This window comes from Micromonospora sp. WMMD712 (genome assembly GCF_029581295.1).
Taxonomy (GTDB): Bacteria; Actinomycetota; Actinomycetes; order Mycobacteriales; family Micromonosporaceae; genus Micromonospora; species Micromonospora carbonacea.
In genome coordinates this window covers 7,450,503-7,505,539 of record NZ_CP120743.1, presented here as the reverse complement: position 1 = coordinate 7,505,539, position 55,037 = coordinate 7,450,503, and the positions used below count along the sequence as shown (strand labels likewise).

General features: G+C 75.9%; 54 protein-coding genes and 2 pseudogenes (2 of these 56 cut by a window edge). 25 read left to right on the top strand and 31 right to left on the bottom strand.

The features are described 5' to 3' along the window. Nucleotides 1–276 carry the 5' end (the start) of a phosphatidylinositol mannoside acyltransferase gene (locus O7633_RS31850; RefSeq protein WP_282325038.1) on the bottom strand. Its footprint begins 675 nt before the window's first position, so 276 of the gene's 951 nt are visible here — the first part of the coding sequence; the start codon lies at nt 274–276; its stop codon lies off the left edge, out of view. Next, the gene (pgsA, locus tag O7633_RS31845) at nt 273–905 is read right to left on the bottom strand and encodes a phosphatidylinositol phosphate synthase (protein ID WP_074475966.1); all 633 of its coding nucleotides are present in this window, start codon (nt 903–905) and stop codon (nt 273–275) included. The genes O7633_RS31850 and pgsA overlap by 4 nt, the downstream gene beginning before the upstream one ends. Nucleotides 906–1,155: 250 nt before the next feature. Here pgsA and O7633_RS31840 point away from each other — a divergent pair, with 250 nt between their 5' ends. Continuing rightward, on the top strand, nt 1,156–3,279 hold the full coding sequence (locus tag O7633_RS31840) for an elongation factor G-like protein EF-G2 (protein ID WP_282325037.1): 2,124 nt from the start codon (nt 1,156–1,158) through the stop codon (nt 3,277–3,279). 4 nt (nt 3,280–3,283) lie between these two features. Here O7633_RS31840 and O7633_RS31835 read toward each other — a convergent pair whose 3' ends face one another. Further along, the gene (locus tag O7633_RS31835) at nt 3,284–4,342 is read right to left on the bottom strand and encodes an aldo/keto reductase (protein WP_282325036.1); all 1,059 of its coding nucleotides are present in this window, start codon (nt 4,340–4,342) and stop codon (nt 3,284–3,286) included. A 74-nt stretch (nt 4,343–4,416) separates the two neighbouring features. After that, nucleotides 4,417–4,929: an HIT domain-containing protein gene (locus O7633_RS31830; RefSeq protein ID WP_282328695.1), complete on the bottom strand. Its 513-nt coding sequence runs from the start codon at nt 4,927–4,929 to the stop codon at nt 4,417–4,419. A gap of 148 nt (nt 4,930–5,077) precedes the next feature. Between O7633_RS31830 and O7633_RS31825 the strand changes: the two genes are divergently transcribed. Then, entirely contained in the window at nt 5,078–5,818 is a 741-nt protein-coding gene (locus O7633_RS31825; protein ID WP_246384553.1) for a D-Ala-D-Ala carboxypeptidase family metallohydrolase, read from the top strand. Nucleotides 5,819–5,938: 120 nt separating this feature from the next. Here the strand turns inward: O7633_RS31825 and thrS are convergent, their stop codons facing one another. Beyond that, nucleotides 5,939–7,942 (bottom strand): threonine--tRNA ligase, encoded by a 2,004-nt coding sequence (gene thrS / locus O7633_RS31820; RefSeq protein WP_282325035.1) that lies wholly within the window; start codon nt 7,940–7,942, stop codon nt 5,939–5,941. 257 nt (nt 7,943–8,199) lie between these two features. Here thrS and O7633_RS31815 point away from each other — a divergent pair, with 257 nt between their 5' ends. Then, the gene (locus O7633_RS31815) at nt 8,200–9,234 is read left to right on the top strand and encodes a YcnI family protein (protein ID WP_282325034.1); all 1,035 of its coding nucleotides are present in this window, start codon (nt 8,200–8,202) and stop codon (nt 9,232–9,234) included. 96 nt (nt 9,235–9,330) lie between these two features. On the opposite strand, the gene O7633_RS31810 is transcribed toward O7633_RS31815, so the two are convergent. Next, entirely contained in the window at nt 9,331–10,248 is a 918-nt protein-coding gene (locus O7633_RS31810) for an ADP-ribosylglycohydrolase family protein (protein ID WP_282325033.1), read from the bottom strand. Nucleotides 10,249–10,321: 73 nt separating this feature from the next. On the opposite strand from O7633_RS31810, the gene O7633_RS31805 reads away from it, so the two are divergent. Beyond that, nucleotides 10,322–11,011: a response regulator transcription factor gene (locus tag O7633_RS31805; RefSeq protein WP_043962905.1), complete on the top strand. Its 690-nt coding sequence runs from the start codon at nt 10,322–10,324 to the stop codon at nt 11,009–11,011. Nucleotides 11,012–11,040: 29 nt separating this feature from the next. Next, nucleotides 11,041–12,444 (top strand): HAMP domain-containing sensor histidine kinase, encoded by a 1,404-nt coding sequence (locus O7633_RS31800; RefSeq protein ID WP_282325032.1) that lies wholly within the window; start codon nt 11,041–11,043, stop codon nt 12,442–12,444. Between the two features lie 221 nt (nt 12,445–12,665). Here the strand turns inward: O7633_RS31800 and O7633_RS31795 are convergent, their stop codons facing one another. Together O7633_RS31795 and O7633_RS31790 are read right to left on the bottom strand one after the other, a co-directional pair. Next, complete coding sequence (locus O7633_RS31795) at nt 12,666–13,691, bottom strand: adenosine deaminase (RefSeq protein ID WP_282325031.1); 1,026 nt, start codon at nt 13,689–13,691, stop codon at nt 12,666–12,668. Beyond that, the gene (locus tag O7633_RS31790; protein WP_282325030.1) at nt 13,688–14,494 is read right to left on the bottom strand and encodes a trans-aconitate 2-methyltransferase; all 807 of its coding nucleotides are present in this window, start codon (nt 14,492–14,494) and stop codon (nt 13,688–13,690) included. Before O7633_RS31790 ends, O7633_RS31795 begins: the two co-directional genes overlap by 4 nt. An 85-nt stretch (nt 14,495–14,579) precedes the next feature. On the opposite strand from O7633_RS31790, the gene O7633_RS31785 reads away from it, so the two are divergent. Both O7633_RS31785 and O7633_RS31780 read left to right on the top strand, forming a co-directional pair. Continuing rightward, a complete protein-coding gene (locus O7633_RS31785; protein WP_282325029.1) occupies nt 14,580–15,563 on the top strand; it encodes an aldo/keto reductase in 984 nt (327 codons plus the stop codon). 91 nt (nt 15,564–15,654) lie between these two features. After that, nucleotides 15,655–15,852, top strand: coding sequence for a hypothetical protein (locus O7633_RS31780; protein WP_043962901.1), 198 nt, complete (start codon nt 15,655–15,657; stop codon nt 15,850–15,852). A 113-nt stretch (nt 15,853–15,965) separates the two neighbouring features. Here the strand turns inward: O7633_RS31780 and O7633_RS31775 are convergent, their stop codons facing one another. From O7633_RS31775 to O7633_RS31745, 7 genes and pseudogenes are all read right to left on the bottom strand, one after another. Then, nucleotides 15,966–16,169 carry a cold-shock protein gene (locus O7633_RS31775; protein WP_007075740.1) on the bottom strand — a complete coding sequence of 68 codons (204 nt, stop codon included), beginning with the start codon at nt 16,167–16,169 and terminating at the stop codon, nt 15,966–15,968. Between the two features lie 293 nt (nt 16,170–16,462). Continuing rightward, nucleotides 16,463–16,735: a DUF4235 domain-containing protein gene (locus tag O7633_RS31770; RefSeq protein WP_278133952.1), complete on the bottom strand. Its 273-nt coding sequence runs from the start codon at nt 16,733–16,735 to the stop codon at nt 16,463–16,465. After that, nucleotides 16,732–17,085, bottom strand: coding sequence for a DUF3618 domain-containing protein (locus tag O7633_RS31765; RefSeq protein WP_278133950.1), 354 nt, complete (start codon nt 17,083–17,085; stop codon nt 16,732–16,734). Before O7633_RS31765 ends, O7633_RS31770 begins: the two co-directional genes overlap by 4 nt. Further along, nucleotides 17,082–17,516, bottom strand: a complete 435-nt coding sequence (locus O7633_RS31760) for a phage holin family protein (RefSeq protein WP_278133948.1) — start codon at nt 17,514–17,516, stop codon at nt 17,082–17,084. The genes O7633_RS31765 and O7633_RS31760 overlap by 4 nt, the downstream gene beginning before the upstream one ends. A 396-nt stretch (nt 17,517–17,912) precedes the next feature. Then, nucleotides 17,913–19,094, bottom strand: a pseudogene (locus tag O7633_RS31755) (mechanosensitive ion channel family protein); the annotation flags it as partial. A 109-nt stretch (nt 19,095–19,203) separates the two neighbouring features. Continuing rightward, nucleotides 19,204–20,028 carry a DUF1206 domain-containing protein gene (locus tag O7633_RS31750; protein WP_278133946.1) on the bottom strand — a complete coding sequence of 275 codons (825 nt, stop codon included), beginning with the start codon at nt 20,026–20,028 and terminating at the stop codon, nt 19,204–19,206. Between the two features lie 64 nt (nt 20,029–20,092). After that, on the bottom strand, nt 20,093–20,458 hold the full coding sequence (locus tag O7633_RS31745; RefSeq protein ID WP_074475953.1) for a hypothetical protein: 366 nt from the start codon (nt 20,456–20,458) through the stop codon (nt 20,093–20,095). Nucleotides 20,459–20,653: 195 nt separating this feature from the next. On the opposite strand from O7633_RS31745, the gene O7633_RS31740 reads away from it, so the two are divergent. Further along, a complete protein-coding gene (locus O7633_RS31740) occupies nt 20,654–20,941 on the top strand; it encodes a GNAT family N-acetyltransferase (RefSeq protein WP_074475952.1) in 288 nt (95 codons plus the stop codon). A gap of 164 nt (nt 20,942–21,105) precedes the next feature. On the opposite strand, the gene O7633_RS31735 is transcribed toward O7633_RS31740, so the two are convergent. Beyond that, a complete protein-coding gene (locus tag O7633_RS31735) occupies nt 21,106–22,815 on the bottom strand; it encodes a glycoside hydrolase family 3 N-terminal domain-containing protein (protein WP_282325028.1) in 1,710 nt (569 codons plus the stop codon). 147 nt (nt 22,816–22,962) lie between these two features. Between O7633_RS31735 and O7633_RS31730 the strand changes: the two genes are divergently transcribed. From O7633_RS31730 to O7633_RS31715, 4 genes are all read left to right on the top strand, one after another. Next, on the top strand, nt 22,963–23,088 hold the full coding sequence (locus O7633_RS31730) for a hypothetical protein (protein WP_255378728.1): 126 nt from the start codon (nt 22,963–22,965) through the stop codon (nt 23,086–23,088). Between the two features lie 142 nt (nt 23,089–23,230). Then, nucleotides 23,231–24,862 carry a RecQ family ATP-dependent DNA helicase gene (locus O7633_RS31725; protein WP_278133938.1) on the top strand — a complete coding sequence of 544 codons (1,632 nt, stop codon included), beginning with the start codon at nt 23,231–23,233 and terminating at the stop codon, nt 24,860–24,862. Between the two features lie 113 nt (nt 24,863–24,975). Next, complete coding sequence (locus O7633_RS31720; RefSeq protein WP_074475950.1) at nt 24,976–25,479, top strand: hypothetical protein; 504 nt, start codon at nt 24,976–24,978, stop codon at nt 25,477–25,479. A gap of 243 nt (nt 25,480–25,722) precedes the next feature. Further along, nucleotides 25,723–26,718, top strand: a complete 996-nt coding sequence (locus tag O7633_RS31715) for a helix-turn-helix domain-containing protein (RefSeq protein WP_282325027.1) — start codon at nt 25,723–25,725, stop codon at nt 26,716–26,718. A gap of 213 nt (nt 26,719–26,931) precedes the next feature. On the opposite strand, the gene O7633_RS31710 is transcribed toward O7633_RS31715, so the two are convergent. The 8 genes and pseudogenes from O7633_RS31710 to O7633_RS31675 form a co-directional block, all read right to left on the bottom strand. Beyond that, on the bottom strand, nt 26,932–27,915 hold the full coding sequence (locus O7633_RS31710; RefSeq protein ID WP_278133933.1) for a DNA topoisomerase IB: 984 nt from the start codon (nt 27,913–27,915) through the stop codon (nt 26,932–26,934). Beyond that, nucleotides 27,899–28,873: a glycosyltransferase family 9 protein gene (locus tag O7633_RS31705; protein WP_282325026.1), complete on the bottom strand. Its 975-nt coding sequence runs from the start codon at nt 28,871–28,873 to the stop codon at nt 27,899–27,901. Before O7633_RS31705 ends, O7633_RS31710 begins: the two co-directional genes overlap by 17 nt. Beyond that, nucleotides 28,870–29,571, bottom strand: coding sequence for an SDR family oxidoreductase (locus O7633_RS31700; RefSeq protein ID WP_178064251.1), 702 nt, complete (start codon nt 29,569–29,571; stop codon nt 28,870–28,872). The genes O7633_RS31705 and O7633_RS31700 overlap by 4 nt, the downstream gene beginning before the upstream one ends. After that, complete coding sequence (locus O7633_RS31695; protein ID WP_278133927.1) at nt 29,568–31,052, bottom strand: PfkB family carbohydrate kinase; 1,485 nt, start codon at nt 31,050–31,052, stop codon at nt 29,568–29,570. The genes O7633_RS31700 and O7633_RS31695 overlap by 4 nt, the downstream gene beginning before the upstream one ends. Before the next feature lie 12 nt (nt 31,053–31,064). Then, a complete protein-coding gene (locus O7633_RS31690) occupies nt 31,065–31,829 on the bottom strand; it encodes an SIS domain-containing protein (RefSeq protein ID WP_348776311.1) in 765 nt (254 codons plus the stop codon). After that, nucleotides 31,829–33,046: a glycosyltransferase gene (locus tag O7633_RS31685; RefSeq protein ID WP_282325025.1), complete on the bottom strand. Its 1,218-nt coding sequence runs from the start codon at nt 33,044–33,046 to the stop codon at nt 31,829–31,831. Before O7633_RS31685 ends, O7633_RS31690 begins: the two co-directional genes overlap by 1 nt. Beyond that, nucleotides 33,031–34,005, bottom strand: a complete 975-nt coding sequence (locus O7633_RS31680) for a glycosyltransferase (RefSeq protein WP_282325024.1) — start codon at nt 34,003–34,005, stop codon at nt 33,031–33,033. Before O7633_RS31680 ends, O7633_RS31685 begins: the two co-directional genes overlap by 16 nt. 185 nt (nt 34,006–34,190) lie before the next feature. Next, nucleotides 34,191–35,822: pseudogene (locus O7633_RS31675) on the bottom strand (HAD-IIIA family hydrolase); the annotation flags it as partial. A 198-nt stretch (nt 35,823–36,020) separates the two neighbouring features. On the opposite strand from O7633_RS31675, the gene O7633_RS31670 reads away from it, so the two are divergent. Beyond that, nucleotides 36,021–36,449 (top strand): SRPBCC family protein, encoded by a 429-nt coding sequence (locus tag O7633_RS31670; RefSeq protein WP_347405215.1) that lies wholly within the window; start codon nt 36,021–36,023, stop codon nt 36,447–36,449. A gap of 147 nt (nt 36,450–36,596) precedes the next feature. Further along, the gene (locus tag O7633_RS31665) at nt 36,597–37,364 is read left to right on the top strand and encodes a polyprenol monophosphomannose synthase (protein ID WP_074475942.1); all 768 of its coding nucleotides are present in this window, start codon (nt 36,597–36,599) and stop codon (nt 37,362–37,364) included. 18 nt (nt 37,365–37,382) lie between these two features. Here the strand turns inward: O7633_RS31665 and O7633_RS31660 are convergent, their stop codons facing one another. After that, a complete protein-coding gene (locus O7633_RS31660) occupies nt 37,383–39,020 on the bottom strand; it encodes an NAD(P)/FAD-dependent oxidoreductase (RefSeq protein ID WP_278133918.1) in 1,638 nt (545 codons plus the stop codon). Between the two features lie 72 nt (nt 39,021–39,092). On the opposite strand from O7633_RS31660, the gene O7633_RS31655 reads away from it, so the two are divergent. Further along, complete coding sequence (locus tag O7633_RS31655; RefSeq protein ID WP_282325023.1) at nt 39,093–40,526, top strand: aldehyde dehydrogenase family protein; 1,434 nt, start codon at nt 39,093–39,095, stop codon at nt 40,524–40,526. A 57-nt stretch (nt 40,527–40,583) separates the two neighbouring features. Here O7633_RS31655 and O7633_RS31650 read toward each other — a convergent pair whose 3' ends face one another. Continuing rightward, the gene (locus tag O7633_RS31650; protein ID WP_178064242.1) at nt 40,584–40,988 is read right to left on the bottom strand and encodes a ChaB family protein; all 405 of its coding nucleotides are present in this window, start codon (nt 40,986–40,988) and stop codon (nt 40,584–40,586) included. A gap of 174 nt (nt 40,989–41,162) precedes the next feature. On the opposite strand from O7633_RS31650, the gene O7633_RS31645 reads away from it, so the two are divergent. From O7633_RS31645 to O7633_RS31630, 4 genes are all read left to right on the top strand, one after another. Continuing rightward, nucleotides 41,163–42,146, top strand: a complete 984-nt coding sequence (locus O7633_RS31645) for a YihY/virulence factor BrkB family protein (protein WP_282325022.1) — start codon at nt 41,163–41,165, stop codon at nt 42,144–42,146. A gap of 46 nt (nt 42,147–42,192) precedes the next feature. Beyond that, nucleotides 42,193–42,609 carry a DUF2795 domain-containing protein gene (locus O7633_RS31640; RefSeq protein WP_282325021.1) on the top strand — a complete coding sequence of 139 codons (417 nt, stop codon included), beginning with the start codon at nt 42,193–42,195 and terminating at the stop codon, nt 42,607–42,609. 52 nt (nt 42,610–42,661) lie between these two features. Then, nucleotides 42,662–43,123, top strand: a complete 462-nt coding sequence (locus O7633_RS31635) for an SRPBCC family protein (RefSeq protein WP_077937211.1) — start codon at nt 42,662–42,664, stop codon at nt 43,121–43,123. A 98-nt stretch (nt 43,124–43,221) separates the two neighbouring features. Next, nucleotides 43,222–43,485 (top strand): hypothetical protein, encoded by a 264-nt coding sequence (locus O7633_RS31630; RefSeq protein ID WP_074475937.1) that lies wholly within the window; start codon nt 43,222–43,224, stop codon nt 43,483–43,485. A 37-nt stretch (nt 43,486–43,522) separates the two neighbouring features. On the opposite strand, the gene O7633_RS31625 is transcribed toward O7633_RS31630, so the two are convergent. Continuing rightward, complete coding sequence (locus tag O7633_RS31625) at nt 43,523–44,710, bottom strand: MFS transporter (RefSeq protein WP_282325020.1); 1,188 nt, start codon at nt 44,708–44,710, stop codon at nt 43,523–43,525. A gap of 163 nt (nt 44,711–44,873) precedes the next feature. Between O7633_RS31625 and O7633_RS31620 the strand changes: the two genes are divergently transcribed. After that, entirely contained in the window at nt 44,874–45,086 is a 213-nt protein-coding gene (locus O7633_RS31620; RefSeq protein ID WP_074475935.1) for a hypothetical protein, read from the top strand. 500 nt (nt 45,087–45,586) lie between these two features. On the opposite strand, the gene O7633_RS31615 is transcribed toward O7633_RS31620, so the two are convergent. Then, complete coding sequence (locus O7633_RS31615) at nt 45,587–46,030, bottom strand: hypothetical protein (RefSeq protein ID WP_282325019.1); 444 nt, start codon at nt 46,028–46,030, stop codon at nt 45,587–45,589. Nucleotides 46,031–46,197: 167 nt separating this feature from the next. On the opposite strand from O7633_RS31615, the gene O7633_RS31610 reads away from it, so the two are divergent. Continuing rightward, a complete protein-coding gene (locus O7633_RS31610; RefSeq protein ID WP_178064237.1) occupies nt 46,198–46,572 on the top strand; it encodes a DUF6401 family natural product biosynthesis protein in 375 nt (124 codons plus the stop codon). A 124-nt stretch (nt 46,573–46,696) separates the two neighbouring features. Here O7633_RS31610 and O7633_RS31605 read toward each other — a convergent pair whose 3' ends face one another. Beyond that, entirely contained in the window at nt 46,697–47,572 is an 876-nt protein-coding gene (locus O7633_RS31605; protein WP_278133902.1) for a hypothetical protein, read from the bottom strand. A 211-nt stretch (nt 47,573–47,783) separates the two neighbouring features. Between O7633_RS31605 and O7633_RS31600 the strand changes: the two genes are divergently transcribed. Both O7633_RS31600 and O7633_RS31595 read left to right on the top strand, forming a co-directional pair. Further along, on the top strand, nt 47,784–49,907 hold the full coding sequence (locus tag O7633_RS31600; protein ID WP_282325018.1) for a SpoIIE family protein phosphatase: 2,124 nt from the start codon (nt 47,784–47,786) through the stop codon (nt 49,905–49,907). 134 nt (nt 49,908–50,041) lie between these two features. Next, on the top strand, nt 50,042–51,331 hold the full coding sequence (locus O7633_RS31595; protein ID WP_282325017.1) for a cation:proton antiporter: 1,290 nt from the start codon (nt 50,042–50,044) through the stop codon (nt 51,329–51,331). A 53-nt stretch (nt 51,332–51,384) separates the two neighbouring features. Here O7633_RS31595 and O7633_RS31590 read toward each other — a convergent pair whose 3' ends face one another. After that, a complete protein-coding gene (locus O7633_RS31590) occupies nt 51,385–52,347 on the bottom strand; it encodes an FAD-dependent oxidoreductase (RefSeq protein WP_282325016.1) in 963 nt (320 codons plus the stop codon). Nucleotides 52,348–52,398: 51 nt separating this feature from the next. Between O7633_RS31590 and O7633_RS31585 the strand changes: the two genes are divergently transcribed. Both O7633_RS31585 and O7633_RS31580 read left to right on the top strand, forming a co-directional pair. Beyond that, nucleotides 52,399–52,980 (top strand): XRE family transcriptional regulator, encoded by a 582-nt coding sequence (locus O7633_RS31585; protein ID WP_282325015.1) that lies wholly within the window; start codon nt 52,399–52,401, stop codon nt 52,978–52,980. Nucleotides 52,981–53,100: 120 nt separating this feature from the next. Beyond that, nucleotides 53,101–54,486, top strand: a complete 1,386-nt coding sequence (locus O7633_RS31580) for a glycoside hydrolase family 6 protein (protein ID WP_282325014.1) — start codon at nt 53,101–53,103, stop codon at nt 54,484–54,486. A gap of 141 nt (nt 54,487–54,627) precedes the next feature. Here the strand turns inward: O7633_RS31580 and O7633_RS31575 are convergent, their stop codons facing one another. Beyond that, nucleotides 54,628–55,037: the 3' portion of a glucose 1-dehydrogenase gene (locus O7633_RS31575; RefSeq protein WP_074475926.1), read on the bottom strand. Its footprint extends 370 nt past the window's final position; only the last 410 of its 780 coding nucleotides appear in the window; its start codon lies off the right edge, out of view; it ends in the stop codon at nt 54,628–54,630.

The window sequence follows — 55,037 nt, the reverse complement described above, 5'->3', positions numbered from 1 at the left end:
GAGGATCTGCGCGCGGCTCAGCGCCGGCAGCCGGAACGCCTCCATCCAGTAGCGGGCGTAGGAGCGCAGGCCGCGGCGGACCAGGTCGTCCAGCTCCGCCTCGGGCAGCTCGGGGCCGACGACCCGGCGCAGGTTGGCGCGCAGCCGGGCCGTACCCCCGCCGCCGGCGCGGTGGGCGCGGTCGGCGCCCGCCCGGAAGGCCGCGGCCACGACGGGCCGGGGCAGCGCGCGGGCCAGGCGCCAGCCGGCGACGTAGCCCAGCTCGGTGAGGTTCACCCCCGGGACCCGCTCGGCGTGCTCGCCTGGGCCTGCCGGTAGACGTGGGCCATCCGCTGCCCCACGGTGAAGATCGAGACGGCGGCCAGCAACCAGAGGGCGACCTGGAGGGCGTACGGGACGCCGACGCCGGTGAGCAGGCCGCCGACGCCGACGATGAGCAGCCGCTCGGTGCGCTCGGCGATGCCGACGTTGCAGGTCATGCCGAGGCCCTCGGCGCGGGCCTTGACGTAGGAGACGAGGCCCCCGGCGGCCAGGCAGAGCAGCGCGGCGGCGACGCCGGCGTGGTCGCCCTCGGTGGCCAGCCAGTAGGCGACCGCGCCGAAGACGGCGCTGTCGGCGACCCGGTCCATGCTCGAGTCGAGGAACGCGCCGAACCGCGTCGAGCCCCCGCTCATCCGGGCCATCGTGCCGTCGAGCAGGTCGGTGAGCGCGAAGAACGTCACGACCAGCGCGCCGGCGACGAGATGGCCGCGGGCGCCGAGGCCGAGCGCGCCGACGAGCACCCCGAGGGTGCCGGTCACGGTGACGGCGTTCGGGGTCACGCCCGCACGGAGCAGGCGGCGCGCGATCGGCTCGACGACGCGGGTCATCCCCGCGCGGGCCGACACTTGGAAGATCTTCGCCATGGCGGTCCCACGATAACGGCCGGCACCCCGGGACGGTACGCCCCGGTCGCCGACCCGCCCGGGGAAGTCTTGTGCCGGCTCCGCAAGAGGTGTGAGATCGAGCGTGGGGGTGAGTTAGCTCACCCGCCGGACCGTCCCGTGCCCGCCGTGCGGCGGATCACCGGAGGATGTCGCCGCGGCAGCGGCATCGGGCCGCTTCCCGTCGCGCGCGGCGGTCGCCACCCACCACCGGCCAAGGGAGGTGCGCCCCATGGCGCAGAAGAGTCAGGACAAGGGGGCCGCCGGCGGCGCGCCGACGGTGACCGAGCCCGGCGGGGTACGCAACGTGGTGCTCGTCGGGCACTCCGGGGCCGGCAAGACGACCCTGGTCGAGGCGCTGCTCGCCGCCACCGGCACGATCGGCCGGGCCGGCTCGGTCGCCGAGGGCACCACGGTCTGCGACCACGACCCGGCCGCCGTGCGCCAGCAGCGCTCGGTGAGCCTGGCCTGCGCCCCGCTGGTGCACCAGGGCGTCAAGATCAACCTGCTGGACACCCCCGGCTACGCCGACTTCGTCGGCGAGCTGCGCGCCGGCCTACGGGCCGCCGACGCCGCCCTGTTCGTGGTCTCCGCCGTCGACGGGATGGACGCCACCACCGCCGCGCTGTGGGAGGAGTGCGCCGCCGTCGGCATGCCCCGGGCGGTCGCGGTGACCCGGCTGGACCACCCGCGCGCCGACTTCGACGAGGCCGTGGCGCTGTGCCAGCGGGTCTTCGGCGACAACGTGCTGCCGCTGCACCTGACGATGCTCGGCGACGACGGGGAGTCGGTCGCGGGGCTGCTCGGCCTCGTCACCCGCCGGGTCCTCGACTACACCGCCGGCCTGCCGGCGCAGGTGCGCGAGCCGGACCCGGAGCACCTGCCGGCGATCGCCGAGTCCCGCAACGAGCTGATCGAGGGGATCATCGCCGAGAGCGAGGACGAGTCCCTCATGGACCGTTACCTCGCCGGCGAGGAGATCGACACCGCCGTGCTGGTCGCCGACCTGGAGAAGGCCGTCGCCCGGGGGCACTTCCACCCGGTGCTGCCGGTCTGCGCGGCGACCGGGGTCGGCCTGGACGTGCTGCTCGACGGCCTGGTGTCGGCGTTCCCCTCGCCGCTGGAGCACGAGCTGCCCGCCGTCACCGGGGTCGACGGCTCGCCCCGGCCGCCGCTGGCCTGCGACCCGTCCGGCCCGCTCGTCGCCGAGGTGGTGCGCACGACCGTGGACCGGCACGTCGGGCGGGTGTCGCTGGTCCGGGTCTTCTCCGGCACCCTGCGCCCCGAGCTGACCGTGCACGTCGCCGGGCACGGCATGGCCGAGCGGGGGCACCCCGACCACGACGCCGACGAGCGGGTCGGGCACGTCTACACGCCGCTGGGCGCGAGCCTGCGCGAGGTGGGCGTCTGCGTGGCCGGCGACATCTGCGCCGTCACCAAGTCGGGCAGCGCGGAGACCGGCGACACCATCTCCGCCAAGGACGACCCGCTGCTGGTCGCCCCGTGGGAGATGCCCGAGCCGCTGCTGCCGGTCGCCGTCGTCGCGCGCAGCCGCGCCGACGAGGACGCCCTGGCCCGCAACCTCGCCCGGCTCGTCGCCGGCGACCCGACCCTGCGGCTGGAACGCAACCCGGAGACCCACCAGCTCGTGCTGTGGTGCATGGGCGAGGCGCACGCCGACGTGGTGCTCGACCGGCTGCGCGGCGGCGGCGTCGAGCTGGACACCGAGCCGGTGCGGGTGCCGCTGCGGGAGACCCTCGCCGGGCCCGCGAAGGGGCACGGCCGGCACGTCAAGCAGTCCGGCGGCCACGGCCAGTACGCCGTCTGCGACATCGAGGTGGAGCCGCTGCCCCGGGGCGCGGGCTTCGAGTTCGTCGACCGGGTCGTCGGCGGCGCGGTGCCGCACCAGTACGTCCCGTCGGTGGAGAAGGGCGTCCGGGCGCAGCTGGAGCGGGGCCTGGTCGCCGGGCACCCGGTGGTGGACCTGCGGGTGACCCTGGTCGACGGCAAGGCGCACAGCGTCGACTCCTCCGACGCGGCGTTCCAGACCGCCGGGGCGCTCGCGCTGCGCGACGCCGCCGAGAAGGGCCAGCCCGTCCTGCTGGAGCCGGTCGACGAGGTGGTCGTGCGGGTGCCGGGGCACACCGTCGGCGCGGTGCTGGGCGACCTGGCCGGGCGGCGCGGCCGGGTGCTCGGCACCGAGCCCGACCCGGACGCCGAGGGGCACGCGCTGGTGCGCGCCGAGGTGCCGGCCGTCGAGCTGCTGCGCTACGCCGTCGAGCTGCGCTCGCTCACCTCGGGAACGGGCACCTTCCGCCGCCGGTTCACCCGCTACGACCCCGCACCCACCCACTGACCGCTCAGGGGCGGGTGGGCGGGGTCGGCGGCATCGGCCAGTAGGGGCGGTCGGCGGAGCGCAGGGCCGCCGACCGCAGCGCCGCCAGTCGGCGTTCCACCTCGGCGAAGTGGTCCGGGGCCAGCGGGCCGAGGGCCAGCGCCGCGGCGTTCTCCTCCACCTGGGCGACCGTGCGGCAGCCGGGGATCGGGACCGCCCGCCCGCTGCGGGCCCAGAGCCAGCCCAACGCCCCCTGGGCGAGGGTGCGGCCGTCGGCGGTCAGCGCCGACCGGACCGCGCCGACCCGGCGCAGCCACTCCGGGGCGGGCCGGCCGCTGCGGAACCACTCCAGCCAGGTCGCCGTCGCCCCCCGCACGTCGTCGCGGGGCAGGGTGGCGCCGGCGGCGTACTTGCCGGTGAGCAGGCCCATGCCCAGCGGGCCGCGGTTGATGCTGGCCAGGTCGTACTTGTCGCAGACGGCGAGCATGTCGGGGGTGTCGCGCAGCACCGACAGGTCGTGCTGCACGGCGGTGCCGAGGCGGGCGCCCTGACCGAGGGCGTCGGCCCGGTCCACCCGGTCGGTGCTCCACCCGTACGCCCGGATCAGCCCCTCGGCGACGAGGTCGTCGCAGGCCGCGAAGAGCGCCTGCGCGCGCGGCACCGGCAGGTCGCCCAGGTGCAGCTGGTAGAGGTCGATGTGGTCGGTGCCGAGGCGGCGCAGCGAGTCGGCCACGGCCCGGCGCAGGTACGCCGGCGAGGCGTCCTGCCCGGTGGCCTGGCGGGTCGCGGGGTCGAACGTGTAGCCCCACTTGGTGGCGATCACGGCCTCGTCGCGGCGGCCGGCGAGGGCCCGGCCGAGGACCTGCTCGCCGTGGCCCGCGCCGTACGTGTCGGCGGTGTCGAAGAGGGTCACGCCGACCTCGAGCGCCCGGCGGACCGCCCGGATCGATTCGGCGTCGTCGACCGCGCCCCAGCCCAGCGGCTGGACGCCCTCGGCCCAGGGGCCGCCGATGGCCCAGCAGCCCATGCCGAGGGCGCTGACCTCGATGCCGCTGCGACCCAATGTCCGTGTCGTCACTGCCACCGCCAGATCGTGCCACTCGGAGCGCCGCCGCGGGCGGCCGTTTCACCGGAACGGGGCGAACCGGCCACGCAGGGTCAACTCGGCCAGGCGTGGCGGAACAGGTCGCGGGTGTCGGTGAGCAGCTGCGGCAGCACCTTCGTGCGCCCGATCACCGGCATGAAGTTGGCGTCGCCGCCCCACCGGGGCACCACGTGCTGGTGCAGGTGCTCGGCGATGCCGGCCCCGGCGACGCCGCCCTGGTTCATCCCCAGGTTGAACCCGTGGGCGTTGCTGACCCGCCGCACCACGCGCATGGCGGTCTGGGTGAACGCCGCCAGCTCGGCGGTCTCGGCGAGGTCGAGGTCGGTGTAGTCGGGCACGTGCCGGTAGGGGCAGACCAGCAGGTGCCCCGGGTTGTAGGGGTAGAGGTTGAGCACCGCGAAGACCCGCTCGCCCCGGGCCACCACCAGGCTCTCCTCGGCCGGCAGGCCGGGGGCGAGGCAGAACGGGCAGCCACCGGGCTTGTCGTAGCCGCCCTCGGGGCGGTCCTCGCCGGAGACGTACGTCATCCGGTGCGGGGTCCAGAGCCGTTCCAGCCCGTCGGTCATGCCGTCGCCCGTGTGCCGTTCCGCCCCTGTCACGCCGTCGATCCTACGGTCCCGGCGGCGGATAGGGGGTGAAGAATCTTGACGGAGAGACGTCGATCGATGAAGCTTCCGGTCAGGAAAGGCTCGACAACCGTCGATGGGAGATCACGTGAAGACCGCACTCCGCCGGCTCGGCAGGGCCCTGGCCGCCTGCGCTCTCGCCGCCACCACCACCCTGGTCGGGCTGACCGTGACGACCGGCGCCGCGCACGCCGACGGGTGCTACACGTGGGGCCGGTCGCTGGCCTCCGGCGCCACCGGCGAGGACGTCCGGCAGCTCCAGATCCGCCTCGCCGGCTACCCCGGCTACGGCGCGGTCCTCGGCATCGACGGCTCGTTCGGCCCGGCCACCCGCTCGGCGCTGATCCGCTTCCAGCAGGCGTACGGCCTGTCCGCCGACGGCGTCGCCGGCCCGCAGACCTTCACCAAGCTGTACGCGCTCCAGGACGACGACTGCACGCCGGTCAACTTCAGCTACGCCGAGCTGAACAACTGCAACGGCGACTGGTCCGGCGGGGCGGTGTCGGCGAGCACCGCGCGGTTCAACGCCCTCGTGTCGATGTGGAAGCTCCAGGCCCTGCGGCACGCGCTCGGCGACCAGTCGATCCGGATCACCAGCGGCTTCCGCAGCTACGCCTGCAACAGCGCGGTCGGCGGCGCGTCCAACAGCCGGCACCTCTACGGCGACGGCGTCGACATGGGCTCCGGCCCGCACTCGCTGTGCCGGCTGGCCCAGCAGGCCCGCAACCACGGCTTCGCGCAGATCCTCGGCCCCGGGTACCCGGACCACAACGACCACGTCCACGTCGGAGCGGCGGGCGGCTGGTCGGCCCCGAGCTGCGGCATCTGACCCGCCCCACGCAGGAAGGGTCCCCCTCGCCCGGCAGCCGCCGAGCGCCTCACCGGCGGCCGCCGTGAGAGGGGGACCCTTCTCTACCGAATGCGTTAAGAGGGTGCCCTTCCTTGCGCCTTACCCCTGCGCCGACGGGCCGGCGTTGGTGCGGGAGTTGACCACGTCGAGCACGTGGGCCACCGCCTCGGCGACCGGCACGCCGTTGCGCTGCGAGCCGTCGCGGTACCGGAACGACACCGTGCCGGCCGCCACGTCGTCGTCCCCGGCGATCACCATGAACGGGATCTTCTGCTGCTGGGCGGTGCGGATCTTCTTCTGCATCCGGTCGTCGCCCGCGTCCACCTGGGCCCGGATGCCCTCGGCGCGCAGCGCCGCGACGAATCCGTGCAGGTAGTCGGTGTGGTCCTCGCGGATCGGGATGCCTACCACCTGCACCGGGGCCAGCCAGGCCGGGAACGCCCCCGCGTAGTGCTCGGTGAGCACGCCGAAGAACCGCTCGATCGACCCGAACAGCGCCCGGTGGATCATCACGGGTCGCTGCCGGCTGCCGTCGGCCGCCTGGTACTCCAGGCCGAAGCGCTCCGGCAGGTTGAAGTCGACCTGGATGGTGGACATCTGCCAGGTCCGGCCGATGGCGTCCTTGGCCTGCACGGAGATCTTCGGCCCGTAGAAGGCCGCGCCGCCCGGGTCGGGCACCAGGTGCAGGCCGGACTCCTGCGCCGCCGAGCGCAGCGCCTCGGTCGCCCGCTCCCAGTTCTCGTCGGTGCCGACCGACTTCTCCGGGTTGCGGGTCGACAGCTCCAGGTAGAAGTCGTCCAGGCCGTAGTCGCGCAGCAGTTCGAGCACGAAGGCGAGCAGCGACTTCAGCTCCCCGGCCATCTGCTCCTCGGTGCAGAAGATGTGCGCGTCGTCCTGGGTCATGCCCCGCACCCGGGTCAGGCCGTGCACCACGCCGGACTTCTCGTAGCGGTAGACCGTGCCGAACTCGAACATCCGCAGCGGCAGCTCGCGGTAGGAGCGGCCCCGGGACCGGAAGATCAGGTCGTGCATGGGGCAGTTCATCGGCTTGAGGTAGTAGTTCGCGCCCTCGACCTCCATGGGCGGGAACATGCCGTCGGCGTACCAGTCGAGGTGCCCGGAGACCTCGTACAGGTGGCCCTTGGTGATGTGCGGGGTGTTGACGAAGGAGTAGCCGGCCTGCTCGTGCTTGATCCGCGAGTAGTTCTCCATCTCCCGCCGGATGATCCCGCCCTTGGGGTGGAAGACCGCCAGGCCGGAGCCCAGCTCGTCGGGGAAGCTGAACAGGTCCAGGTCGACGCCGAGCTTGCGGTGGTCGCGCCGGGCGGCCTCCTCCAGCAGCCTCAGGTACGCCTTCAGCTCGTCGCGGGTCGGCCACGCGGTGCCGTACACCCGCTGGAGCTGGGGGTTCTTCTCGCTGCCCCGCCAGTAGGCGGCGGCCGAGCGCATCAGCTTGAACGCGCCGATGAGCCGGGTGTTCGGCAGGTGCGGGCCCCGGCACAGGTCCGACCAGCAGACCTTCTCCTCCTTGGCGTCGAGGTTGTCGTAGATGGTCAGCTCGCCACCGCCGACCTCCATCACCTCGGAGGAGTCCAGCCCTTCGCCCTTGACGTCGATCAACTCCAGCTTGAACGGCTCGGCGGCCAGCTCGGCCTTCGCCTCGTCGAGGCTGGCGAACCGCCGCCGCCGGAACCGCTGCCCGGACTTGACGATCTCCTGCATCCGCTTCTCGAGCTTCGCCAGGTCGTCGGGCTGGAACGGCTTGCCGACGGCGAAGTCGTAGTAGAAGCCGTTCTCGATCGGCGGACCGATGCCGAGCTTCGCCTCGGGGAACACGTCCTGCACCGCCTGGGCGAGCACGTGCGCGGTCGAGTGGCGCAGCACGTTGAGCCCGTCCGGGGTGTCGAGGGCGACCGGCTCGACGACGGTCTCCTCGGCGGGCGCCCAGTCCAGGTCGCGCAGGTTACCCTGCGGGTCGCGGACCACGACGACCGCCTTCGGGCCGCTGGACGGCAGCCCGGCCGCGGCCACCGCGTCGGCCGCCGTCGTCCCGGCGGCGACGACGACGGGGTCGGCCACGACGGGGGTACGGGGTGCGGACACGGTGACTCCTCCAGAGGACGACAGATGCGGCCGGCCGGCCGCCCCCGCTGATGCTAGCGGGCAAGGAAGGGCCCCTTCTTATCGCATTCGGTAGTGGAAGGGCCCCTTATTAACGCCGAGGGCCGGGCGACGCGGCGCACGGCGGCCGGCCGCGGGCGGGCGCCGGATTGAACCTTTCGGCCGCGCCAGCCGAACTACCGGGTGGGGCCGGTGGCACAGGCGGCCGGAGGAAGACGAAGGGTGGGGCGAGGGTGGCGATGATCCGCACGTACGAACGAGGGCTCCGGTTGGCGGCGTCGGCCGCCGTGGCCGTCGTCGCCGCGACGCTGGGCTGGGCCGGCACGGCGCTGGCGGCGGACGTGACGAGCACCCCGGAGCAGGCCCGCCAGGGCGACCCGGTACGGCTGGAGATCGTCGTGCCCGAGGAGCGCCCCGGTGCCCGCACCGAACGGATCGAGCTGCGGCTGCCGGCGGCGGCGCCCGTGGGCGAGGCGTACCCGATGTCGGTGACCGGCTGGGCCCCCCTGATCACCACCCGGAAGCTGGCCGAGCCCATCCCCGGCATCCACGGCACGACGATGGACACGGTCACCGCCTCGGTGGTCTGGACCCGGGCCAAGGGCGCGCCCGCCGGTCCCGCCCGCCTCGCCGTCTCGATGGGGCCGCTGCCGCAGGCCGAGAAGATGGTGTTCGAGGTGGTGCAGACGTACTCCGACGGCACGGTCGTGCGTTGGGCGGACCCCGCCGGCGGCGCGCGGCCCGCCCCGGTGCTGACCCTGCTGCCGGCAGCGGCGGGCGGGCACGGCGGGGACGGGGCCGCCGGTGCGCACGGCGGGGGCCCGTCCGACACGACGGCGGCCGGCGAGGCTCCCACGCCGGCCGTCGCCCTGTCGGACGGCGCCGCGGCAGGCGACCGCGGGTTCACCGATGCCCTGCTGGCGGCGGGTCTGGTCGCGGGGCTCGGCGGGGGCGCCGCGCTCGGTTGGCTGGCGACCCGGTGGCGGCGGCGGACCGACCAGGCGGCGGCGACCACGCCGGACGGCGACGACCTGCGCCGCATCCTCGACGGCGACCTCCCGCCGCCGGACGCGGGCGAGCCGGCCGGGACCGCCGACGGGACGACCGCCACGCACGCGCCGGCCGGGACCATCGGCGGGACGACCGCCACGCACGCGCCGGCCGGGACCATGGGCGGGGCCGCTGCGGGCGAGCCGGCCGGGGCCGCCGGCGGGACGACCGCCTCGGACGAGCCGGCCGGCGCGGTGGTGGAGCCGCAGCCGGCGGGCCGGTAGCCCGGCGACGGCTCCGCGAGGCAGGCGACGCGGCCGCGCCCGGCAGCCGGGCCGGCGACCGGCCCTGCGGCCCGCCCGGTGGGAGACGCCCGCCGGTCAGGCGACCCAGTCGGGCAGGGGCTCGCGGGCGGCGAGCCAGTCGGCGGGTACGCCGCCCGGCGCGCCGACGCCGGTGTGGGCGGCCACGACCGCCCCGACGATGGCGGCCGTGGTGTCGACGTCCCCGCCCGCCTCGACGCAGGCCCGGATCGCGGCCGGGTAGTCGTCGAGGTGGGTCGCCGCCGCCCAGAGCGTGAACGGCACCGTGTCCTGCGCGGTCACCCGGGAGCCGTTGCCGAGCGCGTCCACGGCGACCGCGAGGGGGCGGCCCAGCAGGCCGGCGGCGCGGCGTACCCCCTGGTGCACCTCGCCGGGGTCGAGGGCCGCGGCCACGGCGGCGAGCAACCGCGACGGCGGCGGGCGGTCCCCGTCGAGGCGGGCCCGGGTGGCCAGCGCGGCGGCCACCGCGACCGCGACGGCGCCGGCGATGCCCTCCGGGTGGGCGTGGGTGACCTCGGCGGAGGCCCGGGCCTGGGCCGCCGCCTGCCGGGTCGAGTCGGCGAACCACGCCCCGAGCGGGCCGACCCGCATCGCCGCGCCGTTGCCGCACGAGCCCTGCCCGTCGAACGCGGAGGCCGCGGCGACGGGCCACGGCGTGCCGGTGCGGATCAGGCGCAGGATGGTCACCGCGCCGGGCCCGTAGCCGCGGTACGGCTCGCAGCGGTGCGCGAAGGCCAGCGCCAGCCGGTCCCGGTCGATCTCCCCGGCCCCGGTCAGCTCGGCCACCACGGAGCAGGCCATCTCGGTGTCGTCTGTCCACTGCCACGGCGTCGGCGGGAGCCGGCCGGCGGCGAGGTCGGCGGGCCGCCGGCCCGGCACGAAGAACTGCGAGCCGAGGGCGTCGCCGACGGAGAGGCCGTGCAGGCTGTCCCGGGCGAGCGCCGCGCGGGTGTCCGCGAAGAGCGTGAATGCCATGGCCGTACCAGCTTGCCCGGTCGCCGGGTGCGCCGCAACGCGCCCCGCTTGCCATCACGAGTACGGTGCTGACGTGGCCACGGTGCTCCTGGTCGAAGACGACCACGTCGTACGCGGCGCGATGCTGCGGTCCCTCGCCGACCGTGGGCACGCCGTGCACGCCGTGGGCACCGCGCTGGACGCGCTGCGCCGGGTCGCGGCCCAGACCCCCGACCTGGTGGTGCTGGACCTGGGTCTGCCCGACCTCGACGGCTCGGACGCCCTGCGGATGCTGCGCGGGATCACCGACGTGCCGATCATCATCGCCACCGCCCGCGACGACGAGCAGTCGGTGGTGCGGCTGCTGCGGGCGGGGGCCGACGACTACATGGTCAAGCCGTTCACCGGCGCGCACCTGGACGCCCGCATCACCACCGTGCTGCGCCGCGCCGGCCGGGCCAGCCGGACCGTGCAGCCGGCCGTGCACACCGTCGGCGGCCTGCGGGTGGACGTCGGGGAGCGCAGCGCCCTGCTCGACGGGGTGCCCCTCGCGCTGACCCGCAAGGAATTCGACCTGTTGGCGTATCTCGCCGCCCGGCCCGGGCGGGTAGTGTCCCGCCGGGAACTCTTGGAGGAGGTATGGCGGCAGCCGTCGGTCGGCGAGGACCAGACCATCGACGTCCACCTCTACTGGCTACGTCGCAAAATGGGCGAGTCCGCGGCGAAGCCGCGCTACCTGCGCACCGTGCGGGGGGTGGGCTTCCGGTTGGTGGCCCCGGACTGAGGGCCGCGCTGGCCTGGCTCACGGCCGGCATGTGCGGCCTCGTCGCGCTCGCCTTCCTGGTGCCCCTCGGCATCAGCCTGGGCGAGCGGACCCGCGAGGAGGCCGTCGCGGACGCCGCCCGGCGCAGCGCGCTGGTCACCGGGACCCTCGCGGTCAGCACCGAGCCGGCCGTCGTGCAGCGCGCGGTGGAGGCCAGCGGCGAGGACCCGGCGACCCGGCCGGTGGTGCACGGGCTGGGCGGCGACGACACGGCCGGCCGGGCCGACGGGGCGGCGCTGGCCCGGGCCGCCGCCGACCGGCGTTCCGTGGTCACCGACGTGCCGGGCGGGGTGCTGCGGCTCGACCCGGTGGTGCTGGGCGACTCGGTGGCCGTGGTCGAGGTGTTCGTCCCGGACGCCGCCCTCGACGAGGGCGCCACGGGCCGCTGGCTGCTGCTGGGGGCGGTGGCGGTGGCGCTGGTCGGCGCCGCCGTGCTGGTGGTGGACCGGGTCGCGGCCCGCACGGTCGACTCGACCCGGGGGCTGGTGCAGGCCGCCCTCGCCGTCGGCGACGGCGACCTGGGGGTACGCGTCGAGCCGACCGGCCCGCGCGAGCTGGCCGAGGCCGGCTACGCGTTCAACCGGATGGCCGACCGGCTGGTGGCGGCCCGCACCGACGAGCGGGAGCTGGTGGCCGACCTGTCGCACCGGCTGCGGACCCCGCTGACCGTGCTGCGGCTGGACGCCGACGGGCTCGACTCGGACGACACCAGCGTCGGCTCGTTCACCGAGGCGGAGCTGGACCGCCGGCGGGCGATCCGGCGGATCCGGCAGGCGATCGTCACCCTGGAGGGCGAGATCGACGTGCTGATCAACACGACCCGCAAGGCGGTCGCGCACGAGGCCGGGCCGGCGATGTGCGACGTCAGCGAGGTCGTCCGGGACCGGATGGTGTTCTGGTCGGCCCTCGCCGGCGACCAGAACCGGCCGCACCGCGTCAGCGGCGCGCAGCTGCGCATCCCGGCGCCGGTGCCGCGCGCCGAGCTGGCCGCCGCGCTCGACGCGGTGATCGGCAACGTGTTCCGCTACACCCCGCAAGGCACCGCGTTCGAGGTGGCGGTCTCCCGCCGCGACGGGTATGTGGCGATCCGCATCGACGACGCCGGCCCCGGCATCGCCAACCCGGACCGGGCGCTGCGCCGGGGGGCCAGCGACCAGGGCTCCACGGGGCTGGGGCTGGACATCGCCAAGCGGGTGGCGTTGCAGGCCAACGGGTCGGTCAGCATCGACCGGGCCCGGCTCGGCGGGGCCAGCGTGGTGATGCTGCTGGCCGACCCGGAGGCCACCCCGCGACAGGTCAGCCGGTTCGGCCTGGTCGGACGGATGGCCCGGGACGCGCGGGAGCCGAAGGCCGAGGGCCGCCGCTGGCCCCGCCGACGCCCGTCGGACGGCTGACCCGGCGACCGGCCGGGACCGGCCGGTTGTGCGCAGACGCAAGTCTTCCTTAGATCCGGATTAACCACGGCGGCACATCGGACGCCCGGTGGCAGGATCTGGGACGAACCCATCAGTTCCACCGGCCAGTTCCGGGTTTCCACCGGTCGGTGGAGCCGTGCGCGCGGCGGGAGTGCGGTCCCCCCACAACCTCCTCCCGCCGCGCGCCAGCCCGGAAGCCGTCAGCCGGCCGCCGCGGCCAGGTAGCCGTCGATCTCGGCGGCGAGCCGCGTCTTCTCCCCCGGTGCCAGGAACGACGCCGTGACCGCGTCGGTGGCCAGCGCCGCCAGCCCCTGCGGGCCGAGGTCGAGCAGCCGGGCCGCCACCGCGTACTCGTCGTTGAGGGTGGTGCCGAACATCGGCGGGTCGTCGGAGTTGATGGTCACCAGCACACCGGCCTCGACCAGCCGGGGCAGCGGGTGGGCGTCGAGCGAGGCCACGGCCCGGGTGCGCACGTTGGAGGTGGGGCACACCTCCAGGGCGATGCGGTGCTGCGCCAGGTGGGCCAGCAGCTCGGGGTCCTCGGCGGCGGAGATGCCGTGGCCGATGCGTTCCGCGCCGAGGTCGCGCAGCGCGTCCCAGACCGTCTGCGGGCCGGTGGTCTCGCCCGCGTGCGGCACCGAGCGCAGCCCGGCCGCCCGCGCCCGGTCGAAGTACGGCGTGAACTGCGGCCGGGGCACGCCGATCTCGGGGCCGCCCAGGCCGAAGCTGATCAGGCCGGCGGGCTGCTCGTCGAGGCAGATCCGCAGGGTCTCCTCGGCGGCCGGCAGCCCCGCCTCCCCGGGGATGTCGAAGCACCAGCGCAGGGCGATGCCGAAGTCGGCCTCGGCCCGCTTGCGGGCGTCCTCGATGGCCTCGCAGAAGGCCGGCGCGGGGATGCCCCGGCGCACGTGCGAGTAGGGGGTGACGGTCAGCTCGGCGTACCGGACCTGCTGGCGGGCCAGCTCGCGGGCCACCTCGTGGGTGAGCAGCCAGACGTCCTCGGGGTCGCGGACCAGGTCGACCACGCTGAGGTAGACCTCGATGAAGTGGGCGAAGTCGCGGAAGGCGAAGTAGTCGGCGAGGGCGTCCGGGTCCGCCGGCACCGGGCTGGCCCCCTCGTGGCGGGCGGCCAGCTCGGCCACGATGCGCGGCGACGCGGAGCCGACGTGGTGCACGTGCAGCTCCACCTTGGGCAGACCGGCGATGAAGGCGGACAGGTCGGTCACGGGCTCTCCTCGGGAGGGTACGGCGGACGGGCACCGGTGCGGGCGACGACGAACACGCGGCGGAACGGGAAGCACACCCGCCCCTGCCGGACCGGGTACGCCGCCGCGAGGCGGGCGGCGAGCTGGGCGCGGAAGTCGGCCCACCGGGCGTCGTCCAGGGCCGCCCGGACGGGGCGCAGGGCGGTGCCCTCCATCCAGGTCAGCACCGGGTGGTCGGCGTCGGCGGGAGCCGGCAGCAGGTGCACGTACGTAGTCTCCCAGGCGTCGACCGCGCAGCCGGCGCGGGTCAGCAGCGTGGCGTAGCCGACCGCGTCGTCGACCGGATCGTCGCGCAGCGCCGGGGCGAGGGTGGCGGCCCACGGCCCGCCCCGGGCCACCGCGTGCAGCGCCCGGTGCGAGGGCGCGCCGAAGTTGCCCGGCACGGCGAAGGCGAGCCAGGCCCCGGCGGGCAGTTCGGCGGCCCACCGGGTCAGCAGCTCCCGGTGGCCGGGCACCCACTGGAGCAGCGCGTTGCTGACCACCACGTCGACGTCGGCGTCGGGACGCCAGTCGCGCACGTCGCCGACCGCGAAGTCGACCGGCGCGGCCAGGGCGGCGGCCCGCCCGATCATCTCCGCCGAGGCGTCGAGGCCGGCGACGCGGGCGTGCGGCCAGCGGGCCGCCAGGCCGGCGGTCAGCGTCCCGGGCCCGCAGCCGAGGTCCACCACGGCCCTCGGCCGCTCGGCCGGGACCCGCGCGAGCAGGTCGTGGAAGGGCCGCCCGCGCTCGTCGCGGTAGCGCAGGTACGTCGCCGGATCCCACATCGCGCCTCCAAACCGTACGTCCGTCTTGTTTTTCAAGGTACGGCCCGCCGCACGGCCGGACAAGCCCGATCACTAGGCTCGGGGCATGGAGCAGCGCACCTTCACCCGGCTCGGACGGCACGTCGGCGTGGTCGGGCTCGGCGCCTGGCAGCTCGGCGCGGACTGGGGCCGGGTCGACGAGGCCGACGCGACGGCCGTCCTGACCGCCGCCCTGGACTCCGGCGTCACGTTCGTCGACACCGCCGACGTCTACGGCGACGGGCGCAGCGAGCAGATCATCGGGCGGTTCCTGCGGTCCCACCCCGACGCGGGGCTGACCGTGGCGACGAAGATGGGCCGCCGGGTCGAGCAGCGGCCGGAGGCGTACACGGCGGAGAACTTCCGGGCCTGGACCGACAGGTCCCGGGCCAACCTCGGCGTGGACACCCTCGACCTGGTCCAGCTGCACTGCCCGCCCACCGCCGTGTTCGCCGACGACCGGGTCTTCGACGCACTCGACGCCCTCGTCGCCGACGGGCGGATCGCCGCGTACGGGGTCAGCGTGGAGACCTGCGACCAGGCGCTCACCGCGATCGCCCGGCCCGGCGTGGCCAGCGTCCAGATCATCCTCAACGCGCTGCGCCTCAAGCCGCTCGACCGGGTGCTGCCGGCCGCCGCGGCCGCCGGGGTCGGCATCATCGCGCGGGTGCCGCTGGCCAGCGGCCTGCTCTCCGGCCGGTACGACGAGCACACCACCTTCGCCGCCGACGACCACCGCACCTACAACCGGCACGGCGAGTCGTTCGACGTCGGGGAGACCTTCTCCGGGGTGGACTACGGCACCGGGCTGGCCGCCGTGCGCCGGCTCGCCCCGCTGGTCGGCACGGGCCGCACCATGGCCCAGTTCGCGCTGCGCTGGGTGCTCGACCAGCCGGGCGTCACGGTGGTCATCCCCGGCGCCCGCGACGCCGAGCAGGCCCGACGCAACGCCGCCACGGCCGACCTCGCGCAGCTCACGCCCGACGAGCTGGCCGCCGTCCGGGACACCTACGACGAGCTGGTCCGGCCGCAGGTGCACGACCGGTGGTGACCCGCCCGGCGGCGGTGCTCGCGCGCCGCGGCGACGACGCGCATGCTGGACCGGGCCGGCGCGTCCGGCCGGCGAGCGGAGGGGGGACGCGATGAAGGGGTGGCTCCGGCTCACCCTCGGCCTGCTCGCGGTGGTCGTCGGCGCCGTCTGGACGGTGCAGGGCCTCGGCTACGTCGGCGGGAGCATGATGACGGACCAGCGGATCTGGGCGCTGCTCGGCCCGGTGCTGGTCCTCATCGGACTGGCGACCCTCTGGTACGGCCTGCGCGCCCGACGCCGCCGCCCGTGACCCCGGGCGCGACGGGTCGGGCACGTGAAAAGCCCCGCATCCCGAACGGGACACGGGGCTTGACTTGATCCGGGTCGGATCATCCCCTCGGCCGGCGGGCCGGCCGCGGCTGCTCAGATCGGGCGGACCTGCTCAGCCTGCGGGCCCTTCTGACCCTGGGCGATCTCGAACTCCACCCGCTGGTTCTCCTCCAGCGTGCGGTAGCCGCTGGTCTGGATGGCCGAGAAGTGGACGAACACGTCAGCACCCCCGCCGTCGACGGTGATGAAGCCGAAGCCCTTGTCTGCGTTGAACCACTTCACGGTTCCCTGCGCCATGTGTATCTCCTTCTAAAACTGGCGGCCGAGCACGCCGTGCGGCCGATTGGCCGTTTTCGAGCAGCGGCGCCTGAGGCGGCCCCCTGTGCAGGAGACTTCTCTCAACCCACGCCATCTCGCAACAGCGTGGAACAGCAAACCACGTAGCGAAAACTCTGCACAGCCTACCCGACGAAATTCTTCGACATGTGACCTGAAGGACGCCCGAATTCCGACCTCCCGGGCCCTTCCCGCACGCACGAAGACCCCCTTCCCGGTCACCCGGAAAGGGGGCCCACGCCTGTCTTGGCTGGTCAGTCGGGCCAGCGGCCGGTCAGCCGGCGTACGCCCACCGCGCCGCCGCGGTCGACGGCCGCGCGGACCACGGAGAAGATCGCGCCCTGGAGGGCGGCGGCGGCAAGGATCTCGCCCCAGCCGCGGTCCTCGTCGGTCGCGCTCGGGGCCTCGCCGTCGCCGGCCGTCATCTTCCAGACCTGCCGGAAGATCACGCCCGCGACCGCGCCGGCCGCCAGCCCCATCAGCACCCCGACGGGCTTGTAGGCCGCCCTGCCGATGCCCTTGCTCACCTGCGCCTCCCCCGGACGATCAACAGCACGATCATGGTAGCCACCGCGCCGGCGGCGACCGCCGCCCACGGCACCGGGCCGCGGCCCAGCTCCGCGCCGGCGGCGGCCCGCTCCCGGGCGGCCTCGGCCCCCTGGGCGGCCTGCCCGCGCACCCGGGCCACGGTCTGCGCGGCCTGCTCCCGCACCCGCCCCTTCGCCTGCTCGGCGGAGGAGCGCAGCCGGGCCTTGACGTCGGCCTTCGCGGCCAGCGCCTCCATCGTCTCGCCGAGCTCCACCCGGGTACGCCGGATCTCCTCGCGCAGGGCCTCCGTGTCGCCCGTGCCGTTGCGGCCGTTCGCGCTACCCGTCATGCCCGTCCCCTGTCCTTCACCGCGGCGGTGACGGTGTCCACGTCCGCCCGGACGCTGCGCACCGCCGCCGCCGGCACCGGCGGGACCGCCTGGCCGACCTGCTTCTTGCCGACCAGGGCGAGGACCCCGGCCAGCAGGAAGAGCGCCACCGCGACGATCAACGCGGCCGCCCAGGCCGGCACGACCAGCGCCAGCAGCAGGATCGCGGCGGCGACCAGCGCGCCCAGGCCGTAGAGCGCCAGCGCGCCGCCGCCGCCGAAGAGGCCGATCCCGATGCCGGCGTGCTTGCCCTTCTGGGTCAGCTCCGCCCGGGCCAGGGCCAGCTCGTCGCGGACGAGCCGGGAGACCTGCTCCGTGGCCCGCTGCACGAGCTCGGCGGTGGACGGCTCGCTCCCGGTCCGCGACGTGCGGTGATTCGCGACGTCAGCCATGCTGTCCTCCTTTCGTCATCACCGCGCTGTATGCCCGGAGTCGCCGCCCGTCAATCCTGCGCGGGCACGGCCGGTCGCACCGGCCGCGCCGCGCAGCAGTCCCCGGGAGACGGCCGTTCAAACCCGCCGGGCCCCGCGACGGGCCTCCGGCGGTTCAACGCGCCGCCACCGGCGCAGGACGCGCCACGCCGGCCGTCGACGAGGGCCGTCAGCGCGGGGCGTCAGCGCGGGCCGTCAGCGCCCGGCGGCGGCGTGGTTCCCGGACGGGGCGGGGACGTCGCCGGACCGGGCCGGGGCGTCCTTCGGCGTCGCCCCGGCGGCCCGGGGCGGGGCCGGGCCGTCGGCGGCCGACGGCCGGGCGTCGCCGGCCGGCGGGGTCGGGGCGTCCGGGCGGGCGGCGGGCTCGTCCGGGCCCACGAACGCCTCGCTGCGGGCCGCGCCGTCGTCGCTGCCGCCGAAGACCCGGGCGTCGTCGGGCACGTCCGTCTCGGCGCCGCGGCGCGCCGGGCGGCGGGGCTGCACGGCCTGCCAGGGCAGCGCGCCGGACGCGTCGCCGACCTCGGCGCGCATCCGGGGCAGCGCGGTCGGGCGGTGGTCCCGCACCCAGCCGACCAGGTGCTCCCGCACCAGGCAGCGCAGGTCCCACAGGCTGCCGGCGTTCGCCGCGCTGACCAGCGCCCGCACCTTGATCAGGCCGCCCGTGGCGTCGGTGACCTGCAGGACGCAGACCCGGCCGTCCCACAGCTCGCTGCCCTCCACCAGCCGGCGCAGCTCCTCCCGCATCGCCTGCACGTTGATCGACCAGTCGACGTCGAACTCGGCGGTGCCCAGCACCGCCGCCTCCGTGCGGGTCCAGTTCTGGAACGGCTTGCTGGTGAAGTACGAGGTGGGCAGGATCAGCCGGCGGTCGTCCCAGATCTGCACGACGACGTAGCTGAGGGTCAGCTCCTCGATGCGTCCCCACTCCCCCTCGACGACCACCACGTCGTCGAGGCGCACCGCGTCGCTGAAGGCGAGCTGGAGGCCGGCGAAGACGTTGCCGAGCAGGCTCTGTGCGGCCAGCGCAGCCACCACGCCGACCACACCGGCGGAGGTCAGCACGCCGGCGCCGACCCCACGGACGCTCGGGAAGGTCATCAGCATCACGCCGACGGTGAGGATCACGATCACCGCGATGGTCAGCCGGCGCAGCATCACCACCTGGGTACGCACCCGGCGGGCGTGCCGGTTGTCCGGCACGTCCACCCGGAACCGGGCCAGCGCGACGTCCTCGACCACCACCAGCAGCGAGGCGACCAGCCAGGCCAGGGTGGCGATGATGCCGAGCACCAGCGCGTGCAGCACCACCTGCCGCCACGGGGTGCCGACGGCGTAGCCGGTGGAGAACCGGACGGCGAACTGCACGGCGAGCACGGTCGCGGCGACCTGGAACGGGCGGTGCGCGTGGTCGGTCAGCTCGGTCATCAGCAACGAACGCCGGCCGAGCCGGCGGGTCGTCCGGTGCACCACCTCGGCCAGGAAAAGGGCGATCGCCGCCGCGGCGAGCGCGGCGACGATCGTCATGAGGTAGCTCTGCACGGGTGTCTCTCCCCCTTCAGCGGGTCCCTCGATCCGGGCAAAGGCCCAATGGTGCCCGCTGTCCGCCGTGTCGGCCAAGCCGGGCAGGAACCGGCCGGGCCGGTCCGGATCACACCTTGCGGTACCGGGACTGGAGGAAGCAGTACACGCCGAAGCAGGCGATGCCGAGGGCGACCAGGGCGAGCAGGAACGGGCCGTACGACTGGTCGCGCAGGGTGCGCAGCGCGGCGTCGAGGCCGCGGGCCTTCTCCGGGTCGTAGTTGACCGCGGCGACGACCACCAGCAGGCCGGCGATGCCGTACGCGACGCCCTTGGCGACGTAGCCGGCCATGCCGAGGCGCAGGGCCAGGGTGCGGGTGTGCGCGTCCATCTCGCCGGTCTTGAGGTGCTTGCGGAACTTCTTCTTCCAGCCGTAGATCACCAGGCCGACGCCGACCGCGGCGAGCACCAGCCCGGCCAGGCCGACCAGCAGCCGGCCGCCGCCGGACTCCATCAGCTTGCCGGTGAGGGCCTCCTGCTGGTCGGCGCCGCTCGACCCGGCGTTGGAGAAGACCTTCCAGGCGGTCCAGGCGAAGTAGAGGTAGACGAGGGTACGGGCGGCGGAGGCGATCCGCTCGAAGACGCGCTCCCGGCCGCGCTCGGCGCGGTGCCCGACGGCGGCCTCCAGCGCCTGCCAGATCGCCATGGCGAGCATGCCGACGGCGATCGCGACGCAGAGGAACTTGCCCATGGGCTGCTCGGCCAGGGTGCTGAGCGCACCGGTCTGGTCGCCGTCCTTGCCGCCCGAGTCGCCGAAGGCGATCTGCAGGGCGAGCCAGGCGAACAGCAGGTGCACCACGCCGTAGCCGATGAAACCGGCCCGGGCGAGTAGTTCGAGCCACCGGCTGTTCGCGGCCTGCGAGGCGGTGGCTTCGGCGTTTCGGGTGAGTGACATGGCGCCTCAATCTCCGATTGCGGAGATCCCCAAACGTCGGCCACCGCCCGGGCGGCCCTCCGGGTCAGCCGTTGGGGTTGCGCGAGACGCGGATCTTGACCTGCTCGTCGGTGACGCTGTCCAGGGTGACCGCGAAGCCGCCGACCTCGGTGGCCTGCTGCCCCACGGTCAGCGAGAGCTGCTCGCCGGCCACCTCGACGGTCACCTGGTCGCCCTGGGCGCCGACCAGCTTGGCCTCGACGCCGAGGATGGTGGCGCTGGCCTCGACGCCCCGGTCGAAGGTCACCGTGCAGGCGTCCAGGCCGCAGTCGGTGGAGGCGCCCTCGGAGCTGCACCCGGCGAGCAGGGCGACGCCGAGTGCCAGGCCGGCCAGCAGGCCGGCGGCCCGGCGGGTGGGGGTGGACGGGAAGGTGCCGCGTCGGTTCGTCACGCGATCAAGGGTACGAGACCCCCGCGACCCGCCCGCCGTGCAAGGAAGGGCCCCTTGTTAACGCCTCCGGTAGAGAGGGGCACCCTTCTCACACCCCCAACAGGGCGGCGGGGGGGCGGGGCAAGACGGCGGACGGGGCGGGGCGACTGGCGGCGAATCGGGCCGGGCGGCGGGGGGCCGGGGCAGAATGGCCGGGTGAGCTTCCTGGTCGAGGACAATCCCGCCCGCCACCGCTTCGAGATCCTGGTCGACGACGCGCTGGCCGGGTTCACCGCGTACCTGCCCCGGGGCGAGGTGCTGATCTTCACCCACACCGAGGTCGACGCGAAGTTCCAGAACATGGGCGTCGGGGCGGCGCTGATGCGGGCCACCCTGGACCAGGTCCGCGAGCGCGGCGGCCGGGTGGTGCCGAGGTGCCCGTTCATGGCGGCCTACATCGAGCGCCACCCCGAGTACGCGGACCTGGTCACCGCCGCCCCCTGAGGGCCGCGACGACACCTGATCCGGCCGCGCTCAGCCGAAGCCGCGCTCAGCCGAAGCGGGGCAGCAGGCACCGTCGAGCAGCAGCCGAACCCGAGCCGCAGACCCCGCCGGGCAACAGGCACCGCCGGGAAATGGGCACCGCCGAATCCCCGCCGGCAGAGGGTTCAGCCGACCACGGGCTCGGCCACGCCGGCCAGCGGCCTCGCGGCGGCGCGGCCCGTGCCGGCCAGCAGCTCGGCGGCGGCCAGGGCACCGGCCCGGGTCGCGCCGTGGGTGGCGACGTGCACGGCCCCCGTGACCAGGGCCGGCACGCCCAGCTCGACCACCACCGCGTCCGGGCGGACGGCGAGGGCCCGGGCCACCGCGGCGCGCATCCAGTCGTGCCGGTGCAGGTCGCGGACGACCAGCACCAGCGGCCGACCGGCGGCCCCGGCGACAGCACCGGCGAGAGCACCGACGACGGCAGCGGCAGGAGGCACCGCGACAGCACCGGCGGAAGGCGCGACCGCAGCGCCACCGGACGCCACGACGGCGGCACCGGCAGAAGGCGCGACGGTGGCGCCGGCGGAAGGCGCGTCGGCGTCGCCGCCGGACGCCCCGGCCCGGGGCTCGGCGAGGTCGGCCGTGGCGAGACGGACCGCGGTGGTGCCCGGGAGCAGGGCGGCCAGCGGGGCGGCGATCCCCCACGGGGTCTCCGCGCCGATCGCGATGTTGCGGGGCGGCTCGAATTCGACCACGTGCGGCGCCCCGGCCAGCGGCAGGGCCCCGGCGGCGCTCGCCGTGACCCGTACGGCGCGGCGGGCGGCGGCCAGCCCGATCGGGGAGCCGCCCGGGGCGGCGGTGGGGCGGGACGGTGCGTCGGCCCGGGCCGCCACCGTCCAGGCGGCGAGCTGGCCGACGCGCTTGGCCGCCTCGGCCAGCCGCTGTTCGGGCAGCTCGCCGGCGACCACGGCGGCGACGATCGCGTCGCGCAGCTCGCGGGCGGCGTCCTCGTCGGCGCGCTCGCCGCCGACGCAGATCGCGTCCGCCCCGGCGGCGAGGGCGCGCACCGCCGCGCCGGCGAAGCCGTACCGGTCGGCGACCGCCCGCATCTCCACCGCGTCGGTGACGATCACGCCCGAGAAGCCCAGTTCCTCGCGGAGCAGGCCGCCGAGGATGCGAGGGCTGAGGGTGGCCGGCAGCCGCGGGTCGAGCGCCGGCACGAGCAGGTGGCCGGTCATCACGGCCTGCACGCCGGCCGCCACGGCGGCCCGGAACGGCACCAGCTCGGCGGCGTCGAGCTGCTCCCGGCTGCCGCCGATGCGGGGCAGGTCGTGGTGGGAGTCGACGCGGGTGTCGCCGTGGCCGGGGAAGTGCTTGGCGCAGGCGGCGACCCCGCCGGACTGGAGTCCGCGTACCCAGGCGGCGGTGTGCCGGGCGACGAGGGCCGGGTCGGCGCCGAAGGCGCGTACCCCGATCACGGGATTGGCGGGGTTGGAGTTGACGTCGGCGTCCGGGGCGTAGTCGAGGGTGACGCCGACGGACGCCAGGTCGCGGCCCAGGTCGCGGGCCACCTCGGCGGTCAGCTCCGGGTCGTCGACGGCACCGAGGGCGAAGTTGCCGGGCCGGGAGCTGCCCCGGCCGGACTCGATGCGGGTGACGTCGCCGGCCTCCTCGTCGATGGCGACGATCACGTCGGGACGCTCGGCGCGCAGCGCGGCGGTGAGCGCGGCGACCTGGTCGAGGTCGACGATGTTGCGGGCGAAGAGCACCACCGAGCCGAGTCCGTCGCCCAGCCACCGCAGGACCCACGGCGGCGGGGTGGTGCCGACGAATCCGGGTTGCAGGACGGCGGCCGCCAGGCTCGCCAGGTTCCCCGTCGGTGCGCTGCTCATGCGGCTGCCGTACCCCCGTCTTGGGCCGTGTCGGACCGGCCGCGGGCCGCGGCGGTGCTGCCATGGTCACACCACCGCCGGCAAATAGTCAATAAACCTTACTGTTACTGTCTGGCGCGGTCCGGCCCTTCGTGGGAGAGTTCCCACATGCCTGTCCCGCCGCTCGCCGACGCCACCAGCGCGGCCGACGTGCCCGGCGTCCGCCTGCTCGGCCTGATCGTCGGTGGCCTCCTGCTGCTCGCCGCGATCCGGGCCATGTTCGGCCGCCGCTGACCTCACGGTGCCGCCGGCCCCGCCGACGCCTGGGTTAGGAGTTAGGAAGGGCCCCCTGTGCAACAGAATGCGTTAACAGGGGGCCCTTCCTTCCGCTCCGTCGGGTTTCGGGGGTGATCGGGTCGGGTACCTCCGGCCCTCGATGAAGCTGTCCACGCACTCGATGACGTTGCGCCGCGCGGCGCGGAGCCTCTTCGGCTGGAAAGCGCTGCGGCCCAACCAGCTCGCCGCCATGCGCGCGGTGATGAAGCGACGCGACGCCCTGGTGGTGCTGCCCACCGGCGCCGGCAAGTCGGCGATCTACCAGATCCCGGCCAGCCTGATCCCCGGCCCGACCGTGGTGATCTCCCCATTGCTCGCCCTCCAGCAGGACCAGATCGCGGCCCTCAACGAGCGCCGCCGCCCCGAGCTGCGGGCGGTGCGGATCAGCTCGGACGAGACGCCCGCCCAGCAGGCGGAGGCGATCGACGAGGTCCGCGCGGGCCGGGCCGAGTTCCTGTTCATCACGCCGGAGCAGTTGGCCAACCCCGACCGGATGGCCGAGGTCAGGTCGCTCAGGCCGGCGCTCGTGGCGATCGACGAGGCGCACTGCATCTCGGCCTGGGGGCACGACTTCCGCCCCGACTACCTGGCGCTGGGGCACCTCATCGAGGGCATCGGCCGGCCCCCGGTGGTGGCCCTGACCGCCACCGCCTCCCCGCCGGTACGCGACGACATCGTCGCCCGGCTGCGGCTGCGCGACGCCGAGGTGGTCGTCTCCGGGCTGGACCGGCCGAACCTGTTCCTGGAGGTCGCGCACTGCCCCACCGAGGACTACCGGTGGCGGCGGCTGCTCGCCCTGCTGCGCGAGGACGGCCGCCCCGGGATCATCTACGTGCCGACCCGGCGGGCGGCCGAGGAGCTGGCCGCCCGGCTCACCGACGCCGGCTTCCCGGCGGAGTTCTACCACGGCGGGATGCCCGCCGGGGCGCGCGGCGAGCTGCACGAGGCGTTCCTCGCCGACCGGGTGCCCATCATGGTGGCCACCTCGGCGTTCGGCATGGGCATCGACAAGCCGAACATCGCCTGGGTGGTGCACATGGCGCTGCCGGACTCGCCGGACAGCTACTTCCAGGAGATCGGCCGGGCCGGGCGCGACGGGGAGCCGGCCCGGGTGCTGCTGCTGTGGCAGGCCGAGGACGTCGGCCTACAGCGCTTCTTCAGCGGCGGGCTGCCCGACGCCACCGAGCTGCGCGACCTGGCGGCCCTGCTGCGGCGCAAGCCGGCCAGCAAGAAGGAGCTGCGGGAGGCCACCGGCCTGGGGCCGCGCAAGCTGGGCCAGTACCTCGCCCTGCTGGAGCAGGTCGGCGCCGCCGAGCCCCGGTCGCGCCAGCGCATCGGCGCGCCCCGGTACTCGCCGACGCCGGTCGAGGCCGGCGACGCGGCGCGGGCCGAGGCGGAGCGCCAGCAGACCGTCACCCGGTCGCGGACGGACATGATGCGGGCCTTCGCGGAGACGACCGGCTGCCGGGGGCAGGCGCTGCTGGCGTACTTCGGCGAGCAGATGACACGGGTCTGCGGGCACTGCGACAACTGCCTCGCCGGCACCAGCGTCGCCGACGACGGGGCGAGCGGACCGTTCCCGGTGCACAGCCAGGTGCGCCACCCGGAGTGGGGGCCCGGCATGGTGCTCAGCTACGAGGAGGACCGGATGACGGTGCTCTTCGAGGAGGTCGGGTACAAGACGCTGTCGGTGCGCGTGGTGTCCGAACAGGGTCTGCTGACCCTCGACTAGCCTGAGCCGGGCCACCAGGCCACGGCAGCGGGACGGACCACCGTGCCCACGGCACCGAACAACAGGCATCGTGCCCACGGCACCGAGACAGGACAGACGAGAGGAGCGCGGTCGTGATCGAACAGCCGGCGTACACCGGGTTCGGTTTCTCCGACGAGGAGTGGGGGCTGCTGGTCGGCCTGCCGCAGTCGGTGCTGACCGCGGCGAGCGCCGCCGAACACGACAGCGCCCGCCGCACCATGGCCGAGAACGCGGCCGGGTTGGAGAGCATCGCCACGGGCCGTGAGTCGGGCAGCCCGCTCGTGGCCGCCGTGGCCGGCGAGATCGTGGCCCGGGTGGGCGACCCCGAGGCCGGCGAGGAGCTGCCGGTGATCGCGCCGGCGGACCCGCGGGCCGTGATCGAGGACGTGCTGAACCGGGCGGCCTCGGCGGCCCGGCTGCTGGCCGAGAAGGTCGACGAGGGCGAGGCCGGCGCCTACAAGCACTGGCTCGTGGAGATCGCCGAGCACGTGGTGAGCGCGGCCTCCAGCGGCGGGATCCTGGGCCTCGGCGGCGACGTGGTGAGCGACTCCGAGCGGCGCTTCCGCGACCGGCTCTCCCAGGTCCTCAACGACTGAGCCGACGACGGGCGTCCGGTCGTCCAATGCCGCTGGCGGCTGCCGCCCCACGGACAGCGGACGGTCGGACGCCTCCCCGGGCGCCCGCCCCGCGCCCGACCCGGGTCAGCCGCCGGCCTTGTCCCGCTCGACCAGGTCGTCGGAGCGGGCGAGGCCCGACGGCCCGCGCCGCGTCCGACCCGGCGGCGCTCCCCGCCGACCCCGGCGTCGACAATGGAGGGAGGCGACGACGGGGAGACGCTGATGGGTGGGTTGCGCGCCGAGAGGCTGGACACGACGGCGCTGCCGGCGCCGGAACGCTGGCCGTTCTTCACGGAGCTCGCCTCCCGTGCCTCCGCCCCGATGGCGATGGACAGCGAGCACACGGCGGACTTCCGGGCCGACGTCGACATGGTGGCGCTGGGCGAGGTGGAGCTGTGCCGGTTCCACTACCAGTCCCTGGTCGGCCGGCGCACCCCGCGCCTGATCCGGCAGGCCGATCCGGAGGTCTTCCAGATCGCCCTCACCCTCGCCGGCACCAGCGTCATCGGCGCCGGCCGGGCCACGAACGCGATCCCCGTCGGCGATTTGACCCTGGTCGACTGGGCGCGCCCCCACCGGCTCGTGCACTCGGGCCGGGGCGACGAACGGGCCCAGGCCAGCGCCGTCACCGCGCTGGTGCCCCGCGCCCGCCTGCCGCTGCACCCCGACCGGGTCGGCGGGCTGAGCGCGGCGCGGATGTCGGGCACCGAGGGCCCCGGCGCGCTGCTGGCCCAGCACCTGCTCCAGATCACCGGGCATCCCGAACAGTTCCGGGCCGCCGACGCGCCCCACCTGGCCGACGTCACCCTCACCCTGATCTCCCTGCTGCTGGCCCGCCACCTCGACGCCGAGCCCCGGCTCCCGGCCGAGATGCGCCAGCAGGCGCTGCTCACCCAGGTCCACGACTTCATCGACCGCCACATCGACGATCCGAACCTGTCGCCCCGGGCCGTCGCCGACGCCCACCACGTCGCCCTGCGTACCCTGCACCGCCTCTTCGCCGACGGGGAGGAATCGGTCGGCGGGGCCATCCGTCGCCGTCGGCTGGAGCGCTGCCGGCGGGACCTGGCGGACCCGATGCTGCGCGACCGGCCCGTCCAGGCCATCGCCGCCCGCTGGGGCTTCCGCGACAAGGCGCACTTCAGCCGCGCCTTCCGTGCCGCGTACGGCCTCAGCCCCCGGGCCTGGCGGGAGAGCGCCCGGCCGGGGACCGGCTGACCCGGGGCGCGGTGGCGCCCACCCGCGCGGCACGGATCGTCAACCACCTGGCACGCTGGGTCAACTCCCCGGCCGGTTCCGCTCAGATACTGGGTACGGGCCGGACTCGGGGCAACCCCGCGGCGGCCCGCACGTAACGGGGGCCGCGGCGAGCGCCCGCGACAACCCGGTCGCGGGCGGCCGCCCGGTGCCGCCAGGCCGCTGGGCGGGGCGTCAGGCGTCCGCCAGCAGCTCCAGCACCCGCCGCTCCGCCTCCGCGCGGGGGGTCCCCGGCACGACCGGGGCGACCACCCCGTCGTGGAACAGGTCCACCACCCGGGGGTCCACGTACGAGGTGCGGGCCACGGTCGCCGTGTTGCCCAGCAGCTCCGCGACCTGCCGCATCACCGCCGCCACCGCCCGGCGGCGGGCCGTCACGGAGCGGGCCGGCACGTGGCCGGCCAGCTCGGTGGCCGCCAGCACGGTGGCGTGCCAGGTGCGGAAGTCCTTCGCGGTCATCTCGCCGCCGCTGGCGTCGCGCAGGTAGTCGTTGACCTCGTCGCTGCGCACGTCCCGCCAGCCCCGGCCGTCCCAGTAGCCGAACAGCCGGTCGGCGGCGCGCCGGCGGCGGCGCAGGTTGGCCAGCACCCGGCACAGCTGCGGGTCCTCGATGCGCCGCACCTGTTCGACGCCGCCCTTGGCGGGGAACGCGAAGACCACGCAGCCGCCCCGGCTGCGCGCGTGCTCGGGGCGCAGCGTGGCCACGCCGAAGGTGGCGTCGTCGCCGACGGCGTACTGGTCGCTGCCGACGCGGAACGTGCCCATGTCGAGCAGCCGGGTGACCGTGGCCAGCACCCGGTCCCGGTTCAGCCCCCGGCCGGTCAGGTCCCGCCCCACCCGCTCGCGCAGCACGGGCAGCCGCCGGGCGACCTCCAGCACGTGGTCGAACTTCGCCTCGTCGCGCTGCTGCCGCCAGCGGGGGTGGTAGAGGTACTGCTTGCGCCCGGCCGCGTCGACCCCGGTGGCCTGGATGTGCCCGTTGGGGTGGGGCGAGATCCACACGTCCCGCCAGGCCGGCGGGATCACCAGCTCCCGCAGCCGGCCCAGCTCGTCGGGGTCGCGCACCGGGTCGCCGGCCGGGTCGAGGAACAGCCATCCCCGGCCGCGCCGCAGGCGGCCGTATCCGGGCCTGCCCGGGTCGCTACGCCGTAACCGCACCGGCAACTCGCACCGCCTGTTCCGCCTCCGCCACGGCGGCCACCACCTCGCCGACGCCGATCGCCGCCAACGTCGAATCGGTTCCTACCCCGCCGGACGGGGACCAGTCCCCCGCCGGACCGCCGCCGCGGGGCGTCCCCGCCCACAGCGCCCGGTGCCACGGCCGCTCCGGCGGCGGCCCCCACCGGCTTGGCGGGACCGGGCCGAACAGGACCACCGACGGGGTGCCGTAGCCCGTGGCGAGGTGGGCGACGCCGGTGTCGCCGCTGACCACGAGGCGGGCGTGCGCCACCAGGGCGGCCAGCCCGCCGAGGTCCGTACGGCCGGCGAGCACCGCGTCCGGGGCGAGCCCCGCCCGCCGGGCCACCCGCCCGGCCAGCGCCCGCTCGTCGGCCGACCCGGTGACCACGACCCGGTGACCACGCCCGGACAGGGCACGGGCCACCGCCGCGAAGCGTCCGGGGGGCCAGCGCTTCGCCGGGATCTTGCTGCCCGGGTGCACGATGCTCACCCCGGCCGGGACCGGGCCGGCGGGCGGGCGGCGCAGGGCGAGGTCGGCGCGGTCGGCGGGGATGCCGTACCAGGCGAGCAGGCGGCACCAGCGGTCGACCTCGTGCTCGTCGGGCCGCCAGTCGGGGCCGTCGACGTGCCCGGCGTCGGGGTTGGCGAACGCGAGCAGCCGGCGCGGCCGGGTGGCGGCGAGCAGCCGGTGCGACTGCGGGCCGCGCCCGTGCAGGTTGACGGCCAGGTCCGGGGGCGGGTCGGGCCGGTCGAGGGGGGCCAGCCCGGTCGCCGGCACGAGCCGGTCGACGCCGCCGACGAGGTCGACCAGGGGGGCCAGCCAGGCGGGGGCGGCCAGGGCGAGCTCCCGGTCGGGGTGGGCGGCGCGCAGCGCGCGCAGCGCGGGCACGGCGGTGGCGAGGTCGCCGACGCCGAGGGCGCGCAGGGCGAGGATCACGGGTACGACGACTCCCGCTCGGCGCAGACGACCAGCTCGCGCACGGCGCTGCCGGGCGGCTGGGAGAGGGCGAACAGGACGGCGGCGGCCGTGTCGGCGGGGTCGTTGAGGCTGGCGTCGGGGCCGGGCCGGTACTGGGGATCGCGTTCGTCGAAGAACGCGGTGCGCATGCCGCCGGGGACGAGCAGGGTGACGCCGACGGAGCCGGCGAGTTCGGCGGCGAGGGCGCGGGTGAAGCCGACGACGCCGAACTTGGCGGCGCAGTAGGCGGTGGCGTCGCTGACGGCCTTGACGCCGAGGGTGGAGGCGACGGTGACCACGTTGCCCCGGGCCGCCTCCAACCAGGGCAGGGCGGCCCGGACGACGGCGGCGGTGGAGAGCAGGTCGACGGTGACGATGCGGTCCCAGGTGTCGCCGGGGACGTCGGCGAGCCGGCCGGGCACGTCGATGCCGGCGGCGGTGACGACGGCGTCGAGGCCGCCGGAGCGTTCGGCGAGGTGCCGGGTGGCGTCCTCGGCGGCGCGCGGGTCGGCGAGGTCGCACTCGACCCAGGGCACCCCGTCGGCCGGCGCCTGCCGGTCCAGCACCACCGGCCGTCCGCCGGACTTCGCCACGGCGGCCACCACGGCCGCCCCCAACCCGCTGGACCCGCCCGTGACCAGGACGGTCGGCCCGGCTCCCGGTGCGCTCGCGCTCATCGTGCCCCCTTGATCGTCGTGCCGTCCACGTCGACGCCCACCCGCAGGTCCGGCGTCCGCGCCCCGCCCGTCCCGCCGGTGGCGCGGGCGGCGGCGATCATGTCGGTGGTCGAGCGCCCGTCGAGGTACGGCACGACCACCGTGTGCCCGCCCCAGCGGCGCAGCACCTCCGCCTCGGGCAGCGCCGGCCCGCCGCCGCCGGCGTAGTCGCCGCCCTTGACCCACACGTCGGGGCGCAGCCAGGTCAGCGCCGCCTCCGGGGTGGGCTCGTCGAAGACCAGCACCGCGTCGACGCAGCCCAGCGCCGCCAGCAGCCGGCTGCGGTCGCCCTGCGGCACCACCGGCCGGTCCGGGCCCTTCAGCCCGGCCACGCTCGCGTCGGAGTTGACGCAGACGACGAGGCAGTCGCCGAGCTGCCGGGCGGCTTCCAGGGTGGCCACGTGTCCGGCGTGCAGCAGGTCGAAGCAGCCGCCGGTGGCCACCACGGTGCCGCCGGCCGCGCGTACCCCGGCGACGACCTCCGCGGCGGCGGCGACCCCGATCCGGGGCCCGCCGGGGCGCGACGGCGGTGCGGCGGCGGCCCGGACCGGGGCCGGCAGGGCGGCGGCCACTCCCCCGGCGGCGACGTACCCCGACGCCTCGGTGACGGCCGCCTGCACCGCCTCGGAGACCAGCGCGCCCCGGGACAGGGCGATGGTGGCGGTCGCGGCGAACCGGTCGCCCGCGCCGCAGGTGTCGCCCTCGGCGCTGGCCGGCGCGGGCACCACCAGCGGCGTGGAGCCGGCGTGGCAGAGCAGCGCCCCGTCGCCGCCCAGGGTGACGGTGACCGCCCCGGCCCGCCAGCGCCGGCGCAGCTCCTGCGCGCCCCGCGACGCGGTGGCCAGCCGGGACCCGCCCGGCGCGGCCTTCACCAGCTCGCGCACCTCGGACTCGTTCGGGGTGGCCAGGTGCACGCCCGGCACGGCGGCGGGGCCGCGCGGGTGCGGGTCCCACACCACGGGGGCCCGGGTGGCCGCGAGCGCCGCCCGCAGGGCCGGCTGCCGGGCCACCCCCCGGCCGTAGTCGCTGACCAGCACGGCGGACGCGGCGGCCAGCAGCCGCAGCACGGCCTCGCTGGGCTCCCCGGGCGCGCCGGCCGCGCCGCCCCGGTCGTGGCGCAGCAGCACCCGGCCGCGGGCGTGCAGCCGGATCTTCTCGCAGGTGGCGCCGCGCAGCGGCAGCGCGTACACCTGCACCCCGGCGGCGGCGAGCAGCTCGGCCAGCCGTGCCCCGCCCGCGTCGTCGGCGAGGGCGGTCACCAGCGCCACCTCGGCGCCCTGCGCCGCCGCGAAGACCGCCGCGAGGCCGGCACCGCCGGGCCGGTCGACGGCCGTGGACTCGTCGAGGACGGGCACCGGCGAGTCCGGACAGAGCCGGTTCACCACCCCCTCGACGTCCCGGTCGAGCAGGATGTCACCGACCACCACCACGGGTCCCGTCATCAGCTCGCCTCCTCATCCCGCCTCGGTCTGCCGGCCCGTACCGTCGTCGAGCACCACCTCGACCCCGGCGCGCACCGCAGGGTCCGGCGCGTCGGCCGCCACGGCGCGGCCCGCCGCCGCGAGCGCGGCGGGGAGCACGCGGTCGACGTACTCGCAGAGCACGTGGGTGGAGACCAGGTGCAGCTCCTGGACGACCTGGCTGTCGGGGGAGGCGATGGCGAGGGTGTCGTGGCAGGCGTCGGCGAGGGGGTTGGGGGTGGGCCCGGTGAACGCCCAGCAGCGCAGCCCGGCGGCGCGGCCGGCGTGGGCGGCGGCGACGAGGTTGGCGCTGGCCCCGCTTGTCGACATGAGCAGCAGGATGTCGTCGGGCCGGCCGTGCGCGCGGACCTGCCGGGCGAAGACCTCGTCGTAGCCGTAGTCGTTGCCGATGGCGGTGAGCGCGCTGGTCTCGGCGTGCAGGGCGAGCGCCGACAGCGGCTCGCGGTCGTCGCGGAGCTTGCCGACGAGTTCGGCGGTGAGGTGCTGGGCCTCGGCGGCGCTGCCACCGTTGCCCGCGACCAGCAGCCGGCCGCCGGCGGCCAGCCGGTGCGCCAGCTCCCCGCCCCAGCGGGCCAGCAGCTCCTCCGCGCGCCGGTAGGGCAGCAGCGCGGCGGCGAGGGCGGCCAGGTGCGCGTCGAGCACCGACGCGCCGGGTCCGGCGGAGCCGGTGGCGGGGCGCGCCTGACCGGCGGTGGAACCGGCGGTGCGGGCCGGGCGGGCCGGGCGGGCGGCGGCCATCAGGCGACCACCCGGGTGGGCCGGCGCACGGCGGCGACCTCGCCGTACACCTCCGCCAGCCGCTGCGCGGTGGCCGCCCAGGAGTAGCTGCGCCGGGCCCGGTCGCGGGCCGCGCCGGCGTACGCGAACCGGCGGATCCGGTCGTCGAGCAGGCCCCGGATCGCGATGCCCAGCGCGCGCGGGTCCCGGGCGGGCACCAGGTCCCCGGTGACCCCGTCGAGGACGGTGTCGGTCAGCCCGCCGACGGCCGTGCCGACCACGGGCACGCCGCAGGCCATGGCCTCCAGCGGGGTCAGCCCGAACGGCTCGTACCAGGGGGCGGCGACCAGCACGTCGGCGGAGCGGTACCAGCGGCCCATCTCCTCCCGGGGCACCGCCCCGACCAGGCGCACCCGGTCGGCGACGCCGCACTCGCGGGCGAGGGCCCGCAGCCGCCGGGCGTGCGGGTCGGTCTCCAGCAGCCCCTCGGGCGGGCCGCCCACCACCACGCACTCGGCGTCGGGCACCAGGGGCATCGCGCGGATCACGTCCTGGAAGCCCTTGCGTTCCACCAGGCGGCCGACGGTGAGCACGCGGGCCCGGCCCGGGTCCCGCCCGACCGCCGGGCCGAGCGGGGCGAACGTGGCCAGGTTGACCCCGGACGGGACCACGCTGATCCGGTCCCGGGGGACGCCGAGGCGGACCAGCTCGGTCACCTCGTCCTGGCACTGGGCCACGACCCGGTCGACGGCCCGGCCCAGGTCCCGCTCGTCGCGGATCCGGCCGGGCGGGCTGGTGTCCTGGGCGCCCTGGTGCCGCCGCTTCACGGTGCCGAGGGCGTGGTACGTCTGCACCACCGGCACGCCGGTGCGCCGGCCGGCGGCCAGCCCGGCCAGCCCGCTCATCCAGAAGTGGGCGTGGATCACCTCCGGCGTCCAGTCCCCGCCCCGCCACCGCTGGGCCAGCCAGCGGCCGAACGCCGGCATGTGCGGCAGCAGCGCGTCCTTGGCCATCGGCTCGGCCGGGCCGGCCGGCACGTGCACCACCTCGTAGCCGTCGGGGGCACGGACTGCCACCGGCAGGTCCACCGCGTCGCGGCGGGTGTAGACCCGCACGTCGTGACCGGCGGCGGCGAGCGCGGCGGAGAGCTCCGCGACATGCGTGTTCTGGCCGCCGGCGTCCTCGCCGCCGAGGACGGCGAGCGGGCTGGCGTGCTCCGAGATCATCGCGATGCGCATACTTCCTCCTCCAGCAGCCGGTCCCAGTCGGCGAGGAAACGCTCCAGCCCGTAGCGGTCCCGGGCGGCCCTGCGCGCCGCCGCGCCCGCCCGAGCGGCGGCGGCGGGGTCGTCGAGGAACCGGCGGGCGGCCCCCAGCAGGTCGTCGACGCGGGTGGAGAGCGCGCCGGCCTCGGGCGGGACGGCCACCACCGCCTCGGTCGCGGCGAGCGCGACGACGGGCATGCCGATGGTCATGGCCTCGACCAGGCTGAGCCCGAGGGAGGTCCACCGGCACAGGTGCAGGTACGCCCGCCGCCGGGCCAGCTCGGCGTGCATCCGCTCCTGCGGCACGTCGTCGTGGCTGGTGACGCGGTCGGTGGGCAGCCCGAGCCGGTCGGCCAGCCCGGTCACCCCCATGCCGAAGACGTCGAGGGGGGCCAGCTCGGCGAAGCGGGGCAGCAGGTCGGTGCCGGTGACCCGCCAGCGGCGTACCGGCTCGTTGATGACGACGGCGAGCCGGTCGAGCTCGCCGGTCCACTCGACGGCCGGGGCGACGACGCCGTGCTCGACGACGGCGGTGCGGGTGCCCCCGTTGTCCCAGAACAGTTCGTTGAACCCGGTGACGTGGGTGAGCAGCAGGTCGTCGCGGTCGGCCATCGGGTGCCGGGTGTTGGGCACGTCGCCCTTGGGGGTGTTGTGCTCGACGTAGATCGCCGGCACGTCCCGGCCGACCCGCCGGCCCAGCCAGTCGCAGGCCAGGTCGAACTCCTCGGGGCGCTGGAGGACGACCAGGTCGACGTCGGTCCGGCGCAGCTCGCGGGGGCTGACCTCGACGGCGCTGGCGGGCCACGGGTAGGTGCGGGCCCGGCCGAGGCCGTAGGGGCCCCGGTCGGGGGTGACGGGCACCAGGTAGCGGTGCCTGCCGTGCACGAAGGACGTGGTCCAGGAGCCGTGCACGTGCCACACCAGGACGTTCATCGGCCGCCCCCGCCGCCGGCCGGCACGGCCATCCGGTCCGGCGCGCCGGCCGTCGCACGGCGCGCGCCGGCCGGGCCGGCGTCGGGGCCGGGCGCGCCGGCCGGGTCGGCGTCGGGGCCGGGCGCGCCGGCCGGGCCGCCGTCGGGGCGCGGCGCGCCGGCCGGGCCGGCGGGCGCGTCGGCGCGGACGCCGAGCAGGCGCAACGCGTCGAGGACCGCGCCGGGGTCGATCCCGGCCAGGCAGGGGTGCCCGGGGACGGGGCAGCTGGCGGCGCGGGTGTCGCGGCAGGCGGCCCCGGCGTCGCCGAGGCGCACGGTGGGCACCCGGTAGGGCCCCCACTGCCCGTACGGGACGGTCGGGGCGAACAGGCTGACCACGGGCACGTCGAGCGCGGCGGCCAGGTGGGCGGGGCCGGTGTTGCCGACGACGAGGGCGCCCGCGCCGGCGATGATCCCGGCGAGCTCGGCGAGGCCGGTGCGCCCGCCGAGGTCGACGCCGCCGGCGGCGGCCACCCGGGCGGTGAGCTCGCGTTCGCCGGGTCCGCCGGTGACCACGACCCGGTGGCCCGCCCCGGCGAGCGCCCGGACGATCCGGGCGGCCAGTTCGGGCGGGCAGGCGCGGGCGCTGGCCGTCGAGCCGGGGTGCAGCACCACGTAGCCGGGCCGGTCGAGTCGCGGCGGCGGGGCGGGCACCGCGTCGCGACGCAGGCGCAGCCGGGGCTGGTCGTCGCCGGGCAGGGCGTGGCCGGCGGCGGCGGCCAGCGACAGGGCCCGCTCCGGCTCGGGCACCCCCGCCGGCACCCGGTGGCGCACGTCGAGCAGGCTGCCGGGGTAGTCGTCGCTGATCGCGGCGATCCGGGGCACGCCGGCCAGGCGCAGCAGCAGCGCCAGCGGCAGCGGCGACTGGTGGAAGCTGGTGAAGATCACCGCCTCGTCCGCGCCCACGGCCGCGAGGCGGCGCACCAGCCGGCGGGTCCGGTCCGGGTCCACCGGGCCCGGGTCCGGGTCGATCCACTCCAGGGGCCACTCGACGATCTCGTCGATCCCGGGCAGCAGTTCCGCCGCCGCCCGGCCGCGCGGCCCGCACAGCAGCACCACCCGCCGCGCGTGGGCGGCCACCGCGCGGATGCCGGGCCCGGTGACCAGCACGTCGCCGGCCGAGTCGCTGCGCACCACCAGCACCGTGCCGGCCGCGCGGGGCGCGCCGGGGGCGACGGCGGCCTGCCGGCGCAGGATCTCGTCGACCGCCGCCGGCAGGGTGGGGCGTACGCAGGGGGCGGCGGCCACCTCCTCGGGCCGGGTCACGGGCGTCGGCACCAGCACCCCGTGCGCCCCGGCGGCGAGCGCGGCGGCCATGTCCCGCCCGATGTCCCCCACCAGCACGCAGCGCTGCGGCGTCGTGCCCAGCCGGGCCGCCGCGGCGTGCACGAGGCCCGGGGCGGGCTTGCGGCAGTCGCACCCGGCGGCGTCGTCGTGCGGGCAGACGTGCCAGGAGTCGAACGGCCCCAGCAACTCCTCGACGCGTGCGTGCACCCGGTCGAGCTGTCCCGCCGTGAAGCAACCCCGGGCCAGTCCGGACTGGTTGGTCACCACGGCCAGCCGCAGGCCGGCGGCGCGCAGCCGGTCCAGGGCCTCCCGCGCGCCCGGCAGCGGGCGCACCTTGTCGGGGTCGCCGTTGTACGGCACGTCCTCCACCAGCGTGCCGTCGCGGTCCAGCAGCACCGCGTCGAACAGGACACCGCCGGACCCGCCCCGGCCAGGACCCGGGTCGACCCGGGCTGACCTGCGCTGATCCGGCTCACTCTGGTCCCGTCGCACGGGCGGCGGGTTCCCTGCGCCCCGGGGAGTAAACGTCGTCGGCGGCGCGGTGCCCGCCGCCGTCGGTGCGGCGGTGCCGCCGTCGGGCCACCGTCCTCCGGTGCCGCGATACCCGCCGCCACCGAGAAGCTAACCCGCCGGGCTCGTTAGGGGCCGCCGGGAGCGGGGTACGGGGGCGCGGTGGCGATTGTGGAGAAAGTGATCCAGGCACCCCCGCAGCAGGTGTTCGACGTGCTCGCCGACGGCTGGACGTACAGCGACTGGGTGGTGGGCACGGTGCACGTGCGCGACGTGGACGACGCCTGGCCCCGCGTCGGCGCGCGGCTGCACCACAAGGCGGGACCGTGGCCGTTCTCCCTCCAGGACGCCTCGACCGTGCTGGCCTGCGAGCCGCCGCACCGGCTGGTGCTGAAGGCCGGGCTGTGGCCGGCGGGCGAGGCGACCGTGGTATTCACCCTGGAGCCCGTCGGCGACGGCGCGACGCGGGTGCGCATCGGCGAGGACTTCGCCGCCGGCCCGCTGCGCTGGGTCCGCACCAGGCTCAACGACCTGGTGCTGCACCAGCGCAACAAGGAGACGCTGCGCCGGTTGTCGGACATCGCGACCCGGCAGAGGTCGAACCGCTGACGCGCCGGGGCCGGTTCCGGCGCGTCGCCGGGCTCCCCGCCCTGCGCACGGCGTGTCGCGCGCGGCGGACGGGGAGCCATTACGACATGGAACGGGCAACTGGCTACCCTCTCAGGTAAACCTGTCGGCAAACCGAGGATGTCCGTCATGATCGAACCCGTGCAGTTGCCCGCCCCCTGGCGGGACGCACGCCTGACCGTCGTGGTTCCCACCTACAACGAGGCGGGGAACCTCCCGGTCCTGGTCGAACGGCTCCTCGCGCTGCCGCTGCCGGGCCTGAAGGTGCTGGTCGCCGACGACAACTCCCCGGACGGGACGGGCGAGGTGGCCGACAAGCTGGCCATCGAGCACCCCGACCGGGTGGAGGTCGTGCACCGCGCCGGCAAGGAGGGCCTCGGCCGGGCGTACGTCGACGGCATCGGCCGGGCCCTCGACGGCGGCGCGGAGTACGTGGCGCAGATGGACGCGGACCTGTCCCACCCGCCGGAGGCGCTGCCCGGCATGCTCGGCGCGCTGCTGTCCACGCAGGCGGGTGTGGTCATCGGTTCCCGCTACGTGCCGGGCGGGCAGCTCGACGAGGCGTGGCCGCTCTACCGCCGCGCGCTCAGCGGCTGGGCCAACCTCTACGTGCACACGCTGCTGCGGGTGCGCATCCGCGACCTCACGGCGGGCTTCAAGATCTGGCGGGCCGACGCGCTGCGCGACATCGGGCTGGACCGGGTGCAGTCCAACGGCTACAGCTTCCAGGTGGAGATGCACTACCTGGCCACGAAGCTGGGGCACACCATCCTGGAGGTGCCGATCCGGTTCGAGGAGCGCCGCGACGGCGCCTCGAAGATGACCACCGCCACCAAGATCGAGAGCGCGCTGATGCCGTTCAAGCTGCGCAGCCGGCACCGCAACATCGAGGGCTGACGGGCCACCGGGCGGCGCTCAGCGGTAGACCGCCCGGTGCGCCGCGCCGATCACGCCCGCGTACAGGCCGCCGGTGAGCGCCCGGTCGCGGGCCAGCGCGGCCCGCGCGGCGTTCGCGCCGGGCGCGCCGTGCACCCCGCCGCCCGGGTGCGCGGAGGCGCTGGCCAGGTACAACCGGTCCACCGGGGTGTCCGCGCGGCCCAGGCCGGGGATCGGCCGCAGGAAGAGCTGCTGGTACGCCGCCGCGGTGCCGCCGCCCAGCGCCCCGCCGACCAGGCTCGGGTCCCCCCGTTCCAGGTCGGCCGGGCCGGCGACGTGCCGGCCGAGGATCCGCGCGCGGAACCCCGGGGCGGCGGCCTCCAGCACGTCCTCCATCCGCGCGACGTGCGCGGCGACGTCCTCGGCCCGCCAGTCGCGCCGGAACGGCAGGTGGGTGTACGCCCACAGCGACTCGGTGCCCGGCGGGGAGTGGCTCGGGTCGGCGACGCTCATCTGCCCCACCAGCAGGAACGGGTCGCGGGGCACCTGGCCCCGGGCCAGCTCGGCGGAGTAGGTCGTGAGCCCGTCGAGGTCCGCGCCGAGGTGCACGGTGCCGGCGCCGGCCACCGCCGGGTTGGTCCACGGCACCGGCCCGGACAGCGCCCAGTCGACCTTCAGGGTGGAGCCGTCCCAGCGGAAGTGCGCCAGGTCCTCCACCAGCCGGGGCGGCAGCGCCGCCGCGCCGACCAGGTCGAGGAAGAGGGCGGGCGCGGGGACGTCGGCGAGGACGGCCCGCCGGGCCCGCCAGGCCCGGCCGTCGACGGTGCGTACCCCCATCGCCCGGCCCCGGGCGGTGAGCACCCGGTCGACGCGCGCGTCGTGGACGATCCGGCCGCCCCGCCGGGTGAGCCGGTCCACCAGCGCGTCGGTGATCCGCTGCGCCCCGCCGACCGGCACCGGCCAGCCGACCTGCTGGCCGAGCATGGCCAGCAGCCAGCCGTAGACGCCGGAGCCGGCCTCCTCCGGCGAGAGGTCGGTGTGCAGGGCGCAGCCGGCCAGCAGCAGCGTGCCGCCCTCCCCGTCGAACAGCTCGGACCCGAGCTTGCGCACGGGCACGACGAGCCGGCGGGCCAGCCGCAGCGCCCCGCCGACCTTGAGCCGGCGCAGCAGGCCGACGCCGCCGCGCACCGGCGGGAAGGGGGTGGTGATGGTGGCCAGCATCGGCCCGGCCACGTCGAGCCAGTCGGCGTACGCGTGCCGCCAGCGTTCCCCGTCGGCGGGCGCGAACGCGGCCAGCGACGCGGCGGTGGCGTCGAGGTCCCGGTTGAGCACGGCGGCGCGCCCGTCGGGCAGCAGGTGGGCCAGCACGTCGGGGGCGTGGGTCCAGCGCAGCCCGTGCCGGTCGAGGTCGAGGCCGGCGAGCACCGGCGAGGCGTACCCGAGGGGGTAGAAGGAGCTGTAGAGGTCGCTGAGGTAGCCGGGGGCGGTCACCTCGGCGGAGCGCACCGCCCCGCCGGGCGCGCCGGTCGCCTCCAGCACCAGCACGTCCCAGCCGGCGTCGGCCAGCAGGTTGGCCGCCACCAGGCCGTTGTGGCCCGCGCCGACGACGATCGCGTCGGCGCGCTCCGGGCCGGTCGGCCCGCCGGACGCGGCGGTGGGGAGGCCGGTCGAGGTCATCCGACCCGCCTACCCGGGGCCGCCCGGGGCGAAACGCGTTTGCCGGGGCGGGGGCGGGGGATGCACCGCCGCATGTACACGGTTGCGCAGCTCATCGGTGGGGTGTGGGGGGCCGGCGGCGCGGGGGGCGAGCTGGTCGTCCACGATCCGGCCGACGGCTGCCCGGTCAGCACGGTGCCGGTGGCGACGGCGGACGAGGTCGGCAAGGCGGTGGAGGCCGCGCGGGGCGTCGCGCCCGGGTGGGCGGCGACGGACCCGGCGGAGCGGGCCGCCGCGCTGCACCGGGCCGCCGACGCGGTGCAGGCCGCGGCGCAGGAGCTGGCGGCGGCGGTGACGGCGGAGATGGGCAAGCCCCTCGCGGACGCCCGGGGCGGCGTCGAGGCGGGCGTCGGCACCCTGCGACAGTACGCCGAGCTGGCCCCGGTGCGGGGCGGGCGCACGCTGCTCGGCGGCGCGGGGTCGATCGACTTCATGACGCCGCAGCCGCGCGGCGTGGTCGCCGCGATCACCCCCTGGAACGACCCGGTGGCGGTCTCCTGCGGGCTGCTCGGCGCGGCCCTGGTGACCGGCAACGCGGTGCTGTACAAGCCGAGCGAGCGCACCCCGGCGACGGGGTGGCTGCTGGCACGCGCGCTGGACGAGGTCCTGCCGCCGGGGGTGTTGTCGCTGCTCACCGGCGGCGGGGAGGTCGGCGCGGCGCTGGCCGGCGGCGACGTGGACGTGGTGGCGCACGTGGGCTCGACGGCCACCGGCCGCCGGATCGCCGCGGCGGCGGCCCGCACCGGGGCGAAGGCGCTGCTGGAGAACGGCGGCAGCGACCCCCTCGTCGTCGACGCCGGGGTCGACCCGGTGTGGGCGGCGGAGCAGGCGGCGCTGGGCGCGTTCGCCAACGCGGGGCAGATCTGCGTGGCGGTGGAGCGGATCTACGTGCACCGGGACGTGGCGGAGGACTTCGTCGACGCGCTGGTGCGGCGGGCCGGGGCGCTGCGGGTCGGGTCGGGGCGGGACCCGGCCACGGAGCTGGGGCCGCTGGTCGACCGGCGACACCGCGACCACGTGCACGGGCAGGTGACGGCGGCGGTGGCCGGCGGGGCGCGGCTGCGCGCCGGCGGGGCGCTGCCGGACGGGCCGGGGGCGTTCTACCCGGCGACGGTGGTCGTCGACTGCCGGCACGAGATGACGCTGGTGCGCGAGGAGACGTTCGGGCCGGTCGCCCCGGTGGTGGTGGTCGACTCGTTCAGCGAGGCGCTGCGGTGCGCGGCCGACTCGCCGTACGGGTTGGCGGCGACGGTGCTCACCGGCTCGATGAGTCACGCCCAGCGGGCCTGGCGGGAGCTGCCGGTCGGCACCGTGAAGGTCAACGCCGTGTTCGGCGGCGCGCCGGGCGGGGCGGCGCAGCCGCGCCGGGGCAGCGGCCAGGGTTTCGGCTACGGCCCGGAGCTGCTGGACGAGTTCACCGCCACGAAGGCCGTGCACATCGAGGCCCCGGGCGGCGGCCACTGGTGAGCGTACGGCGGAGGGCTCGGGACCTGACGGCCCCGGGCCCCGCGCTGTCGTGGCCGGTCAGCGGCCCCCGCGCGCCTTGCGGGTGGCGTTGTCGTTCGCCTTCTCGATGGCCTTGACCAGCTCCGGCTTCGTCATCCGGGACCGGCCGGGCACGTCCAGCTTGCGGGCCACCGCCAGCAGGTGGTCCTTGGTGGCGTTGGCGTCGACGCCGCCCGCCGTGGGCGCGCGCCGCGCCGGCCCGCCGCCGGCCGCCTGCCGGTCGCTGGGCCCCTTGCGGCCCTTCGGCTCCCAGTGGTCGCCGACCTTCTCGAACTCGTGCTTGACGGCGGCGAACGCGGTGCGGTGCGCCCGCTCCCCCTCGCCGTACGTCTCCACCGCCGAGTCGTGCGTCTTCTCCCAGGTGCGCTGCGCCTTCTCCGGGGAGCGCCGCAGCGTGCTGGGCAGTACCTCGCGCCCGGGCATGTCGTCCTCCTCCGCGTCGACTGCTTCCCGATGACCGTTCCCCCGGCGCGGGCGGGCAAACCGCCGGCCGCCCCGACCCGTGTCGGGTTTGTCGATTTCCGGCGTTGGGTACGGGCGGGACCAGGCGAACGCCGGGTGCCGGTCACCCGGCCGCCCGGCGCGCAGGGGGCGGTCATGGCAGCGACGACGGAACCGGACACGGCGGTCCTCGACGAGGGGCGGGCCCCGCGGCCCCGCCGGGTACGCCAGCTCAGCTGGTCCACCTGGCGGGGGGTGCTGGTGCGCAGCGGCCGCAACTTCGTCAAGGACAACTGCGCGGACTGGGCCGCCGCGCTCACCTACTACGGGGTGCTCGCGCTGTTCCCGTCGACGATCGTGGTGGTCGCCCTGGTCGGGCTGGTCTCCGACGGGGAGCGGACGGTCGACACGGTGATCGACCTGGCCCGGGACGTCGGGGCCGGGTCGGTCGTCGGCAACGAGGGCTTCGTCAGCGTGGTGCGGGGCGTGGTCGACCAGAGCGGCGGCGCGAAGACCCTGCTCAGCTTCGGCCTGCTGGGCGCGCTGTGGTCGGCGTCGGGGTTCATCGGCGCGTTCACCCGGGCGTCCAACGCCATCTACGGGGTGCAGGAGGGGCGGCCGGTGTGGAAGCTGCGCCCGTTGCAGATCGGGCTGGCCGCCGTGACCATGCTGCTGCTGGCCGTGGTGGCGACCGGGCTCATCGTCAGCGGCCCGGTCACCGACGCGGTGGGCGACCTGGTGGGCGCGGGCGGGCTGGCCCGCACGGTGTGGGGCGTGGTCAAGTGGCCGGTGCTGGCCATGGTGATGATGGTGCTGCTGTCGCTGCTGTTCTGGATCGCCCCGAACGTGCGCCAGCCCCGGTTCCGCTGGCTCACCCCGGGCGGCGCGGTCGCCCTGGTCTCCTGGGCGCTGGCCTCCTTCGGCTTCGGCCTGTACGTGGCGAACTTCGGCTCGTACGACGTGACGTACGGCAGCCTCGGCGCGGTGATCGCGTTCCTGGTCTGGCTCTACCTGTCCAACTCGGCGCTGATGCTGGGCGTGCAGATCAACGCCGAGCTGCAACGGGGCCGGGCGTTGCAGGCCGGTGAGCCGGACCCGGAGGAGCCGGTGCTGCCGCCGCGCAGCCCCGCCGCTCCGTGACGGCCGGCGCGGTTTACCGGCGCTCGCCCCGGGTAGCGCAGAAGGCATGGAACGTGGCAGCAGCAAGCACAGCCCGAGGGTCGACGAGCAGATGAGCCAGGAGGTCAGCGGCCTGGTCCAGGGCCCCGGCGTCGGCGGCTCGCGGGTCGACGAGTTCCGCCAGCCCGAGCCGGCCGGCGAGGACCAGCCGGAGGCCACCACGGCCCCGGCGGGCGGGCTGCGCACCGGCGCGCCGCAGGGGATGAGCCCCGCCGACGTGGAGCGGCGCAGCCGGCTCGGGCGGTTCATCACGATGACCGCCCTGCCGGGCGACCGGGAGGCGCTCGTCGCCAACGCGCGCGACAACGACGCGCCGGCCGACCTGGTCGCCGCCCTGGAGGGGCTGCCGCCGGGCACCCGCTACCAGACGGTCTCCGAGGTGTGGGCCGCCCTCGGGCACAGGAACGAGACGACGCGTTGGTGAGGGGGACCGTCCCCCGGCCCGCCCCGCACCCGCGCACTGAGGAGGATTGCTGATGAGTGGCGTCACCGAGCACGTGGACGTGTCCGTCCCGATCCGGACCGCGTACGACCAGTGGACGCAGTTCGAGGAGTTCCCGCACTTCATGGAGGGGGTGCAGGAGGTCCGGCAGCTCAACGACACGAAGACCCACTGGACGGTGGAGATCGCCGGGGTCAAGCGCGAGTTCGACGCCGAGATCACCGAGCAGCTGCCCGACGAGCGGGTGGCCTGGCGTTCCACCGGCGGCACCCAGCAGGCCGGGGTGGTGACCTTCCACCGCCTCGACGAGGCGAACACGCGGGTGACCCTCCAGTTGGAGTTCGAGCCGCACGGCGTGGTGGAGCAGGCCGGCGACAAGCTGGGCGTCGTCGACCGCCGGGCCAAGGGCGACCTGGAGCGGTTCAAGCAGTTCATCGAGCGACGCGGTCAGGAGACCGGCGCCTGGCGCGGCAGCGTCGACCGGCCCCAGCCCTGACCGTCCCCCGCACGAGCACGACGATGGCCGCCGGATGCCGGCGGCCATCGTCGTGACCGGGGCCGTTTGCGCCCACCGGGCCCGGGTACGGCGAAGGCATGACCGACAACGACAGCCACGTGTGGCGCGACGAGCAGCGGCTCCCGTTGGAGGAGCTGGACCGGGCGCTGGCCCGGTCGACCCTCGACGGGCAGGCCGACGACGTGACCGGCAACGACGCCGGGGAGGAGGCCGCGTTCGGGCACGGCCCGGAGGCGGTGGACCGGGGCGCGTCGCCGGCCGGCCGGGAGCGCGAGCGCACCGACGCGGAGCGGGCGTACCGGCCGTCGACCACGGGACGGACCGGCCCCGACAGCATGTGACCGGGCCGGCGGCCCGGGTGACGGCCGGTCGGGTCGGTCAGGGCCGGCGGGACGCGACGGCGTGCAGGGTGGTCAGGGCCGCGGCGAGGACCACGAGCGCCGGCCCGAGGGCCTCCACCGAGGTGTACGCGACCAGCGCGCCGATGCCGCTGGGCACCAGCGCCCCGCCCAGCCCGGCCGCCGCGATCTGCACGCCGATGGTCCGGTCGGCGTGTGCGGCGCCCACCCGCTCGGCGGTGCCGAGGGTGAGCAGCGGGAACACGGGCGCGGCGGCGAAACCCAGCACCAGCAGGCCGGCGACCGCCACCCAGGCCGGCGCGGGCAGGGCGATCAGCACCGCGCCGGCGACCATGCCGAGCAGGCTGGCGCGCAGCACCCGCCCGGTGCCGAGGCGCTCGGCGACGAAGCCCTGCACCACCCGCCCCAGGAACAGGCTCCCCCAGTACCCGGAGACGCACACGCCGGCCACCCCGGCGGCCAGCCCGCGCCCCTCGGTGAGCAGCAGGAACGCCCACAGGCCGGCGGCGATCTCGATGGCGACGTACACGGCGAAGGCGAGGGAGCCCAGCCAGACGGCCGGCAGGCGCAGCGTGTCGCGGACCCGGACGGGGTCGGTGGTGGGCAGCGGGGCCGGGCCGGCGGCGGGCGGGGGCGGCGCGGTGCGGTCGGCCCAGGCCCGCACAGTGAGGGCGAAGGCGGTGCCGAGGGCGAGCTGGGCGGCGGCGACGATGCCGTACCCCCAGCGCCAGGAGATGCCGGCGCTGAGCACGGCGGTCATGATCAGCGGGCCGATGGCGACGCCGAGGCCGAAGAAGGCGTGCATCCAGTTCATGTGGCGGGGGCCGAACGCGTTGGCCGCGTACGCGTTGAGCCCGGAGTCGATCGCCCCCGAGCCGAGCCCGAGCAGCAGCGCGCAGCCGGTCGTGACGGCGAGCCCCGGGCTGGACGCGTACCCGGTGAGCGCGAGGCTGGCCAGCAGGGTGCTGCCGGCGAGTAGTCGGCCGACGCCGAGCCGGGCCAGGGAGAACCCGGCCAGCACGCTGGCGGTGAGGTACCCGGTGGTCCCGGCGGTCAGCATCAGGCCGACGGCCTCGGTGGGCACCTCGAAGTCCGCCCGCATGGACGGCCAGCCGACGCCGAGCAGCCCGTCGGGCAGGCCGAGGCTGACGAAGGCGAGGTAGGCGAGCAGGAGCAGGGCGGGGCGGGGCGACGCGGGGCTGGACACGATCGACCATCCTGCCGCACCCGGGCGGGAGCAACCAGCGGCTCTCCGCACCTCCCCCGAAACGGCAAAAAGTGCGGCACCTACGGCCGGAAACCCGGACAGGTCATCCAGAATCGTCCGATCGGGTGACGGCGATCCCGGCGCGTCGCGCAAGACTTTCCGAATGCGACAGGGCTCCGGCTTCCTCACCGTCCGTCAGCGTCGTCTCGCCTGGCTCGGCTTCCTCCTCGCCGCCGCCCAGGCGCCGGTCGCCGCCAGGTTCGCCACCGACGACTCGTGGCTGTTCAGCCTCTGCGTCGCCCTGATGGTCGCCACGGTGATCATCGCCGACGACGCCTCCCGCCGTCGCCCGGCGAACGCGCCCTCCTCCGACTAGCGCAGCGGCGCCACCGGCCCCTCGACCGCACCACCGGTTCGGTCACCGAAGGTCACGACGACGGCACCGACGCGCGGGCCGGTCACGTCTCACGCTGAGTCACGTCTCACGCTGGGTCACGTCTCACGCTGGGTCACCTCCAACCCAGCCCGCCCACCAGCACCCCGTCCTTTGCTCTGCACCCACCCACGCAACACCCGGCCCGAGCTGGGGATTGTCCGAAATCCCGCCGGCGAAGTCCGCCGCGCGCGGTTGCGCTGAGTGAACCGTTGCGTATCCGGGTGCAGAGCAAAGGGGTTCCACCGCGACCGCGCCGCCCTTCCCCGTGGGCACAACGCAGGGTGACGGCCCGGCGGGCGGACATGCGCGCCCGCCGCAGGCGGACGGCCCGTGCTCCCGCGCCCCCACCGGGTCGGGCCGGACCTCGCGCTGGTCCGCCGCCACGCGAGCGCCACCACGCGAGCGCCACCAGTCCGGCTCGCCGCCAGTCCGGCTCGGCGTCAGTCGCCGGCCGGGCGCGCCTCGTGCCCGGGGCGGCCCCGGGTGCGCCGCCGCTCCTTCAGCTCCGCCTCGTACAGGTGCCGCCGGCCGCCGACCAGCTCGTCGCGGGCCTGCCGGTCGAGGTCCCGGAACAGCGCGTAGTACCCGTCGTCGAAGTCCTCGACGATCTGGAAGGTCCACCGGCCGGCGATCACGTTGCGGCCGAGCAGGTCGGTGGCGATCCGGTCGGCGATCGCGTCGTGCCCGGCCGCGCGGAACTGCGCGACGGCGTCGTCGAGCATCAGGTCGGCGTGGCCGACGAGCTGGTGCAACGCGTAGAGGTGCCCGCGCGCCCGCTCGACGGTCTCCAGCGCCTCGCTGAGCTTGCCCAGCGCCTCGACGGTGCCGTCGCTGACCCCGGCGGGGCGGCGGTGCCGCCCGTCGGGTCCGTCCTGCTGTCCCATGCGTTCCTCCACGGTGCCGGTCGCGCCGGTGTCGACCCGTCCTCCCTTCTGCCCCGCACCGGCCGGGTCAATCCCGGCGGCCGGGGTGCCGGCCGACCGGTGGAGGACCGGGGACCGGCCGGGCGGTGGAGGCGCGCGTGGTTACCGGCCGGTTAGCCTCGGTCCTCATGCGTCTGCCGTCGAACCGGGCCCCGGGCCGCACCGCCGTGGACTCCGCCAGCTCCGCCCTCGCCGTGCTGACGGTCTCGATCGGCACCGCCGGGCTCGCCGCCGCCGCCACCCGCCCCGGGCTGCTGGCCGAGGTCGACCAGCACGCCGCCGCCGTCCGGGACGCCCTCGGCGGCGACCGCCGGCCGCTGACCCCCGCCGCGCTCGCCGGCTACGCCGAGGGCGTCCGCGACGCGGCGCGCGAGCACGGCTGGCAGCCGCCCACCCGCTCGGCGGACTTCGCCGAGCCCGACTGGCTGCTCGTCCGCCTGCTCGCGGTCTGCGCCCTGGCCCGTGCCCTGGACACCCACCCGGCCCCGCTGCCGACGCTCTGACGGCCCGCGCCGCGCGGCGACGCGGGCCGCTCGCCGGCGACGCGCCCACCCCGGGGCTGCGTCCGCTCCGGGCGCACGAGACAGAGGGGGCCGCGCGGCCCCCTCCGTCTCGTGCTCACCCCGGTCAGCTACCCGGGCGGCCGAACTGCTGGGTCTCGTCGCCCGGCATGTTGCCGGAGCGGTACGTCCCCTGCCCACCACGGGCGCCGGTCATCGACCCCTCCGGCATGGCCCGGGCGCGCTCGCCGCCCCGGTCGGCCATCCGCCGTTCGACGTCGCCCCGGCCGGTGGCCTGCGCCTGGCGGTGCTCCCGCAGCGCCCGGGACTCCTCGGCGGCCCGGTCGAGCCACCCCTCCCAGCGGTTCTGCATCGGCCGCACCAGGCCGCCGCCGACGCCGACGATCAGGATGCCGGCCACCGTGGCGAGCACCGCGATCAGCACCGGCGTGGTGACCGTGGTGGCGATGCCCACCTGGTTGAGCGCGGCGATGACACCGAGCGCCAGGATGAAGATCGCCGTCAGGTCGGCCAGCACCCGGCCGTAGGACAGCCCGCCCAGGAAGCCGGTGACCAGGTCCCGCACCGCGTTGGCGATCGCGGCGGCCACCACCACGATGACGATCGCGATGAACGCCCGGGGCAGCCACGAGACCACTCCCCGGATCAGGTCGCTGATCGCGTTCGGCCCCCACACCCCGAAGGCGAACTGCAGGGTGAACAGCAGCACGGCGTAGTACGCCAGTTTCGCCAGGATGTCGCTGGCGTCGTACTTGGTGCGTTCCAGCGCGCGCCGGATCCCACCCCGTTCGACCGCGCGGTCGAACCCCACCCGTTCCAGTGCCGCGTCCACGATCTTGAGGACCGCTTTGGCGATGAGCCACCCCACCACGAGGATCACGATGAACGCGATCGCCCTCGGGACGAAGAGCAGCACCGACCTCCACATATCGGTCAGGGCCGTACCGATGTCTACCTGCCCGACCGCGAGGGTTTTCTGCATGGTGTCCCTCCTGTCGCATGGACTTCGGCGCGCGCATACCCGCCTCGGTGCGCCGCACGCCGCGCGACACGTACCGAATTTCCCGACATCGCCCCCCAGAGCGGGCCTGACCTGCGCTGACGGGCAGCGGCCGACCGCCCCGCGCGGACGCCCGACGCCGGTCGGCCCCACGATCGGGCCGTCGGCGGGCGGGTCCGGCTAGGCTGCGGACATGCCAGGCACGGTCGGGCGAGTCCCCACGCCAGCTACGCCCGCCGCGGAGGCGTCCGCCCCCGACGCCGCAGGCGTCGTTCCCGGCCGGTCGCGGGCCGCCACGACGCTCGGCCCGCCCCAGCACTGGGACCCGGCGGTACGCGGCGCGGCCGAGCTGATCCTCGCCTCGCCGGTGCCGATGGCGCTGGCCCTCGGCGACGACCTCCTGCTGTTCTACAACGACGCGTACGCGACGCTCATCGGCGACCGCCACCCCGGCGCGGCGGGCCGGCCGGCCGGCGAGGTGTTCGCCGACGTGTGGGGCGAGCCGGGCGTCGGCGACGCGTTCGAGCGCGCCTACCGGCAGGGCGAGTCGTCGCTGGAGCGGGAGGCGGTGCTCCCGTACGACCGGCAGCAGCCCGACGCCCGGGGCCAGGCGGTGTTCACGCGCGGCCACTCCCCGGTGCGCGACAGCGCGGGGCGGGTCGTCGGGGTGCTGACCGTGACCGCCGAGACCAGCCAGGCCACCGAGCAGTTGCAGAGCCTCAGCGACGTGGCCGCCGCGCTCGCCGGCACCCTCACCCTGGACGACGTGGCCCGGGTCGCCCTGCGCTACCTGCTCACCGCGTTCGACACCGACCGGGTCACCTTCGGCGTCGACGACGGGGCGGGGTGGCGCACGGTGCGGCGGGTCCGCGGCGAGCTGCTGGACGAGGCCGACGAGCGGCTGCCCCCGCTGTGGCGGCGCTCGCCCGCCGACTCCACCGGGCCGTTGATCGTCGCCGCGCGCAGCGGGGTCGCCCAGTTCGTCTCCGACGGGCAGCCGCTGCGGGACATCGCGGTGGACCGGCACGACCAGAAGGTGCGGGCGCTGGCCGCCCAGCCGCTGCGCACGTCGGCGCTGCGGGGCGGGATGACCGTCGGCTACCACGCGGCGCGCGCCTGGTCGGCCGCCGAACGGGCCCTGCTGGCCGCCTCGGCCGAGCTGATCGGCCAGGCCGCCGAGCGCGCCCGCCGGTTCGAGACCCAGCACGGCACCGCCCAGCTGCTGCAACGCAGCATGCTGCCGGAGCACCTGCCGGCCCTGCCCCGGCTGCGGATCGCCGCCCGCTACGACGCCGGTGTCGACGGCAACGCCGCCGGTGGCGACTTCTACGACGCGTTCCTGCTGCCCAGCGGCGAGCTGGGGGTCGTCCTCGGCGACGTGGCGGGCCACGACGTGCAGGCGGCGGCCCGGATGGGTCAGGTCCGGGCGGCGCTGCGCGCGCTGGCCCTGACCGATCCCCGGCCCGACGCCGTGCTCGCCGGGCTGGACCGCCTGGTGAGCAGCCTCGGTGCCGAGACCGGCAGCCAGGAGCTGTTCGTGACCGTGGTGTTCGGGGTGGTCGACGCGCAGCGGGAGCGGCTCACCCTGGCCAGCGCCGGGCACCCCGCGCCGCTGGTGCGCCGGGGCGGGCCCGGCGGGGAGCCCGTGGCCGAATACCTGGACGTGCCGCCCGGCGCACCGCTCGGGCTGGGCTGCGCCCCGCGCACCACCACCGTCCGCTTCGCCCCCGGCGACACCCTGCTGCTGTTCAGCGACGGCGTGGTGGAGCGGCGGCGGCAGAGCCTCGTCGCCGGGCTGGACAGCCTGGCCGCCGCCGTGGCGGGGGCGGCCAGCGGCGATCCCCGGGCGCTGTGCGCGGTGGCGACGGCGGCCGTCGCCGGTGCCACGGAGGACGACGTGGCGGTGCTGGCGGTGGAGCATGCGCTGATCCCCAGCCGCTCGGCGGGCATGGAGGTGCCGGCGGAGCCGACCGCGCCGAGCCGGGTGCGGCACTGGATGACCGCCCAGCTCACCGACTGGCAGGTGCCGGAGGCCGTGGTCGGCGCCGCGGTGCTGTGCACCAGCGAGCTGACCACCAACGCGCTGCTGCACGCGGGCACCGCCGCCCGCGTCGAGATCGACCTCAGCCCGGAGCGGCTGCTGGTGTCGGTGGCCGACTCGGGCACCCGGGGCACCGTGACGCGGGCCCACACCGACACGTTGAGCAGCCGGGGCCGGGGGCTCGGCCTGATCGAGCAGCTCAGCGACGCCTGGGGCACCGACCCGACGGTCCGGGGCTCGACGGTCTGGTTCGAGATCCTCATCCCGGCCGGTTGACGCGCCGCCCCGGCCGGGTAGGGCCGCCGGGCCGCGACACATCGATTGCGGCGGGCACGCTTACGGCGGCCGTGCACGGGGCAAGGTCCGTCACCACTCGCCCGCATCTCGCGGGCGGGCGGAAGGGTGGTGCCGTGGAGCCGGTAGACGTCTCGTTCGCGGTGGTGGGGCTGGGCGCCCTGCTCGCCGGGATCCTCCCCCGGGTGCTGGAGCGCCGGCCCCTGTCGATGCCGATCGCGTTCCTCGGCCTCGGCATGCTGATCTTCATCCTGCCGACCGGGCTGCCCGACCCGGACCCGCTGGAGCACTCCGAGATCGCCACCCACCTCACCGAGATCGGCGTGATCGTGGCGCTGATGGGCGCCGGGCTGAAGATCGACCGCCCGCTGAGCTGGGCCAGGTGGTCGTCCACCTGGCGGCTGCTGGCGATCGCGATGCCGCTGTGCATCGCGGCGGTGGCGCTGCTGGGCTGGTGGTGGGCGGGGCTGGTGCCGGCCGCCGCGCTGCTGCTCGGCGCGGCGCTCGCCCCGACCGACCCGGTGCTCGCCTCCGACGTGCAGGTCGGCGAGCCGACCGACGTGGAGGACTCCGAGGACGAGGTGCGGTTCGCGCTGACCAGCGAGGCCGGTCTCAACGACGGCCTGGCCTTCCCCTTCGTGTACGCGGCCGTCGCGATCGCCACGGCCGGGCTCGCCCCGCGCGAGTGGTTCGTCGACTGGTTCGCCGTCGATGTGCTCTACAAGCTGGCCGTCGGCGTCGGCGGGGGCCTGGCGGTCGGCTGGCTGCTCGGCAAGCTGTTCTTCCGGGCCCCGAGTCAGTTGCGGCTGGCCCGCCACGCCGAGGGGTTCCTGGCGCTGGCCGCGACGTTCCTGGCGTACGGGCTGGTGGAGGTCGTGGGTGGTTACGGCTTCCTGGCCGTGTTCGTGGCGGCCCGGGCCATCCGGGCGGCCGAGCGCACCCACGAGTTCCACTCGGTGCTGCACGACTTCGCCGAGCAGGTCGAGCGGCTGCTGACCGTCCTGTTGCTGCTGTTGTTCGGCGGCGCGGTGGTCGGCGGGCTGCTCGCCCCGCTGACCTGGCCGGCGGCGCTGGTCGGGCTGGCGCTGGTCTTCGTGGTCCGGCCGCTGGTCGGCTGGCTGTCGTTGCGCGGCGCGCCGGGCCGGCCGGCGGAGCACTGGGTGATCGCCCTGTTCGGCATCCGGGGCGTCGGCTCGTTCTACTACCTGGCGTACGCGACGACGAAGGCCGACTTCCCGCAGGCGGAGCTGCTGTGGGCGACGGTCGGTCTGGTGGTGATCGTGTCGGTGGTGGTGCACGGGGTGGCCGCCACACCGGTCATGCAGCTCCTCGACCGCGAGGGCGAACGCACCGGCTCCCCCGCCTCCCGCGATCTTGCACTTACGGCCCGGGAACAACGGACATAAGCCCCGTTCCAAGGGCCGCAACTGCAAGATCGCCGAGGGCGGGGGGTGCGGGGTCAGGCCGTTAGGCGGGTTTTCAGGGCTCGGCCTAGGTCTCGGCCGGAGCGCCAGGCGCTCTGGATCCGGGGCTCGCCGAAGGCGTCGCCGGCCAGGCCGATGCCGTCGGCGTCGAGGTGGTACGTGCCGTCGCCGGCCCGGTCGACGGGCTTCGCGTACGTCCAGCGGTGCACGTGCACGTGCTCGGCGCGGTCGGGCAGGCCGAGCAGGTCGCGGACGGCCTCCTCGATGGCGCGCGCCGCACCGGTGGGCTGGGCCAGGTGCCCGGCGGCGAACCCGGGCGTGGTGTGCGCGACGAGCACCGGGGCACCGTCGCCGCGCCGGTCGCCGTCGTCGCAGACGAGGTTGAGCAGCGGGTGGTCGTTGACGAACGCGCCCCGGAAGTCCGGCCAGCACCGGGCCGGGAAGCGCAGCACCCCGCTGAGCGTCGGCGACCACCGCTGCGCCCGCACGGCGGCGGTGGCCGCCCCCAGCGCCGGGTCGAGCAGCAGCGCCGCCTGGGGGCCGGGCATGGCCAGCGCCACGGCGGCGCAGGGCTCCCCGTCGACCGTCGGCCCCGGCCCGACGCCGAGCACCAGCCGGTCGACGACGACGGGCAGGTCGGCGGCCAGGTGCTCGACCAGGGAGCGCAGCCCGCGCGGGGCGGCCCAGCGCATCGGGCCGGGCACCTCCCGCCGGCCGTCGGCCGAGTAGGCCACGAACGTGCCGGTCCATTCCCGGGCCAGCCCGGCGGCCGCCCAGCCGCGTACCACCTCGGCGAAGCCGGGATCGCTCACGGTGAAGTACGCCGCGCCGAGGTCCGCCGGCCGCCCGTCGAACCGCTTGCTGGCCATCCGGCCGCCCGGCACCCGGCCGCGCTCGCGGACCTGGACGGGGATCCCCGCCCGGTGCAGCTCGGCGGCGCAGGCCACCCCGGCGATGCCCGCCCCGACCACCACGACCCGCGTCCGGTCCGCTCCCATCCGATGATCGTAGGGGGTGGGGCTCCTCGGCGGGTCTGGCAAGCTCGTGGGGTGACCGACGACCTGGATCGGGCGCTCGCCGGGGTCGGGCCCCGGCTGCGGGCGCTGCGCCGGCAGCGCGGGACGACGCTGGCCGAGCTGTCCGCGGAGACCGGCATCTCGGTGAGCACCCTGTCCCGGCTGGAGTCCGGTGCCCGCCGGCCGGCCCTGGAGCAGTTGCTCCCCCTGGCGCGGGCGCACGGGGTGACCCTCGACGACCTGGTGGACGCCCCGCCGACCGGGGACCCGCGCATCCACCTGCGCCCCGTGACCCGGCACGGCATGATCATGCTGCCGCTGACCCGCCGGGCAGGCGGCATCCAGGCGTACAAGCTGGTGATCCCGGCGGGCAGCGTCCGCCGGGAGCCGGACCCGCAGACCCACGAGGGCTACGAGTGGCTGTACGTGCTCAACGGCCGGCTGCGAATGGTGCTCGGCGAGCGGGACCTGGTGCTCTCCCCCGGCGAGGCGGCCGAGTTCGACACCCGCCTGCCGCACTGGTTCGGGGCCGCCGATCCCGGGCCGGTGGAGTTCCTCAGCCTGTTCGGCAGCCAGGGCGAGCGGGCCCACCTGCGCGCCCGCCCGAAGGCGTGACCCCGAAACCGATCGAACAACGTCACAGGGTCTTCACATGCCGGCAATGGACGCGTACCTTGTCGAGAAAGCGTGGGAGCGCTTCCACGCATATTCATCGATCCGTGGAGGACGACGCCCATGAGAAGCAGACCGGCGCTCGCGGCCGTGGCCGCCGGCGCGACCGCACTCACCGCCGCCACCGTCGCCGTCGGCCTGCTCGGGGCCACCCCGGCCGCCGCCGCCGACTCCGCGTTCTACGTCGACCCGCAGGCCAGCGCCGCCCGCTGGGTCGCCGCCAACCCCGGCGACTCGCGCGCCGCCGTGATCCGGGACCGGATCGCCAGCGTGCCGCAGGGCCGCTGGTTCACCACCACCAACACCTCGACCGTACGCTCCGAGGTGGACCAGTACGTCGGTGCCGCCGCCGCGGCCGGGAAGATCCCGATCATGGTGGTCTACAACATCCCCAACCGCGACTGCAGCGGGGCCAGCACCGGCGGCGCGCCCAGCCACTCGGCCTACCGGCAGTGGGTCGACCAGGTCGCCGCCGGCCTGGCGGGGCGGCCCGCCACGATCGTGCTGGAGCCCGACGTCCTGCCGATCATGACGAACTGCCAGAACTCCAGCCAGCAGGCCGAGACGCGGGCGTCGATGGCGTACGCCGGCAAGAAGCTCAAGTCGGGCTCGTCCCAGGCCAAGGTCTACTTCGACGCGGGCAACTCGGCGTGGCTGGCCCCCGGCGAGATCGCGTCCCGGCTCAACGGGGCCGACATCGCCAACAGCGCCGACGGCATCTCGCTGAACGTGTCGAACTACCGCACCACGGCCGAGTCCGTGTCGTACGCCAAGCAGGTCATCGCCGCCACCGGCGTGTCCCGGCTGAAGGCCGTCATCGACACCAGCCGCAACGGCAACGGCCCGCTCGGCTCCGAGTGGTGCGACCCGCCGGGGCGGGCGATCGGCACGCCGAGCACCACCGCCACCGGCGACTCGGCGATCGACGCGTTCCTGTGGGTGAAGCTGCCCGGCGAGGCCGACGGCTGCATCGCCGCCGCCGGCCAGTTCGTCCCGCAGCGGGCCTACGACCTGGCGATCGCCGCCGGCCCGCTGCCGACGACGACCCCGCCGACCACCGCCCCGCCCACGACCGCCCCGCCGACCACCGCGCCCCCGACCACCGCGCCCCCGACGACGAACCCACCGGCCGGCGGGTGCACGGTCACCTTCACCCCGAACACGTGGACCGGCGGGTTCACCGCCGAGCTGCGGATCACCAACGGCGGAAGCGCGCTCAACGCCTGGTCGCTCAGCTTCGGCTTCCCGGCCAGCGCCGGGGTCCGGCTGTCCAGCGGCTGGAACGGCGAGTGGAGCCAGAGCGGCGACACGCTGCTCGTCCGCAACGTGGCCTGGAACGGCAACCTGCCGGCCAACGGCACGGTGAGCGTCGGGTTCCAGGGCACCTTCTCCGGGTCCTCGCTGCCCGCCCCCAGCGGCTTCGCCCTCAACGGCACCCGCTGCAACTGAGGAACAAGGAAGGGCCCCTTGTTAACGCCTGCGGTATAGAAGGGTCCCCTTCTCACGACCGCCACCACCACCGGGCCCCGGCCGCCGCGCGAGAAGCGCGGGGGCCGGGGCCCGGACCCGTCGGGCGGGCGGCGACGCCGCTCAGGCGCCCTGGCCCTGGTTCTGCATGAGCCCGCCGTCCATGAAGTACGTCGACCCGGTCACGTAGTCGGCGTCGTCGCTGGCCAGGAAGACGGCCAGCCGGCCGATCTCCTCGGGCTCGGCGGCCCGCTTCCACGGGATCGACTGCACCTGCTCCTCCAGGTAGGCCGGGTCGTCGATGGCCTTCTGGTTGAACGGGGTGAGCACCATCCCGGGCCCGATGTTGTTGACGTTGAGGTGCATCGGGGCGACCTCCAGCGCGAGGCTCTTGGCGAACTCCAGCAGCGCCCCCTTGCTGGTGTCGTAGTCCGAGCCGCCGGCGCGGGCCACCTCCTGGTGGATGGACGTGATGTTGATGATCTTTCCGTGGCCGCCCTGGTCGCGGCGGTGCTGGACGAACCGCCGGGAGC

What these genes read in the sequence shown, in the direction of transcription:
- pgsA (WP_074475966.1), bottom strand. Translation starts at nt 905, where the DNA reads ATGGCGAAGATCTTCCAAGTGTCGGCCCGCGCGGGGATGACCCGCGTC.
- O7633_RS31840 (WP_282325037.1), top strand. Translation starts at nt 1,156, where the DNA reads ATGGCGCAGAAGAGTCAGGACAAGGGGGCCGCCGGCGGCGCGCCGACG.
- O7633_RS31830 (WP_282328695.1), bottom strand. Translation starts at nt 4,929, where the DNA reads ATGACCGACGGGCTGGAACGGCTCTGGACCCCGCACCGGATGACGTAC.
- O7633_RS31815 (WP_282325034.1), top strand. Translation starts at nt 8,200, where the DNA reads ATGATCCGCACGTACGAACGAGGGCTCCGGTTGGCGGCGTCGGCCGCC.
- O7633_RS31810 (WP_282325033.1), bottom strand. Translation starts at nt 10,248, where the DNA reads ATGGCATTCACGCTCTTCGCGGACACCCGCGCGGCGCTCGCCCGGGAC.
- O7633_RS31800 (WP_282325032.1), top strand. Translation starts at nt 11,041, where the DNA reads ATGTGCGGCCTCGTCGCGCTCGCCTTCCTGGTGCCCCTCGGCATCAGC.
- O7633_RS31790 (WP_282325030.1), bottom strand. Translation starts at nt 14,494, where the DNA reads ATGTGGGATCCGGCGACGTACCTGCGCTACCGCGACGAGCGCGGGCGG.
- O7633_RS31785 (WP_282325029.1), top strand. Translation starts at nt 14,580, where the DNA reads ATGGAGCAGCGCACCTTCACCCGGCTCGGACGGCACGTCGGCGTGGTC.
- O7633_RS31780 (WP_043962901.1), top strand. Translation starts at nt 15,655, where the DNA reads ATGAAGGGGTGGCTCCGGCTCACCCTCGGCCTGCTCGCGGTGGTCGTC.
- O7633_RS31775 (WP_007075740.1), bottom strand. Translation starts at nt 16,169, where the DNA reads ATGGCGCAGGGAACCGTGAAGTGGTTCAACGCAGACAAGGGCTTCGGC.
- O7633_RS31765 (WP_278133950.1), bottom strand. Translation starts at nt 17,085, where the DNA reads ATGACGGGTAGCGCGAACGGCCGCAACGGCACGGGCGACACGGAGGCC.
- O7633_RS31760 (WP_278133948.1), bottom strand. Translation starts at nt 17,516, where the DNA reads ATGGCTGACGTCGCGAATCACCGCACGTCGCGGACCGGGAGCGAGCCG.
- O7633_RS31750 (WP_278133946.1), bottom strand. Translation starts at nt 20,028, where the DNA reads ATGTCACTCACCCGAAACGCCGAAGCCACCGCCTCGCAGGCCGCGAAC.
- O7633_RS31735 (WP_282325028.1), bottom strand. Translation starts at nt 22,815, where the DNA reads ATGAGCAGCGCACCGACGGGGAACCTGGCGAGCCTGGCGGCCGCCGTC.
- O7633_RS31730 (WP_255378728.1), top strand. Translation starts at nt 22,963, where the DNA reads ATGCCTGTCCCGCCGCTCGCCGACGCCACCAGCGCGGCCGACGTGCCC.
- O7633_RS31725 (WP_278133938.1), top strand. Translation starts at nt 23,231, where the DNA reads ATGAAGCTGTCCACGCACTCGATGACGTTGCGCCGCGCGGCGCGGAGC.
- O7633_RS31715 (WP_282325027.1), top strand. Translation starts at nt 25,723, where the DNA reads ATGGGTGGGTTGCGCGCCGAGAGGCTGGACACGACGGCGCTGCCGGCG.
- O7633_RS31700 (WP_178064251.1), bottom strand. Translation starts at nt 29,571, where the DNA reads ATGAGCGCGAGCGCACCGGGAGCCGGGCCGACCGTCCTGGTCACGGGC.
- O7633_RS31695 (WP_278133927.1), bottom strand. Translation starts at nt 31,052, where the DNA reads ATGACGGGACCCGTGGTGGTGGTCGGTGACATCCTGCTCGACCGGGAC.
- O7633_RS31690 (WP_348776311.1), bottom strand. Translation starts at nt 31,829, where the DNA reads ATGGCCGCCGCCCGCCCGGCCCGCCCGGCCCGCACCGCCGGTTCCACC.
- O7633_RS31685 (WP_282325025.1), bottom strand. Translation starts at nt 33,046, where the DNA reads ATGCGCATCGCGATGATCTCGGAGCACGCCAGCCCGCTCGCCGTCCTC.
- O7633_RS31680 (WP_282325024.1), bottom strand. Translation starts at nt 34,005, where the DNA reads ATGAACGTCCTGGTGTGGCACGTGCACGGCTCCTGGACCACGTCCTTC.
- O7633_RS31665 (WP_074475942.1), top strand. Translation starts at nt 36,597, where the DNA reads ATGATCGAACCCGTGCAGTTGCCCGCCCCCTGGCGGGACGCACGCCTG.
- O7633_RS31660 (WP_278133918.1), bottom strand. Translation starts at nt 39,020, where the DNA reads ATGACCTCGACCGGCCTCCCCACCGCCGCGTCCGGCGGGCCGACCGGC.
- O7633_RS31655 (WP_282325023.1), top strand. Translation starts at nt 39,093, where the DNA reads ATGTACACGGTTGCGCAGCTCATCGGTGGGGTGTGGGGGGCCGGCGGC.
- O7633_RS31650 (WP_178064242.1), bottom strand. Translation starts at nt 40,988, where the DNA reads ATGCCCGGGCGCGAGGTACTGCCCAGCACGCTGCGGCGCTCCCCGGAG.
- O7633_RS31645 (WP_282325022.1), top strand. Translation starts at nt 41,163, where the DNA reads ATGGCAGCGACGACGGAACCGGACACGGCGGTCCTCGACGAGGGGCGG.
- O7633_RS31640 (WP_282325021.1), top strand. Translation starts at nt 42,193, where the DNA reads ATGGAACGTGGCAGCAGCAAGCACAGCCCGAGGGTCGACGAGCAGATG.
- O7633_RS31635 (WP_077937211.1), top strand. Translation starts at nt 42,662, where the DNA reads ATGAGTGGCGTCACCGAGCACGTGGACGTGTCCGTCCCGATCCGGACC.
- O7633_RS31630 (WP_074475937.1), top strand. Translation starts at nt 43,222, where the DNA reads ATGACCGACAACGACAGCCACGTGTGGCGCGACGAGCAGCGGCTCCCG.
- O7633_RS31620 (WP_074475935.1), top strand. Translation starts at nt 44,874, where the DNA reads ATGCGACAGGGCTCCGGCTTCCTCACCGTCCGTCAGCGTCGTCTCGCC.
- O7633_RS31615 (WP_282325019.1), bottom strand. Translation starts at nt 46,030, where the DNA reads ATGGGACAGCAGGACGGACCCGACGGGCGGCACCGCCGCCCCGCCGGG.
- O7633_RS31610 (WP_178064237.1), top strand. Translation starts at nt 46,198, where the DNA reads ATGCGTCTGCCGTCGAACCGGGCCCCGGGCCGCACCGCCGTGGACTCC.
- O7633_RS31605 (WP_278133902.1), bottom strand. Translation starts at nt 47,572, where the DNA reads ATGCAGAAAACCCTCGCGGTCGGGCAGGTAGACATCGGTACGGCCCTG.
- O7633_RS31600 (WP_282325018.1), top strand. Translation starts at nt 47,784, where the DNA reads ATGCCAGGCACGGTCGGGCGAGTCCCCACGCCAGCTACGCCCGCCGCG.
- O7633_RS31590 (WP_282325016.1), bottom strand. Translation starts at nt 52,347, where the DNA reads ATGGGAGCGGACCGGACGCGGGTCGTGGTGGTCGGGGCGGGCATCGCC.
- O7633_RS31580 (WP_282325014.1), top strand. Translation starts at nt 53,101, where the DNA reads ATGAGAAGCAGACCGGCGCTCGCGGCCGTGGCCGCCGGCGCGACCGCA.